General features: G+C 57.6%; 45 protein-coding genes (1 of these 45 running past the window's edge). 27 read left to right on the top strand and 18 right to left on the bottom strand.

All coding sequences use genetic code 11. The features are described from left to right. Positions 1-433, top strand: the 3' portion of a protein-coding gene (gene pyrF, locus H9642_RS15510) for an orotidine-5'-phosphate decarboxylase (RefSeq protein WP_251837369.1). 263 nt of this gene lie to the left of the window's left edge; only the last 433 of its 696 coding nucleotides appear in the window; the start codon falls outside the window, past its left edge; the stop codon is at positions 431-433. Positions 434-1,022: 589 nt separating this feature from the next. Here pyrF and H9642_RS15505 read toward each other — a convergent pair. After that, complete coding sequence (locus tag H9642_RS15505) at positions 1,023-1,472, bottom strand: REP-associated tyrosine transposase (RefSeq protein WP_251837368.1); 450 nt, start codon at positions 1,470-1,472, stop codon at positions 1,023-1,025. A 529-nt stretch (positions 1,473-2,001) separates the two neighbouring features. Here H9642_RS15505 and H9642_RS15500 point away from each other — a divergent pair. From H9642_RS15500 to H9642_RS15410, 19 genes are all read left to right on the top strand, one after another. Next, the gene (locus H9642_RS15500) at positions 2,002-3,459 is read left to right on the top strand and encodes an MBL fold metallo-hydrolase RNA specificity domain-containing protein (protein WP_251837367.1); all 1,458 of its coding nucleotides are present in this window, start codon (positions 2,002-2,004) and stop codon (positions 3,457-3,459) included. Positions 3,460-3,565: 106 nt separating this feature from the next. Next, positions 3,566-4,084, top strand: a complete 519-nt coding sequence (gene rfaH / locus H9642_RS15495) for a transcription/translation regulatory transformer protein RfaH (RefSeq protein WP_251837366.1) — start codon at positions 3,566-3,568, stop codon at positions 4,082-4,084. A 912-nt stretch (positions 4,085-4,996) separates the two neighbouring features. After that, entirely contained in the window at positions 4,997-6,373 is a 1,377-nt protein-coding gene (locus H9642_RS15490) for a phosphohexomutase domain-containing protein (RefSeq protein WP_251837365.1), read from the top strand. Positions 6,374-6,609: 236 nt separating this feature from the next. Next, positions 6,610-7,740, top strand: coding sequence for a dTDP-glucose 4,6-dehydratase (rfbB, locus tag H9642_RS15485; protein ID WP_251837364.1), 1,131 nt, complete (start codon positions 6,610-6,612; stop codon positions 7,738-7,740). Positions 7,741-8,613: 873 nt separating this feature from the next. Further along, complete coding sequence (rfbD, locus tag H9642_RS15480; RefSeq protein ID WP_251837363.1) at positions 8,614-9,513, top strand: dTDP-4-dehydrorhamnose reductase; 900 nt, start codon at positions 8,614-8,616, stop codon at positions 9,511-9,513. Then, positions 9,501-10,391, top strand: coding sequence for a glucose-1-phosphate thymidylyltransferase RfbA (rfbA, locus tag H9642_RS15475; RefSeq protein WP_251837406.1), 891 nt, complete (start codon positions 9,501-9,503; stop codon positions 10,389-10,391). Before rfbD ends, rfbA begins: the two co-directional genes overlap by 13 nt. Then, the gene (gene rfbC, locus H9642_RS15470) at positions 10,388-10,954 is read left to right on the top strand and encodes a dTDP-4-dehydrorhamnose 3,5-epimerase (protein WP_251837362.1); all 567 of its coding nucleotides are present in this window, start codon (positions 10,388-10,390) and stop codon (positions 10,952-10,954) included. The genes rfbA and rfbC overlap by 4 nt, the downstream gene beginning before the upstream one ends. 19 nt (positions 10,955-10,973) lie before the next feature. Next, complete coding sequence (gene wecB, locus H9642_RS15465) at positions 10,974-12,095, top strand: non-hydrolyzing UDP-N-acetylglucosamine 2-epimerase (RefSeq protein ID WP_350027868.1); 1,122 nt, start codon at positions 10,974-10,976, stop codon at positions 12,093-12,095. Between the two features lie 104 nt (positions 12,096-12,199). Beyond that, a complete protein-coding gene (gene wecC / locus H9642_RS15460; RefSeq protein ID WP_251837361.1) occupies positions 12,200-13,471 on the top strand; it encodes a UDP-N-acetyl-D-mannosamine dehydrogenase in 1,272 nt (423 codons plus the stop codon). Positions 13,472-13,574: 103 nt separating this feature from the next. Next, positions 13,575-14,765 (top strand): acyltransferase family protein, encoded by a 1,191-nt coding sequence (locus H9642_RS15455; RefSeq protein ID WP_251837360.1) that lies wholly within the window; start codon positions 13,575-13,577, stop codon positions 14,763-14,765. 60 nt (positions 14,766-14,825) lie between these two features. Further along, entirely contained in the window at positions 14,826-16,088 is a 1,263-nt protein-coding gene (locus H9642_RS15450) for an oligosaccharide flippase family protein (RefSeq protein ID WP_251837359.1), read from the top strand. Further along, complete coding sequence (locus tag H9642_RS15445; RefSeq protein ID WP_251837358.1) at positions 16,081-17,397, top strand: O-antigen polymerase; 1,317 nt, start codon at positions 16,081-16,083, stop codon at positions 17,395-17,397. Before H9642_RS15450 ends, H9642_RS15445 begins: the two co-directional genes overlap by 8 nt. 12 nt (positions 17,398-17,409) lie before the next feature. Then, the gene (locus H9642_RS15440) at positions 17,410-18,264 is read left to right on the top strand and encodes a glycosyltransferase family 2 protein (RefSeq protein WP_251837357.1); all 855 of its coding nucleotides are present in this window, start codon (positions 17,410-17,412) and stop codon (positions 18,262-18,264) included. 63 nt (positions 18,265-18,327) lie between these two features. Continuing rightward, complete coding sequence (locus H9642_RS15435; protein WP_251837356.1) at positions 18,328-20,472, top strand: bi-domain-containing oxidoreductase; 2,145 nt, start codon at positions 18,328-18,330, stop codon at positions 20,470-20,472. A gap of 8 nt (positions 20,473-20,480) precedes the next feature. Next, the gene (locus H9642_RS15430; protein WP_251837355.1) at positions 20,481-22,130 is read left to right on the top strand and encodes a heparinase II/III family protein; all 1,650 of its coding nucleotides are present in this window, start codon (positions 20,481-20,483) and stop codon (positions 22,128-22,130) included. Continuing rightward, on the top strand, positions 22,127-23,311 hold the full coding sequence (locus H9642_RS15425) for a glycosyltransferase family 4 protein (RefSeq protein WP_251837354.1): 1,185 nt from the start codon (positions 22,127-22,129) through the stop codon (positions 23,309-23,311). Before H9642_RS15430 ends, H9642_RS15425 begins: the two co-directional genes overlap by 4 nt. Then, positions 23,308-24,252: a UDP-glucose 4-epimerase family protein gene (locus tag H9642_RS15420; protein WP_251837353.1), complete on the top strand. Its 945-nt coding sequence runs from the start codon at positions 23,308-23,310 to the stop codon at positions 24,250-24,252. The genes H9642_RS15425 and H9642_RS15420 overlap by 4 nt, the downstream gene beginning before the upstream one ends. Positions 24,253-24,254: 2 nt before the next feature. Then, positions 24,255-24,809 carry a sugar transferase gene (locus tag H9642_RS15415; protein WP_251837352.1) on the top strand — a complete coding sequence of 185 codons (555 nt, stop codon included), beginning with the start codon at positions 24,255-24,257 and terminating at the stop codon, positions 24,807-24,809. Positions 24,810-25,120: 311 nt separating this feature from the next. Further along, positions 25,121-27,157, top strand: coding sequence for a polysaccharide biosynthesis protein (locus tag H9642_RS15410; RefSeq protein WP_251837351.1), 2,037 nt, complete (start codon positions 25,121-25,123; stop codon positions 27,155-27,157). 625 nt (positions 27,158-27,782) lie between these two features. Here H9642_RS15410 and H9642_RS15405 read toward each other — a convergent pair. The 4 genes from H9642_RS15405 to H9642_RS15390 form a co-directional block, all read right to left on the bottom strand. Next, complete coding sequence (locus H9642_RS15405; protein ID WP_251837350.1) at positions 27,783-28,199, bottom strand: META domain-containing protein; 417 nt, start codon at positions 28,197-28,199, stop codon at positions 27,783-27,785. Beyond that, positions 28,196-28,636: a hypothetical protein gene (locus H9642_RS15400; protein ID WP_251837349.1), complete on the bottom strand. Its 441-nt coding sequence runs from the start codon at positions 28,634-28,636 to the stop codon at positions 28,196-28,198. Before H9642_RS15400 ends, H9642_RS15405 begins: the two co-directional genes overlap by 4 nt. 433 nt (positions 28,637-29,069) lie before the next feature. Then, positions 29,070-31,820, bottom strand: coding sequence for a response regulator (locus tag H9642_RS15395; protein ID WP_251837404.1), 2,751 nt, complete (start codon positions 31,818-31,820; stop codon positions 29,070-29,072). Positions 31,821-31,981: 161 nt separating this feature from the next. After that, a complete protein-coding gene (locus H9642_RS15390; RefSeq protein WP_251837348.1) occupies positions 31,982-32,611 on the bottom strand; it encodes a trimeric intracellular cation channel family protein in 630 nt (209 codons plus the stop codon). Between the two features lie 841 nt (positions 32,612-33,452). Between H9642_RS15390 and H9642_RS15385 the strand changes: the two genes are divergently transcribed. The 6 genes from H9642_RS15385 (at position 33,453) to H9642_RS15360 (ending at position 41,225) form a co-directional block, all read left to right on the top strand. After that, positions 33,453-34,349: an HTH-type transcriptional regulator ArgP gene (locus tag H9642_RS15385; protein WP_251837347.1), complete on the top strand. Its 897-nt coding sequence runs from the start codon at positions 33,453-33,455 to the stop codon at positions 34,347-34,349. A 259-nt stretch (positions 34,350-34,608) separates the two neighbouring features. Continuing rightward, on the top strand, positions 34,609-35,511 hold the full coding sequence (cysM, locus tag H9642_RS15380) for a cysteine synthase CysM (RefSeq protein ID WP_251837346.1): 903 nt from the start codon (positions 34,609-34,611) through the stop codon (positions 35,509-35,511). A 401-nt stretch (positions 35,512-35,912) separates the two neighbouring features. Then, on the top strand, positions 35,913-37,265 hold the full coding sequence (gene rlmD, locus H9642_RS15375; protein ID WP_251837345.1) for a 23S rRNA (uracil(1939)-C(5))-methyltransferase RlmD: 1,353 nt from the start codon (positions 35,913-35,915) through the stop codon (positions 37,263-37,265). Positions 37,266-37,372: 107 nt separating this feature from the next. After that, on the top strand, positions 37,373-39,622 hold the full coding sequence (relA, locus tag H9642_RS15370) for a GTP diphosphokinase (protein WP_251837344.1): 2,250 nt from the start codon (positions 37,373-37,375) through the stop codon (positions 39,620-39,622). A 129-nt stretch (positions 39,623-39,751) separates the two neighbouring features. Continuing rightward, entirely contained in the window at positions 39,752-40,582 is an 831-nt protein-coding gene (mazG, locus tag H9642_RS15365) for a nucleoside triphosphate pyrophosphohydrolase (RefSeq protein ID WP_251837343.1), read from the top strand. 103 nt (positions 40,583-40,685) lie between these two features. Continuing rightward, positions 40,686-41,225 (top strand): DUF2058 domain-containing protein, encoded by a 540-nt coding sequence (locus H9642_RS15360; protein WP_251837342.1) that lies wholly within the window; start codon positions 40,686-40,688, stop codon positions 41,223-41,225. Between the two features lie 237 nt (positions 41,226-41,462). On the opposite strand, the gene H9642_RS15355 is transcribed toward H9642_RS15360, so the two are convergent. The 8 genes from H9642_RS15355 to H9642_RS15320 form a co-directional block, all read right to left on the bottom strand. Next, the gene (locus tag H9642_RS15355; RefSeq protein ID WP_251837341.1) at positions 41,463-42,452 is read right to left on the bottom strand and encodes an ABC transporter ATP-binding protein; all 990 of its coding nucleotides are present in this window, start codon (positions 42,450-42,452) and stop codon (positions 41,463-41,465) included. After that, the gene (locus H9642_RS15350; protein WP_251837340.1) at positions 42,449-43,246 is read right to left on the bottom strand and encodes an ABC transporter permease; all 798 of its coding nucleotides are present in this window, start codon (positions 43,244-43,246) and stop codon (positions 42,449-42,451) included. The genes H9642_RS15355 and H9642_RS15350 overlap by 4 nt, the downstream gene beginning before the upstream one ends. After that, complete coding sequence (locus H9642_RS15345) at positions 43,233-44,075, bottom strand: ABC transporter permease (protein WP_251837339.1); 843 nt, start codon at positions 44,073-44,075, stop codon at positions 43,233-43,235. The genes H9642_RS15350 and H9642_RS15345 overlap by 14 nt, the downstream gene beginning before the upstream one ends. Further along, positions 44,072-44,878: an alkaline phosphatase family protein gene (locus tag H9642_RS15340; protein ID WP_251837338.1), complete on the bottom strand. Its 807-nt coding sequence runs from the start codon at positions 44,876-44,878 to the stop codon at positions 44,072-44,074. Before H9642_RS15340 ends, H9642_RS15345 begins: the two co-directional genes overlap by 4 nt. 97 nt (positions 44,879-44,975) lie before the next feature. After that, positions 44,976-46,028, bottom strand: coding sequence for an ABC transporter substrate-binding protein (locus tag H9642_RS15335; RefSeq protein WP_251837337.1), 1,053 nt, complete (start codon positions 46,026-46,028; stop codon positions 44,976-44,978). 941 nt (positions 46,029-46,969) lie between these two features. Next, entirely contained in the window at positions 46,970-47,623 is a 654-nt protein-coding gene (locus H9642_RS15330) for an HAD family hydrolase (RefSeq protein ID WP_251837336.1), read from the bottom strand. After that, a complete protein-coding gene (locus H9642_RS15325) occupies positions 47,623-48,912 on the bottom strand; it encodes a M18 family aminopeptidase (protein WP_251837335.1) in 1,290 nt (429 codons plus the stop codon). The genes H9642_RS15330 and H9642_RS15325 overlap by 1 nt, the downstream gene beginning before the upstream one ends. Positions 48,913-49,013: 101 nt before the next feature. Further along, entirely contained in the window at positions 49,014-50,309 is a 1,296-nt protein-coding gene (locus tag H9642_RS15320; RefSeq protein ID WP_251837334.1) for an MFS transporter, read from the bottom strand. Between the two features lie 295 nt (positions 50,310-50,604). Between H9642_RS15320 and H9642_RS15315 the strand changes: the two genes are divergently transcribed. After that, the gene (locus H9642_RS15315; RefSeq protein WP_251837333.1) at positions 50,605-51,900 is read left to right on the top strand and encodes an NAD(P)/FAD-dependent oxidoreductase; all 1,296 of its coding nucleotides are present in this window, start codon (positions 50,605-50,607) and stop codon (positions 51,898-51,900) included. Between the two features lie 119 nt (positions 51,901-52,019). Here H9642_RS15315 and H9642_RS15310 read toward each other — a convergent pair whose 3' ends face one another. The 5 genes from H9642_RS15310 to puuE all read right to left on the bottom strand — a co-directional run bounded on the left by H9642_RS15310 (position 52,020) and on the right by puuE (position 56,447). Next, complete coding sequence (locus H9642_RS15310) at positions 52,020-53,363, bottom strand: urate hydroxylase PuuD (protein ID WP_251837332.1); 1,344 nt, start codon at positions 53,361-53,363, stop codon at positions 52,020-52,022. Between the two features lie 36 nt (positions 53,364-53,399). After that, a complete protein-coding gene (locus H9642_RS15305) occupies positions 53,400-53,900 on the bottom strand; it encodes an ureidoglycolate lyase (RefSeq protein ID WP_251837331.1) in 501 nt (166 codons plus the stop codon). 80 nt (positions 53,901-53,980) lie between these two features. Continuing rightward, the gene (gene alc, locus H9642_RS15300) at positions 53,981-54,985 is read right to left on the bottom strand and encodes an allantoicase (protein WP_251837330.1); all 1,005 of its coding nucleotides are present in this window, start codon (positions 54,983-54,985) and stop codon (positions 53,981-53,983) included. A 20-nt stretch (positions 54,986-55,005) separates the two neighbouring features. Next, positions 55,006-55,521 (bottom strand): 2-oxo-4-hydroxy-4-carboxy-5-ureidoimidazoline decarboxylase, encoded by a 516-nt coding sequence (gene uraD, locus H9642_RS15295; RefSeq protein WP_251837329.1) that lies wholly within the window; start codon positions 55,519-55,521, stop codon positions 55,006-55,008. Then, complete coding sequence (puuE, locus tag H9642_RS15290; protein WP_251837328.1) at positions 55,518-56,447, bottom strand: allantoinase PuuE; 930 nt, start codon at positions 56,445-56,447, stop codon at positions 55,518-55,520. Before puuE ends, uraD begins: the two co-directional genes overlap by 4 nt. Positions 56,448-57,671 lie beyond the last annotated feature (1,224 nt).

Genomic DNA, 57,671 nt, shown 5'->3' with positions numbered 1-57,671 from the left:
GCACTGCTCCGGTGGCCTGCGCATGATGGCAGCGTGCCGCGAAACGCTGAATTCTCTTAGTGGCCCAAAACCGCTCTTGATCGGCGTGACCGTGCTGACCAGCATGGAGCGCGGAGATTTGCGTGGCCTCGGCCTGGATATCGAACCTCAGGAGCAGGTACTGCGCTTGGCCGGCCTGGCCGCACAAGCCGGGCTGGATGGTCTGGTTTGCTCCGCCCAGGAAGCGCCGGCCTTGAAAACCGCGCAACCGCACCTGCAACTGGTTACCCCTGGCATTCGCCCGGCCGGCAGCGCCCAGGACGACCAACGCCGCATCCTCACCCCCCGCCAGGCACTGGACGCCGGTTCCGATTACCTGGTGATCGGTCGCCCCATCAGTCAGGCTGCCGACCCGGCCCAGGCATTGGATGCAGTGTTGGCCGAATTGGCCTGAGCCAAGGCAGTCTGCAATCCAACTGTGTGGGGGCGAATAGTTCGCCCCCACACAGTTGGGTTTGCATGCACACTGAACCGCTTTGGTAGGGGCGAATTCATTCGCCTGGCTCCGTGCGTTTTAACTACGCCGATGAGGCGACGAACATCGAAGGTGCGGGCCCAGCCAACCCCCCCTAAGTCCGTCGCATCTCATCAGCTGCCGGCTGGCCTGTGCAACGGCGAATTCATTCGCCTGGCACCGTGTTTTAAGCCCACGCTGATGCGGCGACGAACATCGAAGGTGGGGCATCAGTCAGCCAAACCTCTACGGTCCGTCGCATCTCATCAGTTGGCGGCTGGCCCGTGCAACGGCGAATAAATTCGCCCCTACAGTTGGATTTGCCTGCGCGCTGATCCGCTTTGGTAGGGGCGAATTCATTCGCCTGGCACCGTGTTTTAAGCTCACGCCGATGCGGCGACGAACGCCGAAAGGGCAGGCATCATCCAGTCAAACCTATACGTCTGTCTCATCTCATCAGCTGCCGGCTGGCCTGTGCAACGGCGAATAAATTCGCCCCTACTGTCAAGCCATAACCTCTACGCAGCATTCACAGCCAAATCGCATCCCAATGCGGATAGAGTCCGATACGTTCGACGAGACCTGCCCGGAGCGGGTTGGCAACGATATAGCGGGCAATCTGTGGCACGCTTTCGTCGCAGCGCAAAGCATGGTCGTGGTAACCACGTTGCCAAACGGGGGCTGTTTGGCCTGACTGCAAACGAATTTGTCGGGATGAGCGGCCTTTGAGTTTTTTTATTACTTGAGACAAATCGCTGTCTTCCCGCAGCTGCAACAGCCAATGCACATGGTCAGGCATCACGACCCATGCAAGTGAGACAACTCGTTGTTCTTCCTGCAAACGACGCATTTCGGTAATCACAATGCGCGCGATTCGAAAGTTCACGAACCACGGGTGACGAGCCTCGGTGCAGGTTGTGACATGGTAGATTTGATTCGTCTGTGAGGTGCGCCCCTTCAGCAAGAACTTGCGAGGCATATCCATTGCCTTCCGTCTATTTGACGGCCCAACTGTAGTGGTCGATTTACATTGTGGCCATTCCAGCCGAACCCAGACATCCGTCGCATCTCATCAGTTACCGGATGGCCCGTGCAACGGCGAATGAATTCGCCCCTACAGTTGGGTTCCTGCGCGCTGAGCCGCTTTGGTAGGGGCGAATTCATTCGCCTGGCACCGTGTTTTAAGCCCACGCTGATGCGGCGACGAACATCGAAGGTGCGGGCCCAGCCAAACCCCCACAGTCCGTCGCACCTCATTAGCTGCCGGTTGGCCCGTGCAACGGCGAATAAATTCGCCCCTACAGTTGGTTTGCATGCGCGCTGAACCGCTTTGGTAGGGGCGAATTCATTCGCCTGGCTCCGTGCTTTCACGCCGATGCGGCGACGAACTCCGAAAGCGCAGGCGTCAAAAAGCCACAACGGATCATTGCGCCCGATTTCCGTTTCCTTTTGTCGAAACTCGATACCATCCCGCTCGCTTGGCAATTCATCGTTATAAGGAATTAACCATGAACTACCCCGAGATTCTCCATCACGGCGCGCGGGATGGCGTGACCGGCTCCTGTCACCAATTGAACATGAACGCGCAAAACAGTCTGCTAATCGACTGCGGGTTGTTTCAAGGTGCGGAAATCTCTGCCCAGGGCCAATCCGGCGCAGACCGACTGAATATCGAATTCCCCCTCGATGGCATTCGTGCGCTGGTTGCGACTCATGTCCATATCGACCATGTCGGACGCATCCCCTACTTGCTGGCCGCCGGCTTCAAAGGCCCGATCCTGTGCAGCGAGCCTTCGGCCAAGCTGTTGCCCATCGTCCTCGAGGATGCCTTCAAGCTCGGCTTCTGCCGTGACCAGAAATTGGCCGAGCGCTATATAAAGGTGATCGAGCAACGCATCATCGCCTTGCCCTACAAGACCTGGTTCAGCCTGATTGATCAGCCGGACCTGAGCTGTCGCATCCGCCTGCAGCGTGCTGGGCACATACTCGGTTCCGCCTACGTGGAAATCGACCTGCGCTATCCGCGAACCGGGGCAAAACAGCTCATCGTCTTCTCGGGGGATCTCGGTGCTCCCCACGCGCCGCTGCTGCCAGCGCCCAAGTCGCCGTATCGCGCCGATACGCTGGTGATTGAAAGCACTTACGGCGACCGCCTCCATGAAGACCGGCGCAGCCGCCGTCAGCGCCTCGAAGCCGTCATCGAGCAGGCACTGGAAGATGAAGGCAGCGTGCTGATTCCCGCGTTCAGCATTGGGCGCACCCAGGAATTGCTCTACGAATTGGAAGACATCATCCACCGCAAAACCGCTGGCCGAAGCTGCGCGTCGAGCGAGGAACTTCAAGGCCTGGCCGGTGCTCCAACAGATTGGCCGCAACTGCCGATCATCCTTGATTCACCGCTGGCCTCGCGGTTCACCGCAGCCTATCGGCAGCTGCAACCGTTTTGGAATCAGGAAGCCCTACGCCGGGTACAGGCCGGTCGACGTCCACTGGAGTTCCAGCAATTGATCACGGTAGACAGCCATCACGATCACCTGCGCATGGTCCAGCACTTGGCCCGTACCGCACGTCCCGCCATCGTCATTGCTGGCAACGGCATGTGCTCCAGCGGACGCATCGTCAACTACCTCAAGGCCATGCTCGGCGACTCTCGCCACAATGTTCTGTTTGTCGGCTACCAGGCCAAAGGAACGCCTGGCAATGCGATCCAGCGATACGGTCCTCAAGGCGGTTACATCGTCCTCGAGGGCGAACGCCGCACCATTCGCGCTGGCGTCAGTAGCCTGGGTGGTTACTCGGCTCATGCGGACCAGCGTGGCCTGATCAACTTCATTACGCGAATGCGCGAATGGCCGAGCCAAATTCGGCTGGTGCATGGGGAAGCGGAGGCCAAGCGGCAGCTGGCAGATGCTCTGCGTCAACGTTATGCGCTTACTAACCGGCCAGTGGCCATATTTTCAGAATAGAGGCTCGTCTTTTATAGAACTTAGGCTAGACTGTGCGCCTTTTCACAATCAGCACTGACAGGGAAGACAGGGCCGCAGCACTTAGGCGGGCAATTGAAAAATGGACATGAACGCGTGTGCCCTCGAAGCCACTGCCACCGATCAAGACATTGCTTGGTACCTTGTGCAGTGCAAACCTCGGCAGGACGAGCGGGCTGAAGAGCACTTGCTACGCCAAGGCTACACCTGCTATCGCCCGCAATGCCGACGCGAGCGCCTGGTGCGTGGCCAGCGGCTGATTCAAGAAGAATCCCTATTTCCCGGCTACCTCTTCATTCAGCTGAGTGATAGCAGCAACTGGGCGCCGCTGCGCTCAACCCGTGGCGTCAACCGCCTGGTCGCCTTTGGCGGCTACCCCCTGCAAGTGGCCGACTCGCTCATCGACAACCTGCGCCAGCGTGTGGAACCCACGCCACAGCCCCTGCTTCAGGCTGGAGACAAGGTCCGTATTATCGACGGCAGCTTTGCCGAACTCGACGCCATCTTCCTGTCCATGGACGGCGAGGAGCGCGTCGTGCTGCTCATGAAACTGCTTAACCGCGAACAACACCTGCACATGCCCCTGGCGAGCGTGCGCAAACAGTAATTCATCAGCATCGCCAGACCGGCCCAAGGCCGATCCGGCGAGCATCCCGGAATCACCCGTCCTCAGGAAGCAGACGCAAAATCCTGGGGCGGTAGCGTGTCTGAAGCCCAATAACACGAGAGTCGTCTGGACTGTAGGGGCGAATTCATTCGCCTCACGCATAACGCTCACACACGCAGTAGCGGCGAAATCGCCATAGCGTCAGCCGCGTAGCTTGTCGCACCTTCGCAGTTGCCGGAACATATTGTGCCAGGCGAATAAATTCACCCCTACGAGTGGCGGCCTGTAAAAAATGAGCTTGGCGCACAAAGTGTAATTGTACTGTAGGGGCGAATTCATTCGCCTCACGCATAACGCTCACGCCACGCAGTAGCGGCGAAAATCGCCACAGCGTCAGCCGCGTAGCTTGTCGCACCTACGCAGTTACCGGAACAGATCGTGTCAAGCGAATAAGATCGCCCCTACGGGCGGCCTGTAAAAATGAGCTTGGCGCACAAAGTGTATTTGTACTGTAGGGGCGAATTCATTCGCCTCACGCATAACGTTTAGGCCACGCAGTAGCGGCGAAAATCGCCACAGCGTCAGCCGCGTAGCTTGTCGCACCTTCGCAGTCGCCGGAACATATCGTGCCAAGCGAATAAGTTCGTCCCTACGGGCGGCCTGTAAAAATGAGCTTGGCGCACAAGTGTATTTGTACTGTAGGGGCGAATTCATTCGCCTCACGCATAACGTTCAGGCCACGCAGTAGCGGCGAAAATCACCACAGCGTCAGCCGCGTAGCTTGTCGCACCTTCGCCATCGCCGAAGCACATGGTGCCAGACGAATAAATTCCCCCTACGCCAGCTACGCCACTTGTACTTGTCACGGAGCGGCCTCACAGCCCTCTATAACTGCACGAATAAGGCAAACCCATGCCCCAGCTCACCTGCTTCAAAGCCTATGACATCCGCGGCCAGCTCGGTGCCGAGCTCAACGAAGATATCGCCTACCGCATCGGCCGCGCCTACGCGCAATTTCTGAATGCCAAACGCATCGTTATCGGTGGCGACATGCGTCTGTCCACCGACGGCCTGAAACAGGCCTTGGCCAATGGCCTGCTGGATGCCGGCTGCGACGTAATCGACCTGGGCATGACCGGCACCGAAGAAGTCTACTTCGCCGCCTTTCACTTGGATGTCGACGGTGGCATCGAAGTGACCGCCAGCCACAACCCCATCGACTTCAACGGCATGAAACTGGTACGTCGCGGTGCTCAGCCGATCAGTGGCGACACCGGCCTCAAGGACATCCAACGCCTGGCCGAAGACAACGCTTTCGCCGCTGTCGAAACGCGCGGCACGCTGACCCAGCAGTCCTGTCAGGATGCCTACATCGACCACCTGCTCGGCTACCTCGACGCCGCCACGCTCAAGCCGCTGAAACTGGTGGTTAACGCTGGCAACGGCGCCGCCGGGCACGTCATCGATGCGCTGGAGCAGCGCTTCCATGCCCTGAATGCCAAGGTCGAGTTCATCAAGGTGCACCACAATCCGGACGGCACCTTTCCCAACGGCATTCCCAACCCGATCCTGCCGGAAAACCGCGCCGCCACCGCCGATGTGGTCAAGGCCCATAATGCCGACATGGGCATCGCCTGGGACGGTGATTTCGATCGCTGCTTCCTGTTCGACGAAAACGGCGATTTCATCGAGGGCTATTACATCGTTGGCCTGCTCGCCGAGGCCTTTCTCAAGAAAGAGCAGGGCGCCAAGATCATCCACGACCCGCGCTTGACCTGGAACACCATCGACATCTGCCAGCAGAACGGCGGCCAGGCCATCCAGAGCAAAACCGGCCATGCCTTCATCAAGGAACGCATGCGCAAGGAAAACGCCATCTACGGCGGCGAAATGAGCGCTCACCACTACTTTCGCGACTTCGCCTATTGCGACAGCGGCATGATCCCCTGGCTGCTGGTTGCTGAACTGATGAGCGCCCAAGGTAAGAAACTTTCCGAGCTGGTCGGTGCGCGCATGGCCGCCTACCCGTGCAGTGGTGAGATCAATTACACCGTGAGTGATGCCAAGGCCGTGCTACAGGCAGTCAAGGCCCACTATGCTAGCGAGAACCCCACGGAAGACACCACCGACGGCCTTAGCCTGGAGTTCGCCGACTGGCGCATGAATGTGCGTTCGTCCAACACCGAGCCCTTGCTGCGCCTGAACATCGAATCCCGCGCCAACCCCGCACTGGTGGCCGAGCAGGTTAAAACCATCGAAAGCATCATTGCAGTAAAGACATCGGCGTAGGGTAAGCACACTTACGTATCGGCTTTTGTAGGGGCGAATTCATTCGCCTGGCACATCGCCTTCCGATTACTGCGGGGTTGCGACAAACTAAATAGATTAGATCCCACGCTCCGGCGTAAATGCCTGGCCCTATGCTCTGGCGTAGACGCTAGAGCACCCGGTGCACATTGCTACACAGCGTGGGAACGATCAGCCTTTGCTACTTAAACAATGAACTCTGGACAGTACAAAAACACATGAAAATTCTTGTTACCGGCGGCGCCGGCTTCATCGGTTCGGCGGTCATCCGTCACATCATTCGCAACACCGCCGACAGCGTGGTCAACCTCGACAAACTCACCTACGCCGGCAACCTCGAATCCCTGGCTGAAATCAGCGACAGCGAGCGCTACGCCTTCGAACACGTCGACATCTGCAACCGTGCGGAACTCGACCGCGTCTTCCGTAAGCACCAGCCCGACGCTGTGATGCACCTGGCCGCAGAATCCCACGTTGATCGCTCCATCGACGGCCCGTCCGCCTTTATCGAAACCAACATCGTCGGCACTTACTGCCTGTTGGAAGCTTCCCGCCAGTACTGGCTAGGCCTGGACGAGACGCGCAAGGCCGCCTTCCGCTTCCACCACATTTCCACCGACGAAGTGTATGGCGACCTGGAAGGCCCCGAAGACCTGTTTACCGAAACAACATCCTACGCGCCCAGCTCCCCTTACTCGGCGAGCAAAGCCAGCTCCGACCACCTGGTCCGTGCCTGGCGCCGTACCTACGGCATGCCGACCCTGATCACCAACTGCTCGAACAACTACGGCCCGTACCACTTCCCTGAAAAGCTCATCCCGTTGATTATCCTGAACGCCCTGGAAGGCAAACCGCTGCCGATTTACGGCAAGGGCGATCAAGTGCGTGACTGGCTGTACGTCGAAGACCACGCTCGCGCCCTGTACAAAGTGGTAACCGAAGGCGAAGTGGGCGAGACCTACAACATCGGCGGCCACAACGAAAAACAGAACATCGAAGTCGTCCATACCCTCTGCGAACTGCTCGACGAATTCCGCCCTGTATCCAGCAATGCCAAAATTTGTGGGAGCGACGCCCCCGTCGCGAATCAGGCCGCAGGCCTGGCAATGAGCTCCTACAAAGATCTCATTACCCACGTCCAAGACCGCCCCGGCCACGACCTGCGCTACGCCATCGATGCTAGCAAGATCCAGCGCGAACTCGGCTGGACCCCCGAAGAAACCTTCGAATCGGGCATCCGCAAAACTGTCGAGTGGTACCTGAACAACCCCGACTGGGTCGCCCATGTAAAAAGCGGCGCCTACCAGCAATGGCTGGACAAAAACTACAGCGCTCGCACCACCGCGTGAAAACCTCGCCGGCTGCAGGCGTTAGATGTAGGGGCGAATTCATTCGCCTGGCATCAAGCCTTCCGGCACTACGCAGCTGCGACAAACAACGCTCAAAATCTGTAGCGGACTCGTCCGCGATCAAAGCCACTCGGAGCTGCAGCTCCACGGCTGACAAAAAACTAAAAAGCTCGCTGCCCCGGACGTAAACCCTGTAGGGGCGAATTTATTCGCCTGGCAACAAGCCTTCCGCACGGCGCAGTTGCGACAAACAAACGCTCAAAATCTGTAGCGGACTCGCCCGCAATCCAAGCCACTCAGAGCTGCAGCTCTGAGTGGCTGACAAAAAAGCTAAAAAAACCGCACCCCGGACGTAAACCCTGTAGGGGCGAATTCATTCGCCTGGCACCAAGCCTTCCGGCACTGTGCAGCTGCGACAAACAACAATGGCTCAAAATCTTTAGAAGCGGACTCGTTCGCGATCAAAGCCACTCGGAGCTGCAGCTCCACGGCTGACAAAAAAGCTAAAAAAAACCGCTGCCCCGGACGTAACCCTGTAGGGGCGAATTCATTCGCCTGGCACCAAGACTTCCGGCACTGCGCAGCTGCGACAAACAACAATGGTTCAAATCTATAGGAGCGGACTCGTCCGCGATCAAAGCCACTTAGAGCTGCAGCTTCACGGCTGACAAAGTAAGCTAAAAAAACCGCTGCCCCGGACGTTAACCTCGTAGGGGCGAATTTATTCGCCTGGCTGCGCACCTTCTGTCAGCTGCGGAGATACGACAAACCCCAAGCCTGATGCGCTCAATGTTTGTCGCAACCACCCCAAAATAGCCAGCCAATAAACCTAGGAGCGAGAGTTCCGGTCAGCGCCAAGGAAATCCACACAACATGAAAATCCTCCTCCTCGGCAAAAACGGCCAAGTCGGCTGGGAGCTGCAACGCGCCCTCCAGCCCCTGGGCCAGGTCATCGCCCTGGACAGGGCAGGGGAGTGCGGCCTGGTCGGCAACCTCGGCGATCTACCCGGCCTGCGACGCACCCTCTGCGATTTAAAGCCCGACATAGTCGTCAACGCCGCCGCCTACACCGCCGTAGACAAAGCCGAAAGCGAACCCGCCCTGGCCCGACGCATCAACGCCGAGGCCCCGGCAATACTCGCCGAATGCATGAAAAAACTGGGCGGCTGGCTGGTGCATTACTCCACCGACTACGTATTCGACGGCAGCGGCCAACAACCCTGGCGCGAAGACCAATCCACCGCACCGCTTAACGTTTACGGACAAACCAAACGTGAAGGCGAACAGGCCATCCAGGCCAGCGACTGCAAACACCTGATCTTTCGTACCAGCTGGGTCTACGCCGCGCGTGGCAACAACTTCGCAAAAACCATGCTGCGCCTGGCTGCCGAACGTGAACAGCTCAAAATCATCGACGACCAAGTCGGCGCACCCACCAGCGCGGAACTGATTGCCGACATCACCGCCCACTGCCTGCGCACAGCCCGCAACAAACCGGTGGCCAGCGGTATATATCACCTGGCCGCCGCTGGCGAAGTCTCCTGGCACGGCTATGCAAACTTCGTGATTGAGCAGGCGCGCCAAGCCGGACAAGAGCTCGCGGTGCAAAAAATCGCTGCGATTACCACAGCCGATTACCCAACCCCGGCCCAACGCCCGCTGAATTCACGGCTCGACTGTAGTAAATTGCGCGACACTTTTGGCCTGCATCTGCCTGATTGGCAAAACGGTGTAGAACGCTTGCTATTGGAAACTCAAGGATATTCAAGTTGAATCGCAAAGGCATTATTCTCGCGGGTGGCTCCGGCACACGTTTGCATCCCATCACCCTTGGAGTTTCCAAGCAACTATTGCCCATCTATGACAAACCGATGATCTACTACCCGCTGTCGGTGCTAATGCTGGCGGGGATTCGCGAGATCTTGGTTATCAGTACACCGGAAGATCTGCCGGCATATCGCAAATTGTTAGGCGATGGCAGCCAGTTTGGTATTCAGTTGAGCTTCGCTGAGCAGCCCTCGCCAGATGGTCTAGCCCAGGCCTTTATCATTGGCGAGGAATTCATTGGCCAAGACAACTGCTGCCTGATCCTCGGCGACAACATCTTCTACGGCCAGCACTTCACCGAAAAACTGCAAGCCGCCGCGTCACGCACGCAGGGCGCAACTGTCTTCGGCTACCACGTCTCCGACCCCGAGCGCTTTGGCGTGGTGGAGTTCGACAAAAATGGCCGTGCCATCAGCATCGAAGAAAAACCGCAAAAGCCTAAATCCAGCTACGCGGTGACCGGCCTGTATTTCTACGATAATCGGGTCGTTGATATCGCCAAATCCATCCAGCCATCCCCACGCGGTGAGCTTGAAATCACCGACATCAACCGTGCCTACCTGGAAGAGCAAAGCCTGAATGTGGAAATGCTTGGCCGTGGCTTCGCCTGGCTGGACACAGGGACCCACGAGTCGCTGCTCGATGCCGGCCAGTTCGTGCACACCATCGAAAAGCGGCAGGGCTTCAAAGTCGCTTGCCTGGAAGAAATCGCCTTTCATAACGGCTGGATCAGTGCTGAACAGCTCAAGGCACAGGCCGATGATTTGAAGAAAACCGGCTATGGCCAATACCTGCTGGCGCTGCTGAAAGAATCCCACCCATGAAACTGACTCAAACCGACATCCCCGACGTCGTGCTGATCGAGCCCACCGTCTACGAAGACGAGCGCGGCTGGTTCATGGAAAGTTTCAACGAGCAGCGTTTTCATGCCGAGCTGCAAAAGCTTGGCCTGCCCATTCCGCGCCCCTTTGTTCAGGACAACCATTCCTGTTCCAAAAAAGGTGTGCTGCGAGGCCTGCATTTTCAACGCGACCCGCATGCCCAGGGCAAATTGGTTCGCGTGGTGCGCGGCGCAGCATTCGATGTGGCGGTAGACATTCGCCCAGACTCGCCAACGTTCGGTAAGTGGGTCGGAGTAGAACTCAGTGCGGCCAACAAGCGCATGCTGTGGATTCCTGAAGGCTTCGCCCATGGCTTTATTGCCTTGGAAGACGGTACCGAGTTCTTGTACAAGACGACTGATTACTACGCGAAAGAGTGCGAGGGAGCGATTCGTTGGGATGATTTAAGTCTGAGCATTGATTGGCCGAAAAATGTTCAAATCCTCACGTCTGAAAAAGACCAGCAAGCGGATTTACTGAATACGGTCACGTTTGGTCGTCTGTAAGTTTTTATTTGGAGTTTTCGTGAAGACATTGTGTGTGTTTGGCACCCGCCCAGAGGCGATCAAAATGGCGCCACTAGTTCTGGCGTTGGCCGCTGACAAGCGTTTCGAAGCGAAGGTCTGCGTTACCGGCCAGCACCGTGAGATGTTGGATCAGGTTCTGGGGCTTTTTGGTATCGAACCGGATTTTGATTTGAACGTTATGAAGCCCGGCCAAGACTTAACTGATGTGACCACATCAATCCTGCAGGGCATGAAACGCGTCTTTGAAGAGTTTAAGCCGGATATAGTGCTGGTTCATGGCGATACTGCCACAACCTTTGCGGCCAGTTTGGCGGCCTACTACCAGCAAATCCCTGTTGCCCACGTGGAAGCGGGCTTGCGCACTGGGAACATTTACTCCCCTTGGCCAGAAGAGGCCAACCGCAAGTTGGCTGGTGCCCTAGCCAATCTGCATTTGGCTCCAACAGAAATGTCCCAAGCTAACTTGCTGCGTGAAGGTATAGACCCCAAGAGCATCGTCGTGACCGGCAATACAGTGATTGATGCACTTCTAGATGTGGTCAAACGGCTTGATCAGGACGAGGACCTCAAAGCCAAGGCCGCCGCACCCTCCGACTTCCTAGGCCCAAACCGAAAATTAATTCTGGTGACCGGTCACCGCCGAGAAAGCTTCGGCGGGGGCTTCGAGCGTATCTGCCAGGCTCTAATGGAAGTTGCCAAGCAACATCCTGCGGTGGATATCGTCTATCCCGTTCACCTCAACCCTAATGTCCGTGAGCCTGTAAATCGTCTTTTGGCAGGCATTGAAAACATACATTTGATTGAGCCGCTTGATTATTTGCCTTTCGTTTATCTAATGAGCCGCTCGCATATTATCCTTACAGACTCAGGCGGGATTCAGGAAGAAGCGCCCTCGCTAGGCAAACCGGTACTGGTGATGCGAGATACCACCGAGCGACCGGAAGCCGTTGCCGCAGGCACGGTAAAACTGGTTGGCACTGAAGCTGCCAGTATCGTTCGAGAGTTAAACCGTCTATTGGTTGATCCGATGGCCTACCAGGACATGAGCTATGCCCATAACCCGTACGGAGATGGGGAAGCTTGCAAGCACATCTTGGCGGCATTGCTAGCCATACGGTAAAGATTAAGTTTCAAGGTGCCATTAGCCCTATAGAGATCTAGTATAGGCAAGCGTGTCCTAGGTGCACATCTACTTCAGTATTTCAGTGTCGAGTAAAGATCATCATGTCGTTTCAAACTATCTCCGTCATAGGTCTCGGTTACATTGGGCTTCCTACCGCAGCAGTATTTGCCTCGCGTAAGAAAAAAGTTATTGGCGTTGACGTAAATCCCAAGGCCGTAGCGACCATAAATCAGGGGAGAATACATATTGTTGAGCCGGACCTGGATATCGTGGTACATGCTGCCGTAACTGAGGGCTACCTGCGAGCAACGACGACACCTGAGCCTGCCGATGCATTTTTAGTGGCAGTACCGACCCCTTTCAAGGGCGACCATGAACCAGATCTTGGTTATATTGAATCGGCCAGTAAGGCTATTGCCCCAGTATTGAAGAAAGGTGACTTGGTCATTTTGGAGTCCACCTCTCCTGTCGGTGCAACCGAACAAATGTCTGCCTGGATGGCTGAATTTCGACCTGACCTGACTTTTCCACAGACACATGGCGAAGAGTCAGATATTCGAGTTGCACACTGCCCGGAGCGGGTGTTGCCGGGACATGTGCTGCGCGAGCTTGTTCAAAATGATCGAGTAATAGGCGGCATGACCCCGAGGTGCTCGGCGGCGGCTGCAAGTTTGTATAAGATTTTTGTTGAAGGCGATTGCGTGGTCACAAACGCCCGTACGGCAGAAATGTGCAAGCTAACAGAAAATAGTTTCCGAGATACCAACATTGCTTTCGCCAATGAGCTGTCAATTATCTGTGACAAGTTAGACATCAACGTCTGGGAATTGATTCGCTTAGCCAATCGACACCCGCGCGTCAATATCCTTCAGCCTGGCCCAGGTGTAGGTGGTCACTGCATTGCTGTGGATCCGTGGTTCATTGTGAGCAAGGCGCCGGCTGAAGCCCGGTTGATTCGAGCTGCACGTGAGGTTAACGACAGCAAGCCGGAGTGGGTATTGGAAAAAACCAAATTGGCGGTTGGCGAGTTTCTCTTGGCAAATCCGCTCAAGACTGCCCGCGATGTGACCATCGCCTGTCTGGGGCTGGCATTCAAGCCTGATATCGATGATCTGCGCGAGAGCCCGGCGGTTGCCATTACTCAGAAAATTCTCGCGACTCATCCAGGCCCTGTACTCGCAGTGGAGCCGAATATTGACGCATTATCAGGGCAGTTGGCCGGGAGGCTCAGGCTTGAGGTCATCGATGCAGCTCTTGCCGTAGCCGACGTGATTGTGTTGCTGGTAGATCATAAGTCGTTCAAGACAATTCCGAGGAGTATTCTGACCACTCACAAAGTCGTCGACACCCGGGGTATTTGGTCAGCCTGTTAATTTTTTATCAGTGGCGCCAATATCGGCTAACCGGTAAAACTTTGATGGCTGTCGACCCTAGGTCAAGAAACTACTTTAATTCTAGCAAAGCGTTGTGTGAGTGATGACGGCAGTCAACCCTGTGGTGATAGCGATAACCTTGGCCTTAGCCTTGCTAGTAGCCTCGAAGTTGTTTAGATATGGCGGTGGGAAACTTCAACCCGCAGGCAGCGGACGTTACTTAGCCTTAGATGGACTGCGTGGCTATTTAGCCTTTTTTGTTTTTCTTCACCATTCATGTATCTGGTACTTCTATCTGAAAACTGGCCGCTGGGAGCTGCCACCCTCTAATCTATTCGTAATGCTGGGCCAGGGAAGTGTTGCGCTATTCTTCATGGTGACCAGCTTTCTGTTTACTACCAAAGTGCTGAACAGCAAGGTGCATCGGATCGACTGGTTTCAGTTGTACCTTTCGCGTGTCGCAAGATTATTCCCCTTGTACATGCTAACCGTGGGTATGCTTCTTTTATTTGTGGCCATTCGGTCGAACTGGACACTTTCGGTGTCATTGGAAAGTCTGATTGATTCGGTATTCAAGTGGCTCGCTTTCACGATCAATGGCAAACCGGATATAAATGGCATACAGAACACCTCGATTATGGTCGCCAGTGTCACGTGGTCGCTGCCCTTCGAATGGTTTTTCTATCTGTGCTTGCCTCTACTTGCGGTGTGCTTAAACGGGCACGTTTCACTGCGAGGCGTAGTGTTTTCTTGTTTTGCTCTATATTTGATGGTCGGGGTATGGACACCTAAGATGATCGTGTTGAGCAGCTTCTTGGGGGGGATGGTGGCAGCAGTTATCTGCCGCTATGAACCGTGGAAAAAATTGCTTGCTGATAGGTGGTTCTCCTTCGTTGCATTGGCCCTATTGCTCATTGTTACTCAGTTACCCTCGGCTTATGATTCGCTCGCATTAGTGCTGCTTTCTCTTGTTTTTATAATCGTCGCCGCTGGGAATCGGCTGTTTGGTGTACTGGATAATTCCCCTGTCCGCTGGATGGGCGAGCTGTCCTACGGGATTTATCTTTTGCATGGCCTGGTTCTTTTTTTCATTATCCATTTTGTTTTGGGTCGTGAGGTGGTCAGTGAACTCGCGCCGCTGGCGTTCTGGTCAGTGATTTGCTTGATCACGCCTTTAGTGTTAATAGCTGCGCACCTTGCACATCTGGGAGTTGAACGACCGGCGATGAGCTGGATAAAGCGGCGCTCCAGAGAGCGGTCAAAGGCGTCGGGCAAGTTCAATCAGGCGCTGTGAAAGTGTAGGAGAAGAACGGCGCAGTAGCTGAGTTAAATGGGAATGATCTGAAGGATACTGATGAGGTTTAATGCGAGTGTAATCAATGGTTTATCCCTGATGGCAATACAGGGGGCAAATGCCTTGTTCCCCTTGTTGGTTTTTCCTTTTTTACTGGGCATGCTAGGCAAGGAATCATTCGCCGAGCTGGTGGTGGCAGAAGCCCTTGCATTCTATGTTTTGACAGTGTGCTTGTACAGTTTCGATACAAGTGGCGTGCAGTTGATAATCGAGGCCCGAAAACAGGCGGGGAGTTTGGCGGAAGCAACATGTTTATTTAATATTCTCGGTGCGCGAATCGCGCTTTTTTTGGTTTCGGCCCTACCATTGGCTGGCATTTACCACTTGTTCGCCGACGGCAGCGTGGCGGTTCTACTCGTATGGTTGTGTTTCGTATTAGGGATGATTTTTCAGTGTAACTACTATTTTCAAGCGATCGAAAGTAACTGGCTGTTAGCCGTTTTTGTTCTGTTTTCACGCTGTTGTGCGGTCTTGGCTGTCTATTTACTAGTTGATGGCGAAGCGGACCTTCTGCTGGCGTCGATGATCTTGGCCGGAAGTTATTTGTTCTCTGGCATCGCCGCATTAACCACGCTGTTGAGCCGCTTCGGCCTACGTGGTGTACGATCAGTTACTGCAAAGGCAATGTTTTCTATGCTCAGCGAAGGGCGGCACCTGTTTCTGGGTAACATCTCAGTTGCTCTCTTCCGAGGTGCAAATATTCTAATACTGGCAGGAGTCTCAAGCAGTGCTGCGGTTTCCGCCTATGCTCTAGCTGAGAAGGTGATAAAAAGTATTCAGGCATTAGCGCGCCCTTTAAACCAACTTTTTATGCCGAAAGCTTTGAAAGCGTGGTCGTTGTTAAGTATAGAGCGAAAAACCAAATTGCAAGCGTTTAATCTAATCTGGAAAAATACACGCATACAGGTTTATCTGATGCTGGTGGTATTGCCGGTTGGGGTACTATTGATTCATCTCGGCCAAAACTTCGGCCTGATGCCGGGCTTTAGCGGCGACGTAACTATGCTTATTGCATTGATGGCGCCAGCCGTAATCTTTGGTGTTGCAAACTCCATGTTTGGGGTTGTCGGATTGAGTTTAATAGGTGAGCAGTCTTATTACGCCTCTGCTGTGTTTGTTGTGGGGGTGACGATCTTTGCTTTTTCGTTGGTTGTTTCACATTTTTTTGCGGCCTATGGTGCAGCGTTTTCTTTTGTCTTAGCGGAAGTCCTGCTGCTGATGTCGTTTGTCTTTAAATATCAGTGGAAACCTGTACATGGATGACTTTTGGCTTATCAAAATAGTCAATTTTCTACTATCTTCGCTTTTTTTATTGGGCGCTTGGTGCTCGAGGAAAATAGTCGGAGTTTGGTTAAATCCAGCTTCTATTTTTTTACTATTCTGGTTTTTTTATACAGCGTTCCCGCTTGTGGTCGCCTTTGAGGCGCCGGTTAGTCCTTGGTCAATTGCGTATATATTGTCATTTTGTTTTGCTTTTTCTTTGTCTAGCTTCTTGTTTCGCTGGCCAGTTGCCTTTGAGCTTAATCAGAATAAGCCGGCAGCCAAATATTATTTTGATAGGCCTTTGATTATTGCAGCATTTTATACAGCAGCTAGTTTTGCGCTGCTGATGACATTTCTTGGGGTGCTAAAACAAGGAATTTCAATCGCCCAAATACTGGCAAATCCCATTGCTGTTGGCGGAATTTATGCTGGGAAAAGATATTCAGGCGAGATTGTTAATAGTATTTATTCTCAGCTTGGCTTGCAGTGTTGCTATTACACTGCAGTTTTGGGTGGGCTAATATACGGTTCGCGGGATAAATCAAAGATAAAGATCGTTATACTGATTTTCTCCTTTCTTCCAGCTTTGCTTGTTATGTTTATGCAAAGTGCAAAAGGGCTGTTTTTCTTTTCAGTATTTCTTTTTATTGGTGGGATTCTAGTTGCCAGAATCTACAATAAAAATCTTACGCTGCTTAACTATGCTAATATTCGTAGCCTGTGTTGGTATGGGGCGTTAGTGTTGCCTTTGATTTTGGTCTCGTTTTTATCAAGAGGGATTTATCAGCTAAATGATGCTTCTGTGATATTTGATCGTTTGAGATATTATTTGGTTACTTATTCTTCTGTTCATTTACCGGCATTTTCAGATTGGTTTTCAGAGCGTTATTTCGATGATTCGTTAATGAGCTATAGGCAGGATATATTTACTACCGGATTCTATACGTTCATGTCATTCTTTCAGTTGGCAGGAGATGATCGTTTTGTACCAATGGGTATTTACGATGAATATTATGAATATGGTGCGTTTATCAAAGGTAATCTTTATACGGTTTTTAGAGGATTTATAACTGATTTTACCTTGCCCGGCAGCTTGCTTTTTGCATTGGTTCTTGGGTACGTCTGTAATCTTGGTTATTGGCGCCTCTTGTGTCACCGAAATAGCGCTTTTGCTGTTGTGTTTTTCATCTACTTTATCGCAATGGCTTATCAGACATATGTTATTAGTTCGCTAACATGGTTAACGCTTCCTTTGGTTTTTTTGGTTCAATGGTTTGTTGTGTATTTCTTAATGAAAGTTAGAACCTGATTGAGATTACAAATGAAAATTTGCGTGGTCCCTGTTTGTTATAATTCTTACGATGATGCGTTGCGCTTACTTGAATCAGTTAATCGTGCATATAAAGCGTGTCCAAATCTCACCCTAGATGTGATTCTTGCGGATAACTCTACAATTCCGACGAGGCAGGACGTTTCATCATGGCAGTTCGAGTACTCATTTCGGTATTTGAGAAATGATAATATTGGCTATTACCCGGCTTTCAATAGGGCGCTTGACACCCTACCTCATGGAGCTGAAGTTTACGATTTTGTGGTGGTATGCAACGTCGACTTGATTGTGGCCGACGATTTTTTTTCCGCTCTGCTGAACAGCTCCGTTTCTAATGAAACAGGATTAATAGCTCCCAGTATTATTTCCGATAAGGACGGGCGTGATCTCAACCCTAAAATTATGAGCCGCCCTAGTGCCCGTAAAATACAATTTATGCGTCTTGTGTGTTCCAGCGTAACTTTATTTCGCTGGTATCAAAAACTATCACGTATGCGGGAGCGTGCTCGCTCGCGTGCTCAATGCACTCATGTGTCTTCGCCATCCCTTGAAAGCTCGAATAAGAAATTAATGTATGGAGCCCATGGGTCATTCATGATTTTTACTCAGAACTATTTTTTAAAAGGCGGGCACGTTGCCTATCCGCGTTTTTTATTTGGTGAAGAGGTCTTTGTCGCAGAGCAATTACGCATGCATCGTTTGAATATTGATCATGTTCCCACTTTGCGGGTATATGATAAAGAGCACGCATCAACATCGCAGGTTAACCTGGCCTTCATTTGTGCAGAGCATAAGAAGTCATATGATTACTTATATTCTAATTTTTATATGAAAAATATTGGTTAGCAGCTGTTTTCTTTTCGTTGCTCTGCGAGCAGAGTTTCTTAAATTTTTATGTTTGAGGTTGCAATGAAGCAAGTTCTTCAGGATATGGCCAAAGGTGACACCAGCGTAGTGACTGCTCCAGCACCTCAAGTATCTCGTGAGCATATAATTATAAACAGTTCTGTTTCGCTGATTTCAGCCGGTACAGAGCGTATGCTGGTCGGCTTTGGTAAGGCATCTTATTTTGATAAGGCGCGCCAACAGCCTGAAAAAGTCAAAATGGTGTTGGAGAAAGTCAAGACAGATGGCTTGGCGACAACAATCGAGGCTGTTCAGTCCAAACTAGGCCAGCCACTTCCCTTGGGCTATTGTAACGTGGGTGTTGTGACGGAATTAGGGGCAGGTGTAGAGGGCTTTAAAGTCGGTGATCGGGTAGTTTCCAACGGCCCGCATGCTGATGTGGTAAAGGTACCCAAAAACCTCTGTGCACGTATCCCCGACAATGTAGATGATGAATCGGCGGCCTTTGTCGTAGTGGCAAGTATTGGCCTGCAGGGGATTCGGCTGGCACAGCCTACAATTGGCGAGGCGTTTGTTGTCACCGGTGTTGGCCTTATTGGCCTGCTTACTGTGCAGTTATTGAGAGCCCATGGCTGCCGAGTACTTGCGATCGACTTCGATGATTCAAAGCTTGAACTCGCCCGCCAATATGGTGCCCAAATTTGCAACCCAAGCAAGGGTGAAGACCCGATTGCTGCTGGTATGGCATTCAGCCGTGGCCGGGGTGTCGATGGCGTAATCATTACGGCCTCTACTAAATCAAGTGATCCTGTAACCCAAGCTGCACGTATGAGTCGCAAGCGTGGCAGGATCATTCTGGTCGGTGTGACTGGACTTGAACTTAACCGAGCTGATTTCTACGAAAAAGAACTAACGTTTCAGGTCTCTTGCTCCTATGGACCTGGGCGTTATGATCCTGCATACGAAGAGCAAGGGCAGGACTATCCGCTCGGCTTTGTGCGTTGGACTGAACAAAGGAATTTTGAAGCCGTCCTGGATATGCTCGAAAGCGGCCAGTTGGATGTTCGGGAGCTAATTACTAATCGTTTTGCATTTGAGGATGCTCCACAGGCCTATGTCACCTTGACCGAAGACAAGTCAGGCCTGGGGATGCTGCTTCTATACCAATCGGATGTGGCACAGCGGGCAGTTCGTCAGGTCCCGCTATCGGCTTCAGGAGTCTTCGATGCTCAGCGCCCAGTTGTGGGGTTTGTCGGAGCCGGGAACTATGCGTCTCGGGTACTCATTCCAGCCTTTAAGACCGCAGGTGCGCAGTTTCACACAATAGTCACTTCGGGTGGCATCAACAGCGTAATTCACGGCGAAAAAGCTGGGTTTGCTCAGGCATCCACCGACTTAGATAAAATGCTGGCTGAACCGGTGATAAATACTGTCGCAATTGCGACTCGTCACGACAGCCATGCTCGCTTCGTTGTCAAAGCATTACAGGCCGGTAAGAACGTCTTTGTCGAAAAGCCATTGGCAATTAATCAGGACGAAGTGGATGAGGTTCAAGCGGCCTACCAAACTGCCCGCCAAAATGGTAATAGCCCACAGTTGATGGTCGGTTTCAATCGCCGCTTTGCACCGCAGATACAAAGAATGAAGAGCCTTCTGGCAGCGGTTAAAGAACCTAAATCCTTCATCATGACGATGAATGCTGGTGCGATTCCAGCTAGCCATTGGACTCAAGACCTGGCTACTGGAGGCGGCAGGATTATTGGTGAGGCATGTCACTTTATTGATCTGATGCGCTATCTGGCTGGTTGCCAAATTGTTTCAATCCAGGCGCGACGCATGGGTGATAGCCCAGCGGTGGAGGTTGCTGAGGATAAAGCATCTATTACTTTAGGCTTTGAAGATGGTTCGTTTGGCACGATTTTCTATTTGGCAAACGGAGCTAGCAACTTCCCTAAAGAGCGAGTCGAAGTGTTCACTGCAGGTCGGGTATTGCAACTGGACAATTTTCGGAAACTTAAAGGTTATGGGTGGCCTGGTTTCAGCAAGCTGAACTTGTGGAAGCAGGATAAGGGCCAGCAAGCGTGCGCTGCCGCGTTTCTCGGGTCGATCGAGAAGGGGTGGGGATCACCTATTCCGTACGAGGAGATCATTGAAGTTGCGCGAGTTTCGATAGAAGTAGCCGATATTCTGCGTAACCAGGAAGGTTGATCTGTAATATGGGTTTTCGCAAAATAAGCTTGCTATTCCATACGGTGCGTAACCTTAAGGTTAAACAGATTTATTTCCGTTTATATTATCGTTTAAGAAAAGTTCAGTTGAGATCAGTACCAGATGTAAGTCTACGAGCTTGGCCAAATACATGGTCTGCACCAAGATGGTGTAAACGATCCACCTCTGACGCTGTAGCGTTCAATTTTTTGGGCGTTACGGGTACGGTGCGCTGCCAAAAAGACTGGCAATCTGATCGGCACAGCAAGCTATGGCTTTATAATCTGCACTATCTTAACGATTTAGATGCGGAGGATATTGAAGGCTTTCCTGGCCTAGCAGATATGCTAATCACGAATTGGATAGAGGCTAACCCACCTTTGTCTGGCAATGGGTGGGAGCCTTATCCGATATCATTGCGCATTGTTAATTTAATCAAGTGGTTCGCCCGTGGTAACGCTTGTTTTTTTGACGTTAAAAGTAGTTTGGCAAAACAAACAGATGTCTTAATGCAGCAAATTGAGTATCACATTCTTGGTAATCATCTTTTTGCTAACGGTAAGGCCTTGGTTTTCGCTGGGGCTTTTCTTGAGGGGCCAGAGAGCGATGCCTGGTTGACGAAAGGACTGCGAATCTTAGATAAGGAGATTCCAGAGCAGTTTCTAACAGATGGCGCACATTTCGAACTTTCCCCGATGTATCACGCGACATTAATTTGGGATATGTGTGATCTTATAAATCTCGCTCAGTGCTCTGAATTACCTTCACTAGAATCGCGTTTGAACCAATGGCGGAAAGTGGTATCCCGTGGATTGAATTGGCTGCGAAGTATGCAGCATCCAGATGGTGGTATTCCTTTTTTTAATGATGCTGCTTTTGGAGGTGCACCTACATATGAGCAACTGGCAGCATATGCTGGGTCACTTGGAATCTTTAGTGATTTAGACGATTTTCCTATGACTCAATTGAACGCGCACAGTGGTTATGCTGTGGTCGTTCCAGATAAGCATTCTAAAGCAATAATTGACCTTGCTGAGGTGGGCCCCAAGTATCAGCCCGGTCATGCGCATGCAGATACATTGAGTTTTGAATTGAGTTTGTATGGGCAGCGCTTTTTAGTTAACTCAGGCACTTCGCAATACGGTGAAGATAGCGAGCGGCAACGTCAGCGCAGCACTTCCGCGCATAATACTGTTGAAATCGCTGAAATGGACTCCTCAGAAGTCTGGGCTGGCTTTCGAGTAGCACGAAGAGCACGGCCCACGATCGAGTCGTTCGAAGAGAAGTCAGGGCATGTTTTTATTAGTGCCAGTCACAATGGTTACAAAAGACTTACAGGTAAACATTTACACAGACGCACATGGGATTTTACGCCTTTATCTTTGGAGGTGGTTGATCACGTGACCGGTGATGAGGTGGTGGCAGTGTCGCGTCTATACGTGCACCCAGACGTAAAGGTATCTTTAGTTAGCACAGGACTTATAGCTGACCTTGTGGGCGGCCATAGTGTTTCCATTGAAATTTTAGGTGCTGATGAAGTGCGGTTGACACCATCGACGTGGCATCCTGAGTTCGGTTGCTCGGTGCCAAACCAGTGCATTGAAGCTTTTTTTAGCAATGGGTCGTTGATTACTCGTATTGGTTGGAGCGAATTTTGAAGATCCTGCTGCTTAGTTTTTATTACCAGCCAGATTTATCCGCAGGCTCATTTCGAACTACGGCTTTGGTCAAGTCTCTACTGGATAGTCTTCCACGTAACGCACATGTGGAAGTTATAACTACCCTGCCTAATCGTTATAATAGTTTTTCACTGAAAGCACCATTGCTCGAACAGCATCCGCGATTAACGGTGCACCGTATACCGCTTTCTGAACATAAAAGCGGTATGCTTGATCAGTCTCGTGCGTTTTTAGGTTATCTAAAGGGTGTCTTAAAAATAACTAAGAATAATAACTATTCTGTTGTTTATGCCACGTCATCCCGGTTGATGACTGCAGCTCTAGGGGCGTTGGTTTCAAAACGGGTCCGCTCACCACTGTATCTAGATATACGCGATATATTTGTCGATACGATAAAAGATGTTCTCCCGAGTAGGTTTGCCAGGCTGGCTAAACCGTTGTTTTCTTTAATCGAACGATTAACAATCCAAGCTGCGACTAAAGTTAATCTGGTGTCTGCAGGTTTTTTACCCTACTTTCAAGAGCGTTACCCTGGCAAAGCGTTCGAGGTTTTTACAAACGGAATTGATAGCGAGTTTATCCAGGCGCAGCCCTTAGAAGAAACATTCAGTCAATCAGATGTTTTGACTGTTCTTTATGCCGGAAATATGGGCGAGGGGCAGGGTCTACATGAAATTATACCTGGTGTTGCCCGTAGCCTGGATGGCCGAATAAAGTTTCGGCTGATTGGAGACGGTGGCCGGAAACAACAATTGAAGGATGCTGTAGACTCAGCTTTTTGTCAGAATGTTGTAATTGATATACCAGTTCGTAGGGAGGAGCTGATAACTGCTTATCAAGCAGCAGACGTCCTTTTCCTACATCTAAATGATTACGATGCCTTCAGGAAAGTTTTACCCTCAAAGATTTTTGAATATGCAGCGCTTGGTAAACCTATCTGGGCTGGAGTTGCAGGCTATTCAGCTGATTTCATAAGGCAATTTGTTCCTAATGCTACCGTCTTTAGTCCATGCAATGTAGAGGAGGCGGTTGCTGCATTTTCGTCCTTAAGCTTGGTGACCAAGCCAAGGCATGAATTTATAGAGCGTTTTTCACGGGTTAAAATTATGCAGGAACTAGCGAGTGATATTATTGAGCTTGCTAAAAGTGAGGCAAGATGAAAGTCTTTTTGACAGGTGCCACTGGCTTCGTCGGTCAAGAACTTGCTAAGAAAGTTATCGCTGCAGGGCACGTATTGTTCGCTGCGATTCGGCAAGCAAACGTTTCACTACATGAAGATATTAAGACTTTTGTCGTTGACGATATCGTTAGCCAGTGTTGGGGTGAAGCGTTGGCTGGTAAGGAGGTAGTGATCCACTGCGCTGCTCGTGCGCACGTAATGAATGATGAGTCAACTGATCCTCTTGCCGTGTTCCGCAAGGTTAATGTCGATGGCACCTTGAATCTCGCTCGCCAGGCGGCCGAGGCAGGCGTGAAGCGCTTTATCTTTATCAGTTCCATCAAGGTCAACGGTGAAGAAACTGAGTGTGGTAAGCCTTATGCCGCTGATGATACTCCGGCTCCGATTGATCCCTATGGCATTTCCAAGCTTGAGGCCGAGCAGGGTTTGCTGGCCTTGGCCGCTGAGACAGGGATGGAGGTTACAATCATCCGGCCCGTACTGGTGTACGGACCAGGTGTAAAGGGCAACTTCGCCAGCATGATCAATCTGGTCGAAAAAGGAATTCCTCTTCCCCTCGGCTCCATCCATAACAAACGCTCGTTGGTCGGCATCGACAATTTGGTGGATTTGATCATCCGCTGCATTGATCATCCAGCCGCAGCGAATCAGGTCTTTCTCGCGGGTGATGGTGAAGATCTTTCTACCACTCAGTTGCTTCGTAGTGTCGCCAAGGCTATGGGGCGCCCTGCGCGGCTAATCCCTGTATCGACCGGTCTACTGCAGTTTGGGGCCACCTTGCTAGGCAAAAAGGCCATGGCGCAACGATTGCTGGGTTCCCTGCAGGTGGATATTTCTAAAACGCGAGAATTACTTGGCTGGACTCCTCCCGTATCGGTGGAGGAAGGCCTCAAACGTTGTTTTTTTGCAGGCAAGGACTAACCGTGATCCGTTTTTTTGACTTTATTTTCTCTTTGCTGGGATTGGTGTGTGGCTTCCCAGTTTTGTTAGTGATTTATCTGATTGGCTTGTTCGATACCGGCTCTCCATTGTTCCGACAAGAGCGTGTAGGGCGACACCAGAAGCCTTTCATCTTGGTCAAGTTTCGTACCATGAAAGTGGACACCGCATCGGTGGCTAGCCACTTGGCTTCAGCTTCTTCCATTACCAAGCTAGGTAGTTTTCTGCGCAAAACCAAGCTGGATGAGTTGCCTCAGTTGTGGAATGTGCTCAAGGGGGAAATGAGCCTGGTGGGTCCGCGTCCTGGGCTGTTCAATCAGCATGAGCTGACGGCGGAGCGGGCTAAGCGTGGCATTTATGCGGCGCGCCCCGGCATTACCGGCTTGGCGCAGGTGAATGAAATCGATATGTCGACCCCGGCTCTCTTAGCTGAAACGGATCAGCAGATGCTGAACAGTCTGACGTTGGGGAGCTATTTCAAATACATATTGATGACGGTGGCAGGGAAGGGCACGGGCGACCGCGTTCGGATGGAGTAAGTGGGAGTGCGCAGGCTACGAGTGCCAGCCAAGCCGTTGGGGCGTACTGCCCCGTTCAAACCCTGCATCGCGGACAAGTCCGCTCCTACGCAAGCGGGACCCTCCGAGAAGGTAAGCTCGCGCAGGCCAAGACGAACTTGCGGTTTTGGTTTTGTGTCAGAGCCCATGTGAGACCTGTGCTTTTAACCCAAGCGGGAGCATTAGGCGCTAGACCGGCGTAGAATTCGCGCTTGGATAAATGGGCGGTCAGGCCCATAGCCAACCTTCGGGTTGGCTTTTGTATTTATGTGGTGGGTGAAAAGGACGGCGTTATGCTTCGAACCAAGTTGTTGGGCCTGCGGCGCCAGCACAAGCGCATTTTACAGGTGGTCACGGATGTGCTGCTGATCTGGCTGGCGCTGTGGCTGGCTTTTGTGGTGCGCCTGGGTGTGGACAACCTGATCAATCCCTTGGGCCAGCATTGGTGGCTGTTCGTGGCGGCGCCGTTGCTGTCCATTCCCCTGTTCATACGCTTTGGCATGTATCGCGCGGTGATGCGCTATCTGGGCAACGATGCGTTGTGGGCGATTGCCAAAGCGGTTTCCCTGGCGGCGTTGTTCTTGGCCCTTGCTGTGTATTGGTATCGTGATTCGCCCGCGTTGGTGCCGCGTTCACTGGTGTTCAACTATTGGTGGTTGAGCCTGGTGATGATTGGTGGGCTGCGCCTGGTGATGCGGCAGTACTTTCTGGGTGACTGGTACGGCATTGGCTTGGGCATTCCCTTTGTTACACCGGATAAAGGACTGCCACGGGTGGCCATTTATGGTGCTGGAGCGGCGGGTAATCAATTGCTGAATGCGCTGCGCATGGGGCGGCTGTATCGCCCGGTAGCCTTTATCGACGATGACCCCAATCTGGCCCGGCGGGTGATTGCCGGCTTGAAGGTGTACAAGCCCAAGCATATCCAGCAGATGATCGATGAAACCGGGGCCAGTGAAGTGCTGCTGGCCATCCCGTCGGCCAGCCGTGCGCGGCGCCGGGATGTGTTGGCGGAGCTGGAGGGTTATCCGCTGCATGTGCGCTCGGTGCCGGGGATCATGGATCTGGTCAGCGGCCATGTGAAGGTTGAGGATATCCAAGAGGTGGATATCGCCGACTTGCTGGGTCGTGATGCCGTCAAGCCGCAGGAGGAGCTGTTCCAGCGCTGCATTCAGGGGCAGGTAGTGATGGTCACTGGTGCGGGCGGTTCCATTGGTTCGGAGCTGTGCCGACAGATTCTTACGCAAAAGCCGACCACACTGATTCTGTTTGAGCACAGTGAGTTCAATCTTTACAGCATTCACCGTGAGCTGGAGCAGCGTATTCAGCGCGAGGGATCGAGTGTTGCGCTCTTGCCGATCTTAGGTTCGATCCGTAACCCTGCTCGTTTGCTCGATGTGCTGCGCGGCTGGAAGGTGGACACCGTGTATCACGCAGCCGCCTACAAGCATGTGCCGATGGTCGAGCACAACACCGCCGAGGGGTTGCTGAATAACGTGATGGGCACGCTGCATACGGCCCAGGCGGCGATTCAGGCGGGAGTGAAGAACTTTGTGTTGATCTCCACCGACAAGGCGGTACGCCCCACCAATGTGATGGGCAGTACCAAGCGCTTGGCCGAGATGGTGTTGCAAGCGCTGAGCGAAGAGCCGGCGCCGAAGCTGTTCGAGGACGCGAGCGGTATTCACCAGGTCAACAAGACCCGTTTCACCATGGTGCGCTTTGGCAATGTGCTGGGGTCTTCGGGCTCGGTGATTCCGCTGTTCCGCGAGCAGATCAAGCGTGGCGGCCCGGTGACGGTGACCCACCCCAACATCACCCGCTATTTCATGACCATCCCCGAGGCGGCGCAACTGGTGATCCAGGCCGGTTCCATGGGGCAGGGCGGGGATGTGTTCGTGTTGGACATGGGCGAGCCGGTGCGCATTGTTGACCTGGCGGAGAAGATGATCCTTCTGTCCGGCCTCACGGTGCGTAACGAGAAGAATCCCAAGGGAGACATTGCCCTGCAGTTCAGCGGCTTGCGCCCGGGCGAGAAGCTCTACGAAGAGCTGTTGATCGGCGACAACGTGACGCCCACAGAACACCCGATGATCATGCGCGCCAACGAGGAGAGCCTGCCATGGAGTGAGCTGTGCCAGGTGCTGGAGGAATTGATGATGGCGGTACGCGAAGCTGACTTCCAGCGCGTACGTACCTTGCTGCGGGCCACTGTGGATGGTTATGTGCCCAGTGGTGAGATTGTCGATTGGTTGCACCAGCGCCGGGTAGATGACGAAGCGGTTCACGCGTTGGGCAAGCCGGACAGCGAGGGTACGAGCGCTGGTTGAAAGCATATGGTTGGGGTTGGTTTTTAGGGGCATGCAGCCGAGGCCTCGGTATTTGTCGCAGCCCATTCGGCGTCGGATGGATTGTGCACTGGCGAATGAATTCGCCCCTACAGGGCTGCGGCTGGGCCAGGCCTTGTGCTGACCGGATTGCTGATACGTAGGAGCGGACTTGTCGGCGATGCAAGCCGGTAGGATGAGCGCAATTCCGGTAGGGGCGAATTCATTCGCCTGGCGCTGTGGCTGCAGGCTACGCCGGTGCGGCGACCAACACGGCGGTGCGCATTTAGCCGAACCCCCGGCATTCGTCGCGGCGTATTCGGTGTCGGATGGGCCGTGCAATGGCGAATGAATTCGCCCCTACAGGGCCGCGGCGGACCAGGGCTTGGGGCTGACCAGATGGCTGATTCGTGAGCGGACTTGACCGCGATGCAAGCCTGCAGGATGACTGTAATGCCGTAGGGGCGAATTCGTTCGCCTGGCGCTGTGGCTGCAGGCTACGCCGGTGCGGCGACAGGCACGGTGGTGCGCATTTAGCCGAACCCCCGGCATTCGTCGCGGCGTATGCGCTGTCGGATGGCCCGTGCAATGGCAATGAATTCGCCCCTACAAAAAACCAGCTTCCACGTTAGTTTGTACGGCGGGCTTCACCAGCAAACAACTTGATCGGCTGGCCTTCTTGCGGCCATAGGCGCAGTTCGCCGTGTTCGCCCAGATCCCAGCGTTGTACCGCGTCGAGGGCCTGGAAGAAGCGGTTTTCTTGTTCCATCAGCGCCGGGGCGCAAGCCATGCGGGTGGCGCCGGCGTGGCTGAAACTCAGGTTCTGACCTTCGAGCTGGTAACTGGCGAACCAGCGGTTGCAGCCGCCGTGGCCGTGGGCGCGGCCGTCTTTGTCAAAGGTGACGGTCAAGTGGCTGCGGTCAATCAATGGACGTTCGCCGATCCACTCGACCTGGTAGGTTTTGCTGGTATCCAGTGGCGCGCTCGGGCTGGCGCAGCCGCCGATCAGCAGGGCCAGGGCAATGGGGAAGAATAGATTTTTCATGGGTTCGCCTTGACATGGCAAGCGGGGCACAGGTGCTGTTGCTGCTGTGTGTGCCAGCCGAGTTCACTGAGGCGTGCTTCGGCGGCGGTTTTGTCCGCGCCTTTGCCTTGGCTGGCATCGACGGCAAATTCGAAGTCGAGCTGCTTGCCGCAGCCGTCACAGTTCACCTGCCAGTTGTGAATTGCCAGCTCGCGGAACGCGGGGCCGCTGGCGGTGGCGACCCATTGGCCAGGCGGGTTGATCAGGTGGCGGACTTTATCGACGCTCAGGCGCATGGACAGGTCGCGGCTGCCCTTGAGAGTGACCAGCAGCACGTCGCCAGACTGGATCGAACCGCCATCGCCGGTGACTTGATAGCGGCCCGGTGCGAGGGCACGGCATTCCGTCAGGGTGTGGGCGGGGTTGAGCAGGTTGTAGCGAAAGTCGTGTTCGGCCATGGTGTCAGTCATCGGTGAAGAGACCGCAGATTCTAACAGGTTGCGTGTTGATAGCCTGCTACCGAGACTGTTGGTGTATAGGGGCGAATTTATTCGCCTGGCGCTGTGCCTATAGGCTGTGCCGGTGCGGAGACAAGCGCGGTGGTGGGAGTCAGCCTGGCTTTGACGTCGGTCGCAGCTCATTCCTCGTTGGATAGCTTGTGCAACGGCGAATGAATTCGCCCCTACAGCGTGTGTTTGGTAGGCAGGTGCGCCCAACCAGAAAGGTGCCTGGCGCGGTAGCTGTGCGGGCATGCAATTACGGGTGGGATAGGCGCACGTTCAGCATGCCGACGTTTTCGCTGCGGGGTCGCAGCTCCACAGAAAACCGTGCCCGGCACGCCAATTGTGGGAGGCCCGACCTCGGGCCGAAGCGCTAAAATCCGGATTTTGCTTACACGCCGACCCGTGTCTCCTGCGCCAGGCGCTCAATGGCCTGGTCGAGTTGTGCCAGGGCGTTGCGGGCTTCGGGGTCGTCTTGTTTGAGCAGGGTTTCCGCTCGTTGGCAGGCGGCGCGCAGTTGCGGCACGCCGCAGTAGCGAGTGGCGCCGTGCAGGCGGTGGACGCGTTCGATCAGTGCGCGGCGGTCCCAATTTTCCTGCGCCTGGCGAATGGTCTGGCGGTCGGCCTGCAGTGAGGCGAGCAGCATGGCAAGCATGTCGGCGGCCAAGTCGGCCTTGCCGGCGGCCAGGCGCAAGCCTTCTTCGGGATCGAGAATTGGCAGGGTGCTGCTAGGCAACGGAGTAGCGCTGGGGCGTATGTTCTGCTGGTTCTGCAGGCTGAAGCCGGTCCATTTCAGCACCACTTGGGCCAGTTGATGCTCGCTGATCGGCTTGGTCAGGTAATCGTCCATGCCGCCCTGTAGCAATCCGCGTTTTTCGTTGGCCAGTGCATGGGCGGTCAGGGCGATGATGGGCAACTGGCTGCTTTGTTGTTCCGCTTCCCAGGCGCGGATCGCTTCAGTGGTTTGCAGGCCGTTCATGCCAGGCATTTGCACATCCATGAACACCAGATCGAAATGTTCGCTCTTGACCCGCTCAAGCGCGGCGTATCCGCTCTCTACCGCGACCACGTCGGCGCCCATGTCGTTGAGCAGGGTCTGCACCAGGAGCAGGTTGGCGGGGTTGTCATCGACGCACAGCAGACGCACCGCGCGGCCGTTGGCGACGGGTGGCGAGGGCTCGCTGTAACGTTTTGGGTGTGAGCCGAGCAGTTGGCAGAGCAACTGCTGCAACTGACGGGTGCAGACCGGTTTGGCATGCAGCTGGCCGAGTACGTCGGGCAATGATTCGTGGTACTGAGCCTGCTCGATGGTTGGGCATAGCGCGAGGGTTTTGCAGCCGTGCGCTTCCAGCTCGCGGACATGCTGGCGTAGGCGTTCCGGCGGGAGCTGCTTGAGGTTGACGCCAAACACCGCAAGGGCAATGGGTTGGCCGTCAGGCGCGTTGGCAACGGCTTGCAGGAGATCGTCCAGCCGGGTGAACTCAAGCACTTCCAGGCCGCAGTCTTCGAGTTGGTGGTGCAGCGCCTGGCGTGCCAGTTCATGGGGCTCCAGCATCGCCACACGGCGACCTTCGAGTGGGCTGTCGGGCAGGCTGTGGAGATCGGCGCGGGATTTGGGCAGGTTGATACTGATCCAGAATTCCGAGCCTTCGCCAGGAGTGCTATCAACGCCAATTTCACCGCCCATCTGCTCGATCAGGCGCTTGGAAATCACCAGGCCCAGGCCGGTACCGCCGGCTTGGCGGCTCAGCGAATTGTCGGCCTGGCTGAACGCCTGGAACAGCAGGCGCAAGTCTTCGTCGGACAGGCCAATACCCGTATCGCGCACGCTGATGCGCAGTTGTGCACGTTCCTCGTCTTCATCCTCCAGCATGGTGCGCACCGCAATGGTGCCCTGGTGGGTGAACTTGATCGCGTTACTGACGAGGTTGGTGAGAATCTGTTTGAGGCGTAGCGGGTCGCCGACCAGGGACTTTGGCGTGTCGCGGTAGATCAGGCTGAGCAGTTCCAGCTGTTTGCTGTGGGCTTCGGGAGCCAGAATGGTCAGGGTGTCCTGGATCAGGTCGCGCAGGTTGAAGGGTACGCTTTCCAGGATCAGTTTGCCGGCTTCGATCTTCGAGAAGTCGAGGATCTCGTTGATGATGCCCAGCAGGTTGTCGGCTGATTTCTCGATAGTGTGCAGGTAATCCTGCTGACGTTGGTTCAAGTCGCTTTTCAGTAACAGCTTGGTGAAGCCGAGGATGCCGTTGAGCGGGGTGCGAATTTCATGGCTCATGTTGGCCAAGAACTCGGACTTGATGCGACTGGCTTCCAGGGCTTCCTTGCGTGCCAAATCCAGTTCGATGTTCTGGATCTCGATGGTTTCCAGGTTCTGGCGCACATCCTCAGTGGCCTGATCGACGCTGTGCTGCAGTTCTTCCTGGGCATCTTGCAGGGCCTCGGCCATGCGGTTGATGCCAGAGGCCAACTCGTCCATTTCATGGCTGCCCAAGGCCGGTAGTCGGGTTTCCAGACGGCCTTCCTTGAGTTGCGCAACGCCTTGTTTGATGCGCGACAGGGGCCGGTTGATGGTGCGGCTCATGCGCACCGCAAGCAGGGCGGTTACCAGCAGACCGGCAAGAATCAGCACCAGGCTGGCCAACAGGCTGCGGTAGCCGCGCAGCAGGGTGCCCTGGTGGGAGATTTCCAGCTCAACCCAGCCGAGCGGCTGATCGTCTTGCGCCATCGATTCGCCGGACAGGCTCAGATGAGCGTGATGAACCGGCAGGCTGAAGTGCGTGCTCTCATCGCCGCTCTGAGTCACCATTTGCACGTCATGTATGGTGTGGCGGCGGCCCATGGTCGGCCCTGCGTGGGCCAGTGGCTTGCCCTGGGCATTGCGGAAGGTAACGGCACGCACATCCGGTTGATCGAGAATATCCGTGGCGATGCGTTGCAGCAGGGCCGTGTTTTGGCGCAAGAGTGCCGGAGCCGAAAGGGGGGCCAGGTGCTCGGTCAGCATCTGACCACGCTGCAGCAACTGGGTATGCAAGTCGGCCAGTTGCATGGCGGTAAAGTACCCACCCAATACCAACGCCAGCAGGCTGGTGGGCAGTAGAGTGAGCAGCAGGACGCGGCCCTTGATGCCGAGGTCTTTGAACACAGTCATACCCTTGAAATGGTTGCCAGCAGTGTAGCGACCAACGGTCGACTGTTCATAGTCTAGAGGTGTGGAGGCCGGCCTGAAGCAGGTTTTTCCAAGAGACCTGCTAACTTCATCGCGTTGTGATCAGTGAATGTTGCTGCCCCTGAAACGGGGTCAACTCAGTCAAGCCCACGGATGCCTTCGGTATTGAAGTTCGGCAGTCTCCAGCTGAACACGATGGCGAGCATGCGCAAGGTAAAACCGGCGCACAGGGCGATCACCGATGCCTGCAGGTTATCCAGGCCCAGCCACAGCAAGCTGATATAAAGCACGCCGGTGAACAGGGCGACGGTGGCGTACAGCTCGCGCTGCAATACCATGGGCACCTGCGTGCACAGGATGTCGCGCAGCAAACCGCCGAAAATCCCGGTGATCACCCCGGCCAGGACCACGATAGTTGGGTGCGCATCCATGCTCATGCCGACATCGCAGCCAATCACGGTGAAAGCCACCAGGCCAAGGCCGTCCACTACCAGAAACAGTCCGCGCAAATGGTGCAGTTGACGGGCAATAAACGCCGTGACGATCGCCGCGCCGATGGTAAACGTCAGATATTCGGGGTGGGCGATCCAGCCTACCGGGTAATGGCCAAGCAAAAGGTCTCGGGCCGTGCCGCCGCCTAGGGCCGTCACCGTGCCCAGCAGGCAAATGCCGAACAGATCCATACCCCGCCGCATGCCCATGATGGCACCCGACATGGCTTCGGCAGTGATTGCAATCAAATAGATGACATACAACAAGGGGGTCATGACAACTCCAGTTGCGCAGAATGCAGAGAAGCCATGCGCAAGAAAGGGCGCGATTATCGAGGATGCAGCGGGAAAATGAGCATGGCTAAGGTTTTTTAGGGTATACAAACATTTTTTTAATAAGGGCGTTGGCAGCCGCCCGTACAGTGGTGGATTTTTAGGAGCGGAGTTTTCAGCGATTCGAGGTCAGCGGATACCGTAGGGGCGAATTCATGCTGGCGCTGTGGCTGCGGTTGTGAATGTAGAAGCGAACCTGTCCGCGACTCGAGGATGCAGGACGACTACGCGTTCCGGTAGGGGCGAATTCATTCGCCTGGCGCTGTGTGGCTGCAGGCGACGCCGATGCCGCGACAGGCTTGGTGATGCGAATTCCGCCGAACCCGCCATGTTGTCGCAGCCACTTCGGCGTCGGATGGGCTGTGCACTGGCGAATAAATTCGCCCCTACAGGGGTGCGGTCAGACCGGAATATTTGCGGTGTCGGGTTTGCGGGTTGTAGATGGAGGCGCGGACTTGCTCGAGATTCGAGGCGCCAGGGCGACAACGCAATTCCGGTAGGGGCGAATTCATTCGCTGGCGCTGTGGCTGCAGGCTGCGCCGGTATCGCGACAGGCTTGGTGATGCGGATTCCGCCGAACCCGCGGTGTTCGTCGCAGCCTCTTCGGCGTCGGATGCATTGTGCTGGCGAATAAATTCGCCCCTACGAGCGCAGCTGGATGGGGTGGATTTGTGGAGCGTGCTCGTTCGCGATGTAGGCGGCTCTGGTGGTGTGGGTCAATTGCAGTCAAGACCGCTGCTACGAGACAGCGTGCGGCTAAAACATATTCAGCCATAGGACCGATATGAATCTGGATCCAAAACAGACTGAAGCTTTTCGCAGCGTGATCGAAACCGGGAGTTTCGAGCAGGCGGCGTTGCGTCTGCATTTGACGCCGCCGGCGATTTCACAGCGGGTACGGGCGTTGGAAAGTGCTCTGGGCAATGCCTTGGTGGTACGCAGTCGGCCTTGTCGGCCTACGGAGGTGGGGCAGCGGCTGTTGCAATACCTGCGCAGGGCGACCCTGCTTGAGGCCGACCTGCTTGCCGATCTGGCGGAGCAAAGCGATGCGCCGTTGATCGTGGTCGCCGCGCTGAATGCCGACAGCCTGGGTACCTGGTTTTTCCCGGCGCTGACCGAGGTGTTGATACGCGAGCGGGTACTGCTCGATCTCACGGTTGAAGATCAGGACCACACCTACAGCTTGTTGGAAACCGGCCTGGCCATCGGTTGCATCAGCACCGAGCCAAAGCCGATGCGCGGCTGCACTGCCGAGGCGCTGGGCAGCATGCGCTATCGGCTGGTTGCCAGCGACGCGTTTCGCCAACGCTTTTTCCCCCAAGGCTTGACCCGCGCCGCCGCACGTCGCGCGCCGGTGGTGGCTTACACGCGCAAGGATCGCTTGCAGTCAGCGTTCCTGGTGCAGCGCTTCGGTCTGCCGGAGGGTTCCTATCCAACCCATTTCGTGCCCGGTGCCGAGCCTCACTATTACGCGATCCGCTACGGCCTCGGCTACGGCATGGTGCCGGAATTGCTGCTGAAGGATGACCTGGCCAGCGGTGACATCATCGACCTGGCACCCGGCGCGCCACGGGATGTGGCCTTGTATTGGCACACCTGGAAGGTCCAGTCGCCGCGTATGGAAAATCTTTCTCGCCAGATCGTCGAGGCCGCGCCGAAAATTCTTGCTCGGCCAGAATGAAATGATTGGCTTGCCTGCTCACTGTGCCGAGCCAGGGAAACGCTTCGGCCCGAGGTCGGGTCTCCCGCATTGCACCGAGCGGGCGTAGGCTAATTGTGGGAGCCGCAATGGCGAGGCTGCCCTACTGCCCGTGCATGGGCAGTACCCGTCGCGCTTATACCGCGAAGCTATAACCTCTGAGCGTTCTGCAATATAACTCGCCCCGATTTGCCGGGTATCATAGGCGCCTTTTTTCCGGGTCTGGATTGCGAGTGCCTAAATGACTCAGTTGTACCCCACCATCGCCGAATGCATCGGCAATACTCCGCTGGTTCGCCTGCAACGCCTGCCCGGCGAGACGTCCAATACGATCCTGGTCAAACTGGAAGGCAATAACCCTGCGGGCTCCGTAAAAGACCGCCCGGCGTTGTCGATGATCACCCGCGCCGAGTTGCGTGGTGATATCCAGCCTGGCGATACGCTGATCGAGGCGACCTCCGGCAATACCGGCATCGCCCTGGCCATGGCGGCGGCGATCAAAGGCTACAAAATGATCCTGATCATGCCGGATAACTCCACGGCCGAGCGCAAGTCGGCAATGTCTGCCTATGGTGCCCAGTTGATCCTGGTCACCAAGGAAGAAGGCATGGAAGGCGCGCGCGATCTCGCGTTGTCGATGCAGGCAGCCGGCAAGGGCAAGGTGCTCGACCAGTTCGCCAATGGCGATAATCCGGAGGCCCATTACCTCAGCACCGGCCCGGAAATCTGGCAGCAGACCCAAGGGAACATCACGCACTTCATCAGCTCCATGGGTACCACCGGCACCATCATGGGCGTGTCGCGCTACCTCAAGGAGCAGAACCCGGCGGTGCAGATCGTCGGTCTGCAGCCGATGGAAGGCTCGGCGATTCCCGGCATCCGCCGCTGGCCAGAGGAATATCTGCCCAAGGTGTTCGAACCCAGCCGCGTCGACCGCATCGTCGACATGGCGCAACGCGAGGCAGAGGATGTCATGCGTCGTCTGGCCCGCGAGGAAGGCATTTTTTGCGGAGTCTCCTCCGGCGGTGCGGTGGCTGCGGCGTTGCGTCTGTCCCGTGAGGTGGAAAACGCGGTGATCGTGGCGATCATTTGTGACCGGGGTGACCGCTACCTGTCGACCGGGATTTACGACGAGCCGAAGTAGGCTTTTACAGCGTCGGCCAAGGTTGCAGATGTAGGGTGGATCACGCTTCATCGATCCACCGGGTGGCGATCCACCGGGTGGCTGTCTGCCGAGCGGGGCCGTGGTGGAAACAACGGCATCCGCCCTAAGATTACGGAGCGCATGCGCCTTCGCTTGGGGCCAGCTTGCTGACGATGCTCGGGTTCAGGCCTTGAAAATGTCGCAGCCGAAACGAATGTAGGGTGGATCACGCCTCATCGATCCACCGGGTGGCGATCCACCGGGTGGCAATCCACCGTGTGGGGCCGTAGCGGATGTAAACAACGACATCCACCCTACGAGTTCATGCGCTGAAAATGTCGCAGCTAAAACGTATCGAACAATGAGCGTTCCCTCTCCATGATTTTCAACGGATTTCAATAATGCCCAAGCGCACCTCCAGCCTGCGTTTCCAGCCCAGCGGCGGCGCACGAAGGGCGCAGGTTCCCGTGGGCAAGAAGCAACTCTTGCAGATCGAGCGCCTGGCCCACGATGGTCGCGGCATCGGTTTTGTCGACGGGCGCACCTGGTTTGTGTCCGGCGCCTTGCCCGGCGAGCAGGTGGCAGCCCGTGTGCTGAGTGCCCACGGCCAGGTGGTGGAGGCACGCGCTGAACGTATCGAGGCCGCTGCGCCCCAGCGCCGTGAAACGCCGTGCCCCCATGTCGGGCGCTGTGGTGGTTGCACGCTGCAGCACCTGCCCCACGGCGAGCAGATTTCCCTCAAACAGCGCACGCTTGCCGAGCAGTTGGAGAAGTTCGCCCATCTGCAGCCTGAGGAATGGGCGGCGCCGCTGGTTGGCCCGGAGTTTGGTTATCGCCGCCGCGCACGAATAGCCGTGCGCTGGGACGCCAAGGCTCGGCAATTGACGGTGGGCTTTCGCGCCGCCGCCAGCCAGGACATCGTGGCGATCAGCGACTGTCCTGTGCTGGTACAGGCTTTGCAGCCTATTGTGCGGGAGCTGCCGACGGTCTTGCAGGGATTGAGCAAGCCGCAGCAGATTGGCCATGTGGAGCTGTTCAGCGGCACCCGCGAAGCCGTACTGGTGCGCCATACCGCGCCGTTGGGCAACGGCGATTTGCAGCGACTGCGGGACTTTTGCGCTCGCCATGCCGCGCAACTCTGGCTGCACGGCACCGGCGAACCGCAGCCGGTCGATTGTGCCGAAAGCCTGGGCTATCGTCTTGCCGAATGGGATGTGGAGCTTGCGTATCGGCCGGGCGATTTCGTTCAAGTCAATGCTCCGGTGAACGAGGCAATGATTGCTCAGGCGTTGGCTTGGCTGGCCCCACAGCCTGGGGAGAGGGTGCTTGATCTATTCAGCGGGTTGGGTAATTTTTCCTTGCCCCTGGCCCACCTGGGTTGTGATGTAGTGGGCGTGGAAGGGGTGCAGGGCATGGTTGATCGCGCGGCTGCGAATGCTCGCGACAACGGCCTGGAAAGCGTGCATGTTTACCAGGCCGATTTATCGAGCCCGCTTGCCGAGGCGCCGTGGGCGAAGGGCGGTTTTCCTGCCGTGCTGCTCGATCCGCCGCGCGACGGTGCGGGCGATTTGGTGCGGCACATAAGAGCGTTGGGCGCAGAACGGGTGCTGTATGTGTCCTGTAATCCGGCCACGCTGGCGCGTGATGCTGTAGAGCTGGTTACGCAAGGTTATCGCTTGAAGCGGGCCGGAATTCTCGACATGTTTCCGCAGACCGCCCATGTCGAGGCCATGGCATTGTTCGAGAGGAAATGAGTCACCCACTCCGTCAATCAAGCGCGGCGAAGACCGCTCTAACGGAGAGACAGCAGAAAGCCGGCATTTTATTTTGGTGTGTCCGCATGCCGTAGGGGAAGGTAAAAATGGTACAGGTCAGAGCGCATCAGCCCATCAATACCGACGGCAGCGTCAATCTGGAAGCCTGGCTCGATCAGGTACTCCAGCTTGATCCGGCTCTGGACCGAGCTGGACTGCAGCGTGCCTGCGAGTTCGCCCATGCGGCCGAGCAGCAGGCCAACGCGGCGAAGAATTTGTGGGCCGAGGGCACGTCCAGCTTTCGCACTGGTCTGGAAATCGCCGAGATTCTCGCCGACCTTCGCATCGACCAGGATTCGCTGGAGGCGGCGATCATTTATCGGGGCGTGCGCGAAGGCAAGATCAGCCTCGAGGACGTGACCAAGCACTTCGGGCCGGTGGTCGCCAAGCTGATCGAAGGCGTGCTGCGCATGGCGGCGATCAGCGCCAGTGTGAACCCGCGCGATTCGCTGGTGCTCGGCACCCAGGCCCAGGTGGAAAACCTGCGCAAGATGCTGGTGGCCATGGTCGATGATGTGCGCGTGGCGCTGATCAAGCTGGCCGAGCGCACCTGCGCAATCCGGGCGGTCAAGAATGCCGACGATGAAAAACGTCACCGCGTGGCCCGCGAAGTGTTCGATATTTACGCGCCGCTGGCACACCGTCTAGGGATTGGCCATATCAAGTGGGAGCTGGAAGATCTCTCCTTCCGCTACCTGGAGCCGGAGCAGTACAAGAAGATCGCCACGTTGCTGCATGAGCGGCGTCTGGACCGCGAACAGTACATCACTAGCGTGATGGACCAACTGCGCGAAAAACTGGCCGCCACCGGCATCAAGGCCGATCTCAGTGGGCGCGCCAAGCATATTTATTCCATCTGGCGAAAGATGCAGAAAAAAGGCTTGCAGTTCAGCCAGATCTACGACGTACGCGCGGTGCGCGTGCTGGTCCCGGAAATCCACGACTGCTATACCGCGCTGGGCATCGTGCACACCTTGTGGCGGCACATACCCAAGGAGTTCGACGACTACATCGCCAACCCCAAGGAAAATGGCTACCGCTCGCTGCACACAGCGGTCATCGGCCCGGACGGCAAGGTCCTGGAGGTGCAGATCCGCAGCCACGCCATGCACGAAGAGGCCGAGCTGGGTGTCTGCGCCCACTGGCGTTACAAGGGTACCGACACCAAGGCCAGCTCCAGCCACTACGAAGAGAAGATCGCCTGGCTGCGTCAGGTGCTCGAGTGGCACGAGGAGTTGGGCGACATCGGCGGCCTGGCCGAGCAGTTGCGCGTGGATATCGAGCCGGACCGGGTGTATGTGTTCACTCCCGACGGTCACGCCATCGACTTGCCCAAGGGCGCCACGCCGCTGGACTTTGCCTACCGCGTACACACCGAGATCGGCCATAACTGCCGAGGCGCCAAGGTCAACGGCCGGATCGTGCCGCTTACCTACACTCTGCAGACTGGCGAGCAGGTCGAGATCATTGCCAGCAAGCAGGGCGGTGCGCCAAGCCGGGACTGGCTCAACCCCAACCTGGGGTACGTGACCACCTCGCGCTCGCGGGCCAAGATTATCCATTGGTTCAAGCTGCAGGCCCGTGATCAGAATGTCGCGGCCGGCAAGGCCATGCTCGAGCGAGAGTTGGCGCGGCTGGCGCTGGGGCAAGTGGATTACCAGCGATTGGCGGAGAAGGCCAACCTGAAAACCGCCGAAGACATGTATGCCGCCCTGGGTGCTGGCGATCTGCGCCTGGCGCATCTGGCCAATCTGGCGCAGCAACTGGTCGAGCCGGACCGCGACTACGGCCAGCTGGAACTGATTCCTCGCCGGGTTACCGGTACGCCAAAACCGGGCAAGCGCGGCGATATCCAGATCCAGGGCGTGGGCAACCTGTTGACCCAGATGGCCGGCTGCTGCCAGCCGCTGCCAGGCGACCCGATTGTCGGCTACATCACCGTGGGGCGCGGGGTGAGCATTCACCGCCAGGATTGTGCCGCGGTGCTGCAATTGGCCAGCCGCGAGCCCGAGCGCATCATCCAGGTCAGCTGGGGCCCGGTGCCGGTGCAGACCTATCCGGTGGATATCATCATCCGTGCCTATGATCGCTCCGGGTTGCTGCGCGATGTGTCGCAGATGCTGCTCAATGAGAAGATCAACGTGCTGGCGGTGAACACCCATTCCAACAAGGAAGACAACACCGCGCTGATGTCCTTGACCATCGAAATCCCCGGTCTGGACTCGCTGGGCCGGCTGCTGGGGCGTATTGCCCAGCTGCCCAACATCATTGAGGCCAAGCGGCAGCGGGCGTCGTAGATAATGACGATGAAGCGCTGGAGGCTTGAAAGCTGGACGATAAAGCGGGACGCTTTCCAGCCTCCAGCCTCCAGCCTCCAGCCTCCAGCCTCCAGCCTCCAGCCTCCAGCCTCCAGCCAGGACTAGCCCATGTATGAACTTCCCGACCTCCTGCACCTGATGGCCCGCCTGCGTGATCCGCAACACGGTTGCCCGTGGGATCTGCAACAGGATTTTCGCAGCATCGTGCCGCACACCTTGGAAGAAGCCTATGAAGTTGCCGACGCCATCGAGCGCGGTGATTTCGAGCACCTGCCCGGCGAGCTGGGTGACCTGTTGTTTCAGGTGGTCTATTACAGCCAGCTGGCCCGCGAAGAAGGACGTTTCGACTTCGCCCAGGTCGTCGATGCCATCACCCGCAAGCTTGTGCGCCGCCATCCCCATGTATTTCCCGATGGCGACCTGTACGGCGCGCTGGACACGCCGCGTCTGGACGAAGCGGCGATCAAGGAGCGTTGGGAGGAAATCAAGGCCGAGGAGCGTGCCGAAAAAGCCGCCGCGCCCGAGCAGTTGTCACTGCTGGACGACGTGCCGTCCACACTGCCGGCATTGAGCCGCGCGGCCAAGCTGCAAAAGCGCGCCGCCCAGGTGGGGTTCGACTGGCCCGAGGCCTTGCCGGTGCTCGACAAGGTCCGCGAAGAGCTGGACGAAGTGTTGGAAGCGATGAGCGAAAACGATGCGCCGGCCATTGAAGAGGAGCTGGGGGACCTGCTGTTTGTGGTGGTCAACCTGGCCCGTCACTTGAAAACTGACCCGGAAACGGCCTTGCGCGCAGCCAACGCCAAGTTCGAGCGACGCTTCCGATTCATCGAACAGGCCTTGCGGGATGCCGGTCGACCCATCGAGAATTGCGGTTTGGAAGAACTGGACGCCCTGTGGGGCGAAGCCAAGAAAGCCGAGCGGTCGCTTTCCTGCGGGTAATGCGTGTAGGGTGGATGTCGTTTTCCACATCCACCAAGCGGGGTGGGGATGCTAAATACAGCCCTCATGCCACGTCTTATTTGAATCAACGACGAGTCGAACCATGAGTCTTTCCCTTCGTGATCAGCTGCTCAAAGCTGGCCTGGTCAATGAGAAGCAGGCCAAGCAGGCCGCCAAGCAGAAGCAGAAACAGCAGCGTCTGGTGCATAAAGGCCAGGCCGAACTGGACGATTCGCAGCGCCAGGCCGCCTTGCAGGCCCAGGCCGAAAAGCTCGCGCGCGATCAGGAATTGAATCGTCAGCAGCAGGAAAAGGCCGACCAGAAGGCGCGTGCCGCGCAGGTCAAACAGCTGATCGAAAGCAGCCGCCTGCCCAAGCTGACTACCGAGGATTACTACAACTTCGTCGATGACAAGAAGGTCAAGCGCCTGTCGGTGAACAACCTGATGCGCGACAAGCTGTCCCGTGGCTCACTGGCCATCGTCCGCCACGGTCCAGGCTATGAAGTCATTCCCCGTGACGCTGCCCTGAAAATCCAGGAACGCGACCCGCGCCGCATCATCCTGCTCAACACCCCCACCGAAGAAGCCGACGCCGACGATCCCTACGCCGCCTACAAGGTGCCGGACGATCTGATGTGGTGAGGGGCGAGCGCGTGCCCAGCACTGTCTTCGGGAATCGCGACATCGCGGCGAAAGTGATGCTACGTGCTTTGTAGGGGCGAATTCATTCGCTAGGCACTGTGGCTGCAGGCCACCCCGATGCGGCGACAGGCACGGTGGTGCGAATTCCGCTGAACCGCAGGCGTTCGTCGCAGCGCATGCGCGGTCGGATGGGCCGTGCAATGGCGAATGAATTCGCCTCTACAAAAAAGCAACCCATTAGGCAATCTCCCGAATCGCTTCTTCTCCAATCTCCAATCCGATGCGCTGGCCGCTGGCATGCAGGTCGGCGGCGGAACGGTTCAACACATCCACCAGCAGTTCCACGCCACGGGCTTCGACGCGATAGCGTATGACGTTGCCGAGCAGACTATGGCTGCGAATCTGCGCGTCAATGCTGCCGTGCGGCGCCAGCACGATGGCCTCGGGGCGGATGGCTACGCGGTGGGCCACGGCTCGGCCGAGCAGGCGGCTGGCGGCGTTGGCATCCAGCAGGTTGTAGTTGCCGATGAAGCCGGCGGCGAAGGCGGTGGCCGGCTGGGTGTACAGCGCTTCGGCGCTGCCGTTTTGCACGATGCGCCCGGCATCCATCAGCAGGATGCGGTCGGACAGGGTCAGCGCCTCTTCCTGATCATGGGTGACGAATAAAGTGGTCAGGCCCAACTCCCGCTGGATGCGGCGGATCTGCTCACGCAAATGCTTGCGAATGCGCGCATCCAATGCCGACAGCGGTTCGTCGAGCAGTAATAAGCGTGGACGGGTGACCAGTGAGCGGGCGAGGGCAACGCGCTGGCTTTGCCCACCGGAAAGCTGGTGCGGATAACGGTTGGCCAGCTCGCTGAGTTCCACCAGCTCAAGCACCTCCGCCACGCGCCGGGCGTTTTCCGCCTTGGGTACCTTCTGCATGCGCAGGCCGAAGGCGACGTTCTGCGCCACGGTCATGTTGGGGAACAGCGCGTAGCTCTGGAACACCATGCCGATGCCGCGTTTCTGCGGTGGCAGCGGCAGCAGGTTCTGGCCTTCCAGTTCGATGCGTCCGCCATTCACCTCGGTGAGTCCGGCCACGCAACGCAGCAAGGTGGATTTGCCGCAGCCGGACGGGCCAAGCAGGGTGACGAACTCGCCGCGTTCGACCGTGCAGTCAATGTCGCTGAACACGAGGGTCGCGCCATAACGCTTGTGCAGGTTCTGGATGACGAGGTAGCTCATGGCGCGTCCTTGTTCAGGCGATTGGCGGCCCAGGTGAACACCAGCACGAAGAAGAAGTAGGAGATCACCAGCGCGCTGTTGAAGTGGCCACTGCTGTTGCGCATGTTGTTCAGGTACACCTGCAGGGTTTCGTAACGGGTACCCACCAGCAGGTTGGCAAACACGAACTCGCCGAACAGGAAGGAAAACGACAGGAACAGCGCGACCATCACGCCCTTGCGCAGGTTCGGCAGCACCACCCAGAACGCGGCTTGCCAGGTGCTGGCGCCGAGCATGCGGGCGGCGTCCATCAGATCAGGCAAGTTCAGCGCCTGCAGGTTGTTGGTGATCGCCCGGTACATGAAGGGCAGGGCCACGGTGAAATAACAGCCGATCAGGATCCAGGGTGTGCCGACCAAGGGCAGGGGATCGGAGCCGTAGATCTGCAGCAGACCCACGGACGACACCACCGGTGGAATGGCGAAGGGCAGCAGGATGAGGATGTTCATCAGCCCGTCGAGGCGCGGAAAGTAGTAATGCACCACGAATAGCAGCGGCAGGATCAGCACCACCGAGAGCAGCAGCGCGCCAAAACACACCAGCAGCGATTGGCCGAACGCGATCAGGAAACGTTGCTCGCTCCACAGTGCGTGGTACCACTTGAGCGTGAACCCGTCGGGCAAAATGGTCGCCGACCAGCTGCTGGCCAGGGAATAGACCAGCGTGCCGGCCAAGGGCATCAGCAGAATCAGAAATAGCAGCCAGACCACCAACCGGTGATAAAGCCGCGCAGGCCGGCGCTCAGCGCGTGACATGATAACTCCGGCGCAACAGCCATTGGTGGACCATAGTGATCAATGCCATCAGCCCCACCAGCAGAATGGCCAGGGCGCTGGCCATAGAGGGGTTGAGCACGATGTCGCCGGCCACCAGCGCGGCGATGCGGATCGGCATGATGTTGAAGTTGCCGGTGGTCAGCGCATAGACGGTGGCGTACGCGCCCAGCGCGTTGGCCAGCAGGATGACGAAGGTGCCGAGCAGCGCCGGGGTTAGCACCGGCAGACCGATGTGCCTCCAGAACTGCCAGGGGCCGGCGCCGAGCAGCGCCGCCGACTCGCGCCAGTCCTCACGCAGGGCGTCGAAGGCAGGATAGAGCAGCAGCACGCCGAGGGGAATCTGGAAGTAGGTGTAGATCAGGATCAGCCCGGTCTTGGAGTAGATGTTGAAATCCTCGATCCAGCCGAGTTGCTTGAGCAGCAGGGTGAAGGCGCCGTTGAAGCCGAGCAGGATGATGAATGCGAAGGCCAGCGGTACGCCGGCGAAGTTGCTGGTCATGGTAGTAAACGCGCTGACAAAGTCGCGCAGGCGCGAATCCACCTGATGCAGCGAATAGCTGCCGAGCACGGCAATCAGCAAGCCGAAGATGCTCGACCAGAACGCCACCTGCAGGCTGTGCTTGATGGCCTGCAGGTAGAACTTCGAGGCGAAGATCTTGCTGAAATTCTCCAGGCTCCAGCCGTCGGCGCCGTGCAGGCTGTTGACCGCCACCCACAGCAACGGGGCGATCTGGAAGGCGAAGAAAAATACCGCGAACGGCAGCAGGCACAGCGCTGCCAGCCATTTGCCGCGCGGTGCGCTGCTCATTTGAACAGCTCCCGGCACACCGGTTTGTCATGGGGTACGCCGAGCAGCTCGCAGATGCTGCCGCACAACTCGGTCTGCCGTGGTTTGGCCTGGGCGTTCAGGCTGAAGGCATCGCCTATCACGAACAGCGGCACCTCGCGTTCTTCGGGCAGCAGACCATTGTGGGAGCGGTCGCGGGTCATGCCATGGTCGGCGGTCACCAGCACTTGGTAGCCGGTATCCAGCCAGCCTTGCAGGTAATTTCCCAGAAGAATATCGGCGCGGCGGGCGCGGTTGCGGTACTGCGTCGAGTCCAGCCCGTGCTGGTGGCCGGCATCGTCGATGTTCATCGGATGCACCAGCAGGAAATCCGGGGCGTGGCGACGACGCAGGTGTTCCGCATCGGCGAACAGGTGCGAGTCGGGGTAATGGTCCTCGTAATAGAAGTGGCCGTACTGAATGGGCAGCTCCGGCGCCTCGGTGTGGCGATCCCGCGCGGCGTCGAAGGGGGTTCGGTTGTACAGCTCGCTGACCCAGTGATAGGCCGCTGCCGCGGTGCTGCGCCCGGCGGCGCGGGCGTAGTGAAAGATGCTGCGCTGGTTGGACAGGCGCGCCACCTCGTTGTTGATGATGCCGCTGTCCAGGGGTGGCACGCCAGTCAGAATGCACTCATACAACGGACGCGACAGCGCCGGCAACTCGCAGTCGAGTTTATAGAGCGTGGCACGGCCGGCCGCGCAGCAGGCCTGCAGATGGCCAAGCGTATAACGGGCCACTTCATAGTTGAGGCCGTCAAGTACCACCAGAATGACCTTTGAGTTCATCGGCAAGATTCTCTACACCGCAGTGGCGGGTGCGCCTGAGCGCACCCCAACCTCTGAGCCGGGCAAGCGGTGGGCTGACGACCACCCTGCGGTTTCCTTATTGCATTTCGATGATCACATGCTCCTGCCACAGCTGCGGCAATGCCTTGGAGGTTTCTTCCCAGGCGTCGGGGTCCTTGATGGGTTGTACCTTGGCGTATTGCTCGTTGGGCAGCAGTTTGGCCTGCACGTCCGCCGGCAGGGTCAGGTGTTCGGCGCGGATCGGCCGGGCGTTGCCCTTGGCCAGGTTGATTTGTCCGGCGTCGCTCAGGATGTATTCGCGGGCCAGCTTGGCGGCATTGGGATGCTTGGCGTACTTGTTGATGATGGTGCTGTAGCCGGAGATCACCGAGCCGTCGGACGGGATAAGCACCTCGAAGCGGCTGGGATCGATCTGCTCGCGATAGCTCAGACCGTTGAAATCCCAGACCACGCCGACTTCCACTTCACCTCGTTCCAGGGTCTGGATGGTCGGGTTGGCCAGCGACAGGCGACCCTGCTTGGCGATGTCGGCGAAGAAGTCCAAGCCAGGCTGAATGTTCTTTTCGTCGCCGCCGTTGGCAATGGCCGCGGCCAGCACGCCGTTGACGGCCTGGGCGGCGGTGCCGACGTCACCGATGGCGACTTTGTAGGTGCCTTTTTTGAGGTCGGCCCAAGATGTGGGGGCTTCCTTGACCAGCTGCTTGTTGACGATGAAAGCGATGGAGCCGGTGTAGGCGAGCATCCAGTGGCCGTCGTCATCCTTGGCCCAGTCGGGAATCTGATCCCAGGTGGTGGGTTTGTACGCTTGGGTGACGCCCTGCTGCACGGCGATGGGCCCAAAGGCTGCGCCGACGTCGCCGATGTCGGCGGTGGCGTTGGATTTTTCGGCGGCGAACTTGGCGATTTCCTGCGCCGAGCTCATGTCGGTATCGCTGTGCTTGAGGTCGTACAAACGCTGCAAATCGGCCCAGGTGTCTTTCCAGTTGGCCCAGCTGTCGGGCATGCCCACGCTGTTCACCTGACCTTCAGCCCGCGCCGCCTGCTCCAGGCTTTTTACATCCTGAGCCATGGCCTGACCGGCCAGGGTGATGGCCGTTCCCAACAGTGAAACCAGTAGCAGTCGTTTCATGTGCAGCTCCTTGGCGAAGTAGTCCGGGTAGTCGCGTCCTTACCCAGACTGCAGGGATTCAATGACAGGCAGATGGCACAGGCGTCGTTGATCGGTGAGCTGCGCCGCATTTCAGCGTAGACCAAGGCCGTGTTGGGTGATTGTTCAAGCGGGAGAGGCTGGTTTGCGTTCATCCTGCCGGCCGCGCATCGCGGACAAGTCCGCTTCTACAAGACCGCAAGCCCCGCAAAGCCGGCCAGACGTACCTTGTAGGGGCGAATTCATTCGCCATTGCACGGCCCATCCGACAGCGAATGCGCTGCGACGAATGCCTGCGGTTCAGTTGAATTCGCACCCGTCGTGTTTGTCGCCGCACCGGCGTAGCCTGCAGGCCCAGCGCCAGGCGAATGAATTCGCCCCTACCGGAATGGCGTTCATCCTGCCGGCGGCGCATCGCGGACAAGTCCGCTTCTGCAAGATTGCAAGCCCCGCATAGCTGGCCAAAAGCACCCTGTAGGGGCGAATTTATTCGCCATTGCACGGCCCATCCGACAGCAAATACGCTGCGACGAACGCCTGCGGTTCAGCGGAATTCGCACCACCGTGCCTGTCACTGCACCGGAGTAGCTGCAGCCACAGTGCCAGGCGAATGAATTCGCCCCTACTCGAACTGGCGTTCATCCTGCCGGCCGCGCATCGCGGACAAGTCCGCTCCTACAAGACCGCAAGCCCCGCAAAAGCTGGCCAAAAGCACCCCTGTAGGGGCGAATTTATTCGCCATTGCACGGCCCATCCGACAGCAAATACGCTTCGACGAACGCCTGCGGGTCAGTTGACTTCGCACCCGCCGGTTTGCCGGCAAACGGCGGGCTGCCCCCGATAAACACCGAGCCAACGTCTCGATACCGAGCAATGGGCGAGGCCGCGCTACATGGCTTTGCTAGGCCAGCTGCACGCGATCTTTATCGCCAGCGCTGAATATCCCATCCCTGCGCTTCGGCATGGGCGCGCAGCGCGTCGTCGGGGTTGATGGCGTGGGGATGGTCGACGGCTTGCAACAGTGGCAGGTCGTTGCGCGAGTCGGAATAGAAGTGGGTTTCGCCTGCAGCCACGCCGTGACGGGTGCGCCAGTCGGCCAGGGCAGTGATCTTGCCTTCGCGGTAGGAGAGGATGCCGCGAGTCTGGCCGGTCAGGCGACCATCGCGTGCTTCCAGTTCGACGCCCACGGCGTGTTCGAGATCCAGCAGTGCGGCCGCGGCCTGCACCAGAAAGCGCGGCGACGCCGATAGCACCAGCAATCGGTCGCCGGCGGCGCGGTGTTCGGCCACACAGCGCCGGGCATCCTCGAAGATCAGCGGCTCGATCTTGGCCGCAACAAATGCTTCGGCGACCCCACGCACCTCGTGCAGGGTACGTCCGATCAGCGGCTGCAGGGTGAAGGCCAGGTAGGCCTCCAGCGTCAGGCGCCCGGCTGCGTATTCGCGCACGAGGTGTTGTTCGTGGGTCATGAACGCATCGCGATCCAGCCAGCCCAGCTCACCCAGGTATTCGCCCCAGAGGCTGGGGCTGTTGCCGTCGATCAGGGTGTCGTCGAGGTCGAATACCGCCAGCGCCATCAGGCCAGCTCAGCGCTGGAATAGAAGGCGGTAAGTACCTTGACCAGATGCGTCAGGTCCTGGCTGCCGGCCAGTTCGCGGATCGAGTGCATGGCAAACGTCGGCAGGCCGATGTCCACCGTGGGCACGCCGAGGCGGCTGGCGGTGATCGGGCCGATGGTCGAGCCGCAGCCCATGTCGCTGCGGGTGACGAAGCTCTGCACCGGCACTTCGTTGGCCAGGCACAGATGGCGGAAGAACCCGGCGGTTTCGCTGGTGGTGGCGTAGCGCTGGTTGCTGTTGATCTTGATCACCGGGCCGGCGTTGAGTTTTGGGCCGTGATTGCCGTCGTGCCTGTCCGCATAGTTCGGGTGCACGGCGTGGGCGTTGTCGGCGGAGACCAGCAACGAGCGCTGGATGATGCGCACGAAGTCTTCGCCGGCCGGCAGGGCGCGTTGCAGGACCTGCTCTAGGAACGGGCCGTCCGCGCCGCAGGCCGAGGTGGAGCCGACTTCTTCATGGTCGGTGCACACCAGCACGCAGCTTTCTTCGTCACCGGCAGCCAGCAGCGCTTCGAGTCCGGCGTAGCAGGACAGCAGGTTGTCCAGTCGCGCGCCAGCGATGAACTGGCCGTCCAGGCCGATCACGGCCGCGCTCTGGGTGTCGTAGAAGCTCAGCTCGAAATCCAGGATCACGTCGGGGCTCAAACCGTGTTCGCGGTTCAGCTGCTCGGCGAGCAGGGCGCGGAAGTCGTAAGGTTCGTCGCTGGCGACCTGGGCGAGGATCGGTGGCAGTTCGTTCTGCGCGTTGATCGGCCAGCCCTGGTTGGCCTCGCGGTTGAGGTGGATGGCCAGGTTGGGAATCACGGCGATGGGTTCGCGAAAATCAATCAGCTGGCTTTCCACCTTGCCGTCGCGGCGGAACGTCACGCGGCCGGCCAGCGACAGGTCGCGGTCGAACCAGGGTGCCAGCAGAGCACCGCCGTAGACTTCCACGCCCAGTTGCAGGAAGCCTTGGCGCTGCAGTTCCGGCTGTGGCTTGACGCGCAAGCACGGGCTGTCGGTATGCGCGCCGACCAGGCGCAGGCCGCCGTCCAGGGGCAAGCGTTGGCCGAGCTTGAACGCAATCAGCGAGGAATCGTTGCGGGTTACGTAGTAACGGCCGCCAGCTTCGCAGTTCCACGGCTGGCGCTCATCAAGAGGTTCGAAACCGGCCGCTTCGAGGCGTTGGGCAAGGGTGGCGGTGGCGTGGAACGGGGTGGGCGAAGCCTTGAGGAAATCGATCAGACCTTGATTGAGCTCAGCGTACATAAGGGACTCCAGACAGCGATGGGGCGGAGTCTATCGGATTTGCGCGGCAGTGGCAGGCGGCAAATGCTCGACGCGGCGCTGGGCCTGGTGCTTCGGGCCGATCAACCTTTCCCCGGGTCTTCCTCGCGACTGTCTGCCTCGGCCTCGTCTTGTAGGTCAGCCTCACCCGTCTGCTGGGGTGGGTCCGTCACTTCCGGCATCATTTCCAGTACGGTCTGGCTGGTGCGCAGCATGGTGACGTGGGGGGTATGGCTCTTGGCGTGTTCGCGAACTTGCCCAATGCGTACAAAGGTAAACAGGGTGAGGATGCCCAGCGTGATGGCATGAAACAACGGCAAGCCCTGGGGGCCGAGCCAGCCCATCACCGCACCGGCCACCACGGGGCCAATGGCGGCTCCGAAACCATTGATTACCAGCAGTCCTGTGGTTCCAGACAGCACGTCTTCAGGTGGCAGGCGGTCGATCATGTGCGTGACAGTGACGGAGTACAGCGAAAACGTCAGCCCACCCCAGATAAAGGCGGCTATCCACAAGGCCGTGGAGGCGGGTAGCTGGCTCATGATCAGTGAGACCAGCGTGGCCAGCCCTGCGATCCAGAGCAAGACGACCGGGCGTTCGTGGGTATCGGAAAACAGTCCGATGGGCCACTGCAACAGCGCGCCGCCCAGAATGGTCACGCTCATCAGACTGGCCACCTCAGAAGCATCAAAGCCACGGTGGCTGGCATACAGCGGTGCCAATCCCCAAAAGGCACTCAGCGCCAGGCCTGCCAGTGCGGCCGAGACGACGGCCAGCCGAGACACCCGAAACAATTGCGGCACATGGATATGGGGCACCTCCGGCAGCGTGGGCTGGGCCTGGCGGGTGACGGTAATCGGAACCGCCGCCGCGCAGATCAGCATCGCCGCCAGCGCGAACAGCAGGAACGACTGGGCACTTTCCAAGTGCAGCAGCTGTTGGGCTACGGTCAGCGCGCCCAGGTTGACGAACATGTACACGGCAAATACCTGCCCGCGCTTATCGCCGGTGGCCTTGGCGTTCAGCCAGCTCTCGATAACCATGTACAGCGTGACGACCACGATGCCGAACAGCAGGCGCAGCCCCAGCCAGACCCACGGATTGACCAGCACCACGTGCAACAGGGTGACGATGGTGGCGAGGGCGGCGCAGAGCGCAAAAGCGCGGATGTGCCCAATGCGCCGGATCAGCGGCACCGTCACCCAGGAACCGAGTAGGTAGCCGGCGAAATACCCTGACGTCAGTAAGCCGATCACCGTATCGGAAAACCCCTCCGTTATGGCCCGCAGGGTGATCAAGGTATTGAACAGTCCCGTGCCAAGCAGCAGCAGAGCCACGCCATTGAGCAATGAAAGTAGAGGAGGCAACGTCGCGCGCATGGGCAGTACTCCTGGCTAACTAACGAAGGGCCAAAGGAACAGCTTAGACGTGCAACCTGCGCAGGTCGGAAAGGGGGCCGGTTGCATCGGGCAAATGTCGGCGGTCGAGAGGAAGCGCCGGAACCCGGGCCAATCCATTCTCGGTGGGCCCCTTCGCCTCCCTTTTCTGAGGCAGGGCGCTAAGATGGTCGATTAAATCTTGCCTGGCATCGTGCCGGGCTCGAAGAGACGGACTTTTCGTAACGCTTTGCGTGGCACATCGCGGGTCGGGTTCGCATTGTTTTAGGATTTCTTGATGTCACATCGAATTGTTGTTGTAGGTGGCGGAGCCGGCGGCCTGGAGCTGGTTACCCGGTTGGGCCGCACCTTGGGTAAAAAGGGCAAGGCCCGGATCACGCTGGTAGATGCAAACCTCACGCATATCTGGAAGCCGCTGTTACACGAAGTGGCAACAGGTTCGCTGAACAGTACCGATAATGAGCTGAATTACGTGGCCCAGGCCAAGTGGAACCATTTCGAGTTCCAGATTGGCCGTCTGTGCGGCCTGGATCGCCAGGCCCGGCAAATCGAACTGGCAGCCACGCTGGACGAGCAGGGTCAGGTTCTGGTTCCCGCCCGTACTCTGGCCTACGACACCCTGGTGTTGGCAGTGGGCAGTGTCTCGAATGATTTCGGCACCCCAGGCGCAGCGCAGCACTGCATTTTTCTCGACAGTCCTCAGCAGGCGTTGCGTTTTCATCGCCAACTGCTCAGCCATTATCTGAGTGCCCATGCCGGCCAGCGGGACAGCGGGCAGGTGGATGTCGCCATTGTCGGCGCGGGTGCGACAGGCGTGGAGTTGGCGGCCGAGCTGCACAACGCGGCGGCGCAACTGGCGGCCTATGGCCTGACCGGCATCCAGCCGCAGAACATGCGCATCAACCTGATCGAGGCCGGACCTCGTGTCTTGCCGGCGTTGCCCGAGCGCATCGGCACGGCGGTACGCAGCCAGCTGGAAAAGCTCGGCGTAAGCGTGCATACCGGGGTTGCGGTCAAGGAGGTGACCGCCGATGGCATGGTGACCGCCGATGGTCAGCTGATTCCGGCCAGTCTCAAGGTCTGGGCGGCCGGTATTCGGGCGGCGGATTTTCTGCACGAGCTGGATGGCCTGGAAAGCAACCGCATCAATCAACTGGTGGTGCGCACCACCCTGCAAACCACGCGCGATGACAACGTGTTTGCCTTCGGCGACTGCGCGGCGTGCCCGATGGGAGACGGAAAAAATGTGCCGCCCCGTGCGCAATCAGCCCATCAACAGGCCTCGATGCTGGTGACGGCGATGAAAAGCCGTCTGGAGGGCAAGCCTTTGCCTGAGTTCAGCTACCGGGATTACGGCTCGCTGGTTTCGCTGTCGAAGTACACCGCCGTTGGCAACCTGATGGGCAGCGTCATGCGTGGCAGCATCAAGGTCGAAGGCTGGTTGGCACGGATGTTTTATATCTCGCTGTACCGCATGCACCAGGTGGCGCTGTATGGCGTGATACGCACGGGGTTGTTAGTGCTGACCGACCGTATCGGCCGACGCTTGAACCCCCGTATGAAGTTGCATTGATGGTCAGGGTCGTCAGGGCTGCGAGATTTGTTGCATCAGCGCGTGCAGCCTGGTGAAGCAAGCGAGAGGCTTGGAGGCGGGCCAGTAAGCGCCGCCTCGTTGCACATCACGCTTCGGTCTTAGTCGATCCTCGCGCCTTTTTCGATCCAGTCGCCAAGCAAGTCGCGTTCTTCCTGGGTCATTTGCGTCAGGTTGCCCAGCGGCATGACCTGGGTCGCAACGGCCTGCGCATAAATTTTTTCGCTCATCTGCTGGATCTGTTCAGGGGTGTCGAACATGGCGCCCAGCGGCGCACTGGTGAAGATCGGGCTGCTGGGGGTGGCCGAGTGGCATTCCACACAACGGTCCTCGATGATCTGCTGCACCAAGGCGAGTTCACGGGCAGTTTCCAACGGCGCAACGGGCTCGGTGGGTTCAGCGGGCAGTTCAGGCTCGGTTACCGGCGTCTCTGGCAGGTATTCATCCTGCACGGTAGCCGATGTCCGGGAGGATTCAGCTGTCTTTGCAGGCTCGCGGGTGCTCGTGGGCGCCGGCGTTTGCGTTGCCACGGGCTGGGTTGGGCGAGGGGCGATAGTCGGTGCACTGACGTAGGCCAGGCAGACCATGCCCAGCGCGGCGGCCGGCAAGGCCCAGGCGAACGTCTGGCTGGCGTGGCGGGTATTGAAATAATGACGCACCAGCACGCCAAACGCGGCGATGGCGGCGAGGATCAGCCAGTTGTACGGGTTGCCGTAGGTGCTCGGGAAGTGGTTGCTGATCATGGTGAACAGCACCGGCAGGGTGAAATAGTTGTTGTGTCGCGAGCGCAGCAGCCCCTTGGCCGGCAAGGCCGGGTCGGGTTCGCGGCCTTCCTGGATGGCCGCGACCAAGGCACGCTGGGCCGGGATGATGACGCGAAAGACGTTGCCGACCATCAGGGTGCCAATCAAGGCGCCGACGTGAATATAGGCGGCGCGGCCGCTGAACAGCTGGGCATAGCCCCAGGCGGCGTACACCAGCAGAACGAAGAGCACCAGGCCCAGTAAGGCGGGCCTTTTGCCCAGCGCAGAGTCGCACAGCGATTCGTAGATGATCCAACCGGCCAACAACGAGCCTAGGCCGATGCCCACAGCCACGGCAGGATGCAGCGCACTACCTGGCGCAATCAGGTAGTACGTGGGGTTGAGGTAGTACACGAGAGTCAGCAAGGCCACGCCGGACAGCCAGGTGGAATACGCCTCCCACTTAAACCAGTGGAGTTTTTCCGGCATCTGCGGCGGGGCCAGCTGGTATTTTTCCAGGTGGTAGATGCCGCCACCGTGGATCGCCCAAAGATCCCCCGACAGCCCTTCGCGCGGGTTGCCGCGCGCCAGGTTGTTCTCCAGCCAGACGAAATAGAACGAGGCGCCGATCCAGGCGATGCCGACGATCATGTGTATCCAGCGAATACTCAGGTTCAGCCATTCGGTCAGGTGTGCTTCCACGGGTATTCCTCACGCCAGTCGGCTGGCGGGCAGTGATCAGGGGTAAGTGAGTAGAAGCTGTTCTTCCTCGGCAAAGACGTGCTCGTCGCAGTTGTTGCCAGCACCACTGCGGTCGATGACCAGAAAATCGTCCTCGGCCTCGATGCAGAGCACCGGGTGGTGCCACACGCCGCGGTGATAGTTCACGCCCTGACGGCCATTGCTGATAAAGGCGCGCACCGCGGCGCTGTCCGGGCTGTCCGCTGGTGGAGCGACGACGATCAGAAAGTGCTTTTCGCGCAACGGCATGAAGGCCTGGCTGCCCAGCGGATGGCGTTCCAGTTGGGTGATGGTCAACGGGCGCGGCAGCGCGGTGGCGCGGAAGATGCTGATGGTCACCTCATCCTCCGGCTGTGCGGTTTGCACAGTGGCAAGCCGGTGGTAGCGGCGCGTTGAGCCGTTGTTGATCAGGAAGAACTCACTGCCGTCGGCTTCGATCACCTCACCAAAGAGGGCGAAGGCGGCTTTGGTCAGCGGCTCGAGGGTCAGGGTGCGCATCGTGGGACGTCCAATCGTGCTGTAGAGCCTGTTGGCTGGCGATCCAGATCTGATCGCCAGCCCGCTGGCTCCTTCAAGATTTATAGAGATTGCCTGGCCAAGGTGCCGAACAGCCGCAGGCGACTCACGCCGCCGTCCGGAAAGATGTTCAGGCGCACGTGGGTGATCGGGCCAAGGTCCTTGATCTGCTCGATGAACGTGTGTTCCTGATGCATGGCCAACGTCTGGCTGGGCAGCAGTTCGCGCCAGAACAGGCTCTGGGTTTCGATCTGGCTGTCGGTGCCGCCTTTCATGTAGGCGGCCTGGATGGAGCAGCTGTCCGGGTAGTTGCCCTTGAAGTGCAGGGTGTCGACAACGATGCGCTCGATCTGGCCGGGATGGCCGAGGGCGATAATCACCCAGTCGTTGCCGGGAGTACGGCGCCGGGCGGTTTCCCAACCGTCGCCCATGTTCTCGCCGCGACCGGGATTGAGCAGATTGCTGATGCTGCCGTAATGCTCGTCGGAACAGGCCAGGGCCCGCCCGCCATTGAGTGCGGCAGCCAGGTCGAGGGTTTCCTCGCTGCTGACCGTGGCCCAGTCGCGGTACGGGATGCCGTGCACGCGCAGGCGCGCCACGCCGCCATCCGGGTAGATATTGAAGCGCAGGTGCGACACCGGCTGGGTGTAATCAAGCGCGTGGTAGTGGTGACTGTTGCCCTGCAGGGCGACGGCTGGCAGCACCTCTGTCCAGGCGGTGCTGTCATCCGGATCGCCTTCAGCCAGAAAGCAGGCTTCCAGCGAGGCGGACGGCGGGTAGTTGCCGGTGAAGAAGCGGGTGTCGATATTCACGCCTTTCAGCACGCCAGGCACACCGAGGCGGATCACCGCGTGGTCGTGGCCTTCGAACCGCTTGCGGCGCGATTCCCAACCGTCCATCCACTTCCCGTTGTCGTCGAACACGCCTTCCTTCCACACCGGCTCGCCGGGCTGGAGCATGCGGTCGGCGGCGGCGAACCAGTCGTCGGTGACCGAGAGGATCTTGCTGCCGAGGCGGGCGTCGGCCAGGTTGACGTATTTCTCGAAAGGCGCGGCGTAGGTTTTCATGGAAAGTCCTTCCTTGAGGGTCAGAGGGCGTGGAGGCGGAACAGGGCGATCCGGTTGATTTCCGCCAGGGCACGGGCGAACTCCTGCTCGGACGTGTTGCGCAGGCGTTCTTCAAACGCGGCGAGAATCTGCTGCCGGGTGCTGCCCTTTACCGCCATGATGAACACGAAGCCGAAGCGCGCCTTGTAGGCCTGGTTGAGGGCGGTGAAGCGGGCAAATTCTTCCGGGGTGCACTCCTGAATACCGGCGCCGACCTGTTCCGATGTGGACGCGGCAGTCAACTCGCCGCGCACAGCAGCCTTGCCGGCCAGATCCGGGTGGGCGTTGATCAGAGTGAGTTGGCGCCCATGGTCGGCATTCAGCACAACGACAGCCATGCGCGCATGCAGGTGCTCGATGTGATCGTCGGCCGCGTCGATGCCTTGCTCGTATACGCGCTCCGCCACCCAGGGCGCGTGTTCGTAAATATCGGCGAAAGCTTTCAGGAAGCTGGAGCGATCCAGGGCCGAGGGCGTGAGCGTGGCAAAGAGAGTCATTGCCTGGCTTCCGTCAGCGGGTGGGTGGCATGCCAGTGCCGGGCGATGTCCACGCGACGGGCGAGCCAGACTTTGTCGTGGCCTTTTGCGTAGTCGATGAAGCGGCGCAGCGCGGCCAGACGTGCCGGGCGACCTAGCAGGCGGCAGTGCATGCCGATGCTGAGCATTTTTGGCGCGCCGGCCGCGCCTTCGGCGTAGAGCACATCGAAGGCGTCTTTCAGATAAGTGAAGAAGTCATCGCCGCTGTTGAAGCCCTGTGCCTGGGTGAAGCGCATGTCATTGGTGTCCAGGGTGTAGGGGATCACCAGGTGCGGTTTTTCTGGACTGGATTGCGGATCCCAATAGGGCAGGTCGTCATCGTAGGTGTCCGAGTCGTAGAGGAAGCCGCCATCCTCGCGCACCAGGCGCCGGGTGTTCGGCCCGGTGCGCCCGGTGTACCAGCCCAGCGGGCGCTGGCCGGTCAGTTCGGTAAGAATGGCGAGGGCCTTGTCCATGTGTTCGCGCTCTTCGGCTTCGTCCATGTGCTGGTAGTCGATCCAACGATAGCCGTGGCTGCAGATTTCGTGGTCGTCGGCGACCATCGCTCGAATGACGTCCGGGTTGCGCTGGGCCGCCATCGCCACGGCGAACACGGTCAGCGGAATTTGCTGTTCGCGAAACAGCGCAAGCAAACGCCAGACACCGGCCCGGCTGCCGTATTCATACAGCGACTCCATGCTCATGTGCCGCACGCCGGGCAGGGGCTGAGCTGCAACCATCTCTGAAAGAAAGGCCTCGGATTCCGTGTCGCCATGCAGAATGCAGCGCTCGCCGCCTTCCTCGTAATTGAGCACAAAGGACAGAGCGATATTCGCCTCGCCCGGCCAGTGCGGATGGGGCGGGTTGTTGGCGTAACCGATCAGGTCGCGGGGGTAATCGGAGGTCACGGAGGGCTTCCTGTCGAGCGTTGGTTCTCCTACAGCGTAGGGCAGCCCGGCGAATAGGAATGGCAGTGAGCATTCGTTAAAACCGTGCTCATAGGCATCTATAGGGGCGATTCGCCTGGCACCGAGTGATGCGGGGGGTTCGACGGGGGTGGGAGCTCTTGATGGCTGTGTCAGCGACGGTGTGGTCTGAAGGGCCTGTGCCAGGCGAATAAATTCGCCCCTACCGGAGCGCAGGCCGCGCCATTTATGCCGCGAGGCAAGGTCGGGTGTAACCGCCAAGCAAGGCAGCAACGGTGGGTGGCCCCGTCCGCATGACTAAACCGTGACTTCATCTGTAGGAGCGCAGGCCGCGCCATTTATGCCGCGAGGCAAGGCCGGATGAAACTGCCACGCAAGGCAGCAACGGTGGGTAATCCCGTCCGCATGATTAAACCGTGACTTCATCTGTAGGGGCGAATTTATTCGCCTGGCACCGAGTGTTCCCTCATCAGCGTGGATTCGACGAACTACACGGGTGGGAGCTCTAGATGGCTGTGTCAGGGGCGGTGTGGTCTGAAGTCCTGCGCCAGGCGAATGAATTCGCCCCTACCGGAGCGCAGGCCGCGCCATTTATGCCGCGAGGCAAGGTCGGGTGTAACCGCCACGCAAGGCAGCAACGGTGGGTGGCCCCGTCCGCATGACTAAACTTTGACTTCGTCTGTAGGGGCGAATTTATTCGCCTGGCACCGAGTGTTCCCCTCATCAGCGGGGATTCGACGATCTACACGGGTGGGAGCTCTTGATGGCTGTGTCAGCGGCGGTGTGGTCTGAAGGGTCTGCGCCAGGCGAATGAATTCGCCCCTACCGGAACGCAGGCCGCGCCATTTATGCCGCGAGGCAAGGTCGGGTGAAACTGCCACGCAAGGCAGCAGTGGTGGGGTGGCCCCGTCCGCATGACGAAACCGTGACTTCATCTGTAGGGGCGAATTTATTCGCCTGGCACGGAGTGTTCCCTCATCAGCATGGATTCGACGAACTACACGAGTCGGTTGCTCTGGATGGCTGTGTCAGAGGCGGTGTGGTCTGAAGGTCCTGCGCCAGGCGAATAAATTCGCCCCTACCGGAGCGCAGGCTGCGCCATTTATGCCGCGAGGCAAGGTCGGGTGAGACTGCCACGCAAGGCAGCAGTGGTGGGGTGGCCCCGTCCGCATGACGAAACCGTGACTTCATCTGTAGGGGCGAATT

It is taken from the genome of Serpens gallinarum, from assembly GCF_014836765.1.
Lineage (GTDB): Bacteria > Pseudomonadota > Gammaproteobacteria > Pseudomonadales > Pseudomonadaceae > Serpens > Serpens gallinarum.
Note: the sequence above shows the minus strand (reverse complement) of the source record. Positions and strands in the feature narration are given on the sequence as shown.

What these genes read in the sequence shown, in the direction of transcription:
- cysM (WP_251837346.1), top strand. Translation starts at nt 34,609, where the DNA reads ATGACTCAGTTGTACCCCACCATCGCCGAATGCATCGGCAATACTCCG.
- H9642_RS15500 (WP_251837367.1), top strand. Translation starts at nt 2,002, where the DNA reads ATGAACTACCCCGAGATTCTCCATCACGGCGCGCGGGATGGCGTGACC.
- H9642_RS15505 (WP_251837368.1), bottom strand. Translation starts at nt 1,472, where the DNA reads ATGCCTCGCAAGTTCTTGCTGAAGGGGCGCACCTCACAGACGAATCAA.
- H9642_RS15345 (WP_251837339.1), bottom strand. Translation starts at nt 44,075, where the DNA reads ATGAGCAGCGCACCGCGCGGCAAATGGCTGGCAGCGCTGTGCCTGCTG.
- H9642_RS15390 (WP_251837348.1), bottom strand. Translation starts at nt 32,611, where the DNA reads ATGACCCCCTTGTTGTATGTCATCTATTTGATTGCAATCACTGCCGAA.
- relA (WP_251837344.1), top strand. Translation starts at nt 37,373, where the DNA reads ATGGTACAGGTCAGAGCGCATCAGCCCATCAATACCGACGGCAGCGTC.
- H9642_RS15325 (WP_251837335.1), bottom strand. Translation starts at nt 48,912, where the DNA reads ATGTACGCTGAGCTCAATCAAGGTCTGATCGATTTCCTCAAGGCTTCG.
- H9642_RS15320 (WP_251837334.1), bottom strand. Translation starts at nt 50,309, where the DNA reads ATGCGCGCGACGTTGCCTCCTCTACTTTCATTGCTCAATGGCGTGGCT.
- H9642_RS15405 (WP_251837350.1), bottom strand. Translation starts at nt 28,199, where the DNA reads ATGAAAAATCTATTCTTCCCCATTGCCCTGGCCCTGCTGATCGGCGGC.
- H9642_RS15420 (WP_251837353.1), top strand. Translation starts at nt 23,308, where the DNA reads ATGAAAGTCTTTTTGACAGGTGCCACTGGCTTCGTCGGTCAAGAACTT.
- H9642_RS15435 (WP_251837356.1), top strand. Translation starts at nt 18,328, where the DNA reads ATGAAGCAAGTTCTTCAGGATATGGCCAAAGGTGACACCAGCGTAGTG.
- rfbC (WP_251837362.1), top strand. Translation starts at nt 10,388, where the DNA reads ATGAAACTGACTCAAACCGACATCCCCGACGTCGTGCTGATCGAGCCC.
- H9642_RS15445 (WP_251837358.1), top strand. Translation starts at nt 16,081, where the DNA reads ATGGATGACTTTTGGCTTATCAAAATAGTCAATTTTCTACTATCTTCG.
- H9642_RS15440 (WP_251837357.1), top strand. Translation starts at nt 17,410, where the DNA reads ATGAAAATTTGCGTGGTCCCTGTTTGTTATAATTCTTACGATGATGCG.
- H9642_RS15385 (WP_251837347.1), top strand. Translation starts at nt 33,453, where the DNA reads ATGAATCTGGATCCAAAACAGACTGAAGCTTTTCGCAGCGTGATCGAA.
- alc (WP_251837330.1), bottom strand. Translation starts at nt 54,985, where the DNA reads ATGAAAACCTACGCCGCGCCTTTCGAGAAATACGTCAACCTGGCCGAC.
- H9642_RS15355 (WP_251837341.1), bottom strand. Translation starts at nt 42,452, where the DNA reads ATGAGCTACCTCGTCATCCAGAACCTGCACAAGCGTTATGGCGCGACC.
- rfbD (WP_251837363.1), top strand. Translation starts at nt 8,614, where the DNA reads ATGAAAATCCTCCTCCTCGGCAAAAACGGCCAAGTCGGCTGGGAGCTG.
- uraD (WP_251837329.1), bottom strand. Translation starts at nt 55,521, where the DNA reads ATGACTCTCTTTGCCACGCTCACGCCCTCGGCCCTGGATCGCTCCAGC.
- rfbB (WP_251837364.1), top strand. Translation starts at nt 6,610, where the DNA reads ATGAAAATTCTTGTTACCGGCGGCGCCGGCTTCATCGGTTCGGCGGTC.
- mazG (WP_251837343.1), top strand. Translation starts at nt 39,752, where the DNA reads ATGTATGAACTTCCCGACCTCCTGCACCTGATGGCCCGCCTGCGTGAT.
- H9642_RS15350 (WP_251837340.1), bottom strand. Translation starts at nt 43,246, where the DNA reads ATGTCACGCGCTGAGCGCCGGCCTGCGCGGCTTTATCACCGGTTGGTG.
- H9642_RS15410 (WP_251837351.1), top strand. Translation starts at nt 25,121, where the DNA reads ATGCTTCGAACCAAGTTGTTGGGCCTGCGGCGCCAGCACAAGCGCATT.
- H9642_RS15330 (WP_251837336.1), bottom strand. Translation starts at nt 47,623, where the DNA reads ATGGCGCTGGCGGTATTCGACCTCGACGACACCCTGATCGACGGCAAC.
- rlmD (WP_251837345.1), top strand. Translation starts at nt 35,913, where the DNA reads ATGCCCAAGCGCACCTCCAGCCTGCGTTTCCAGCCCAGCGGCGGCGCA.
- H9642_RS15315 (WP_251837333.1), top strand. Translation starts at nt 50,605, where the DNA reads ATGTCACATCGAATTGTTGTTGTAGGTGGCGGAGCCGGCGGCCTGGAG.
- H9642_RS15400 (WP_251837349.1), bottom strand. Translation starts at nt 28,636, where the DNA reads ATGGCCGAACACGACTTTCGCTACAACCTGCTCAACCCCGCCCACACC.
- H9642_RS15450 (WP_251837359.1), top strand. Translation starts at nt 14,826, where the DNA reads ATGAGGTTTAATGCGAGTGTAATCAATGGTTTATCCCTGATGGCAATA.
- H9642_RS15360 (WP_251837342.1), top strand. Translation starts at nt 40,686, where the DNA reads ATGAGTCTTTCCCTTCGTGATCAGCTGCTCAAAGCTGGCCTGGTCAAT.
- H9642_RS15455 (WP_251837360.1), top strand. Translation starts at nt 13,575, where the DNA reads ATGACGGCAGTCAACCCTGTGGTGATAGCGATAACCTTGGCCTTAGCC.
- H9642_RS15430 (WP_251837355.1), top strand. Translation starts at nt 20,481, where the DNA reads ATGGGTTTTCGCAAAATAAGCTTGCTATTCCATACGGTGCGTAACCTT.
- H9642_RS15340 (WP_251837338.1), bottom strand. Translation starts at nt 44,878, where the DNA reads ATGAACTCAAAGGTCATTCTGGTGGTACTTGACGGCCTCAACTATGAA.
- wecC (WP_251837361.1), top strand. Translation starts at nt 12,200, where the DNA reads ATGTCGTTTCAAACTATCTCCGTCATAGGTCTCGGTTACATTGGGCTT.
- rfaH (WP_251837366.1), top strand. Translation starts at nt 3,566, where the DNA reads ATGAACGCGTGTGCCCTCGAAGCCACTGCCACCGATCAAGACATTGCT.
- H9642_RS15335 (WP_251837337.1), bottom strand. Translation starts at nt 46,028, where the DNA reads ATGAAACGACTGCTACTGGTTTCACTGTTGGGAACGGCCATCACCCTG.
- H9642_RS15490 (WP_251837365.1), top strand. Translation starts at nt 4,997, where the DNA reads ATGCCCCAGCTCACCTGCTTCAAAGCCTATGACATCCGCGGCCAGCTC.
- H9642_RS15305 (WP_251837331.1), bottom strand. Translation starts at nt 53,900, where the DNA reads ATGCGCACCCTGACCCTCGAGCCGCTGACCAAAGCCGCCTTCGCCCTC.